Raw genomic sequence first — 56,436 nt, forward strand, 5'->3', positions numbered from 1 at the left:
CACCGGAGTCGCCACCCCACTCACCCTTCACCTGCGACAGGGCGCCGCCACCCGCGTGCACACCACCGTGAGGGCTCTCGTGTCCGCCGTTGTCGCCGCGCTCCACGCTGTGCGAGGAGTCGGAGCCGCCGTTGTCCCAGTCACCGCCGGACGCCGCGTGGGCGCCGGGCGTGCCGATCGCCAGGGCGGCCGCGGCCGCCGCTGTGACCAGGAACGTACGAGTAGAACGCATCTGAGATGTCCTTCCGTACCGGCCCGGGCAGCTGGTTCTTCGTCAGCTTGGGGACCCGGGACCGACGTGAATCACCGTCAGTCACCACCGGGGCCCGCACCACTCGGGGCGCTCACGCGGGTGAACGGCTCGCCGGACCGGGCCGGGCGCCGTGCCCCGCCCGGGTGACACGGCGTCCGGTGCCGGGGGACGCGGCGGTCCCGGCACCGGTGGGGCGGTGGTGCCGGGACCGTGGGAAGGGCGGGGCGCGGGCCGGAACCCGGGGCGGGCCGGGAAGGAGGGCGGCCGGGTTGCCGCGCCCGGGTCCGGCCGCCCGGTGCCGACGGGTCAGGGGACGGGCACGCTCTCCCGGTCCGGGCGGGCCGGGGCGGTCTGCCCCGGCCGGCGGCCGTCGCGGCCGGGGCGGACCGGCCACCAGATGCCGCGGCCGAGCAGCGCGGCGGTCGCGGGGACCAGCACGATGGACAGGACGAACGCCGAGAGCATGATGCCGAGGGCCGTGGCGAAGCCGATCTGCTGGGTGGCCGGGGCCGCGTTGACGGCCAGGCTGCCGAAGGAGGCGGCGAGCACGATCCCGGCCGTGGCGATGGCGGGCGCGGTGTGCCGGACCGCGCGGGCCACGGCGGCGCGGGCCGGTCCGGGTCGGGCCATCTCCTCGCGGATGCGGTCGCTGATGAGGATGTTGTAGTCGGTGCCGAGGGCGACCACGAACAGGAACAGCACCAGCGGGAGGACGAAGTTGACGCCCGGTTCGCCCTTGAGGTGCTGGAAGAAGAGCGCGGAGGCGCCGAGCGTGGCCGCGAAGCACATTCCCACGGCGATCATCAGGACGGCGGGTGCCAGCAGGCTGCGCAGCAGGAGGAGCAGGATCAGGGAGATCAGCGCGGCGGCGACCGGGAACACGATCCGCAGGTCGTGGTCGACGGCGGTGGAGATGTCCGCGAAGATCGCGGCCGTGCCGCCGACGTGGGCCTCGGTGCCCTCGGGCGTGTGCGCGGCCACCGTGTCCCGCACGGGTCCGGAGACGAGGTCGCGGGCCTTCTGGGTGGCGGAGTCGGCGTCGAGGTAGAGGTCGACGCGGGCGGCGGAGCGGTCCTCGCTGAGCACCGGATCGGCCACACTGCCGACGCCGTCGACCCGGGCGAGCGCGGTGGACAGCGGGCGGAGCGCGTCGGCCGCCAGGGTGCCGCCCCGGTCGGCGGTGACGTAGACGGTGGCGGGGTCGGACACCCCGGCGGGCAGGGCGCGGGCGATCTCGGCCGCGGTGGCGGCGGCCGGGGTGCCGGAGTCCCCGGAGGTCTGGCCGAAGTCCATGCGGATGCCGCTGAGACCGGCGGCGAGCGCGCCGAGCAGGGCGACGCAGAGGAGCAGCGCGGCGAACGGGCGGCGGACGATCAGCTCGCCCGCGCGGGCGGACGGGCCGGGGCGCGGGGCGCCGGTGAGGGAGCGGGAGGGCCAGAACATCCGGCGTCCGCAGACCGTGAGCAGGGCGGGCATGAAGGTGAGGCTGGCCAGCAGCATCACCAGCACGGACAGGGCGACGGCCGGGCCGAGCACCCGGAACTGCCCGAACGTGGCGATCCCGAGGGTGGCGAAGGCGGCCACGATGGTCAGGGCGGCGGAGGTGATCGCGGTGCCGACCCGGGCGCTGACCTCGCGGGCCACGACGCGCGCCGGGCGGTCGGGGCCGGCCCGCAGCTCCTCGCGGAAGCGGAAGAGGAGGAAGAGGAAGTAGTCGACGCCGATGCCGATGAGGACGACCCCGATGAGGCTGGGGGTGGAGGGGTCGAGCCTGATCCCGGTGAGCAGGGAGGCGGAGACGACCACGCCGGCCGCGGCGCCGCCGATGACGCTGACCGCGAGCAGGGGCACGAAGGCGGCCAGGAGGCTGCGGAACACCAGGATGTTGATCAGCACGATCAGGCCGAGCATCACCAGGCCGACGACCTTGGAGGTGGTCTCCCCCGCCTCCGTGGTGTCGGCCATGTCCGCGAGGCCGCCGGTGAATCCGGTGCGCATGCCCTCCGCGGCGAAGTCGGCCCGGGCCGTGTCGCGGAAGGCGCGGTACAGGTCGTGCATGCCGGGGTCGGTGGTGTTGCCGGTGAGCTGGACGGAGATCAGCTCGAAGCCGCGGTCGGGGGCGACCATGGCCGGGGCGGTGCGGGGCGTCTGCGAGTAGTCCTCGGCCAGGAAGGAGGGACCCTCCCGCTGGTCCCGCGGCATCGTCACGCGGCGCTCGCCCAGCGTGCCGGCGACGGTCTCGACGCGCCGCTGGTCGGCGTCGGTGAGGGGCTCGCCGTCCTCGCGGGCGACGAGGACGACCACCGTGTTGGCGTCCGGATCGACGCCGAACCGCTCCTCGGCGGTCCTCAGCGCCGCCGCCGAGTCGTAGGTGGAGGGCAGGAAGCCGCCGGTCTGCGACTCGGTGGCCCGGAAGACCAGTGCCTGGCCGGCCAGGGTGAGCAGGATTCCCACCACCGTCCACACGGCGATGGTCTTCCAGGGGTGTCGGGTGGAGAGCCCGGTCAGGGCGCGGATCACGTCGTCCTCCGTCGGTGGGTGGTGGGCCGGGTCACCGGCACCCCTCCAGCACATCAGCGGCCGGACCCGGATTCCTCCGAGCACGGAACGAGAACCGGACCGGGAGCGGGGGCCGCCCGGGAGCGCGGTCTGGGACCCTGCTCCCAGAGGGGGATCGGCCCCGGGTCCCGGTCGGCGCGCTCCGCCCGGTGCGAGACTGGAGGACCCGGCGGACCGCCCCGGCCCGCGCGGACCCGAGCGGACAGCGGGCACGGACACCGGCACCGGCACCGGCACCGGCACCGGCACCGGCACCGGCCCGAGCGTCGGACGCTCCGGGGCGGCGGGGGAACCAGGACGGCGGGCGGCCCGGGAGGGACGGCCGACGGCACGAGGAGAGGACCGGAATGGCGAGCACGCCCCGTGGCGCCGGGACCGAGGGGTCCCGGCCGGGCGGCGGGCGCACCGCGCCCTGGACCCGCAACGACGTCCTCGTCACGGCCGGTGCCGCGGTGGTGGACCTGCTGGGGTTCGGGCTGAACTCCCAGCTCGACCTGGGGCACGTCCCGGTGGCCGGATGCGTGCTGGTGGCGCTGGCGACGCTGCCGCTGCTGGTGCGCAGGCGCGCTCCGCTGCGGACGCTGGCGGCGGTGCTGCTGATCGGCCTGGTGCTGGACTTCACCGTGCCGATGCCGCCGCACTTCAGCCTGTCGGTGGGGGTGGCGCTGTACACCGTCGCGCGGCATCTGGCGCCCCGGGTGACCGCGGTCTCGCTGCTGGTGTGCGTGGCGCTGCCGATGGCGAGCCGGTCCTCGGAGTCGGAGCCTCCGGTGCTCTATCTGGTGAGCACCGGGGTGGCCGGGATCGTGGTGGTGGTCGCGGCGACCGTGATGTCCCACTGGCAGCGGGACATCGAGACCAACCGGCGGCTGATGGCGGACCGGGCGGTGGCCGCGGAGCGGCGCCGCATCGCCCGGGAGCTGCACGACATCGTGGCGCACCACATCACCACCATGCAGCTCATGTCCGGGGGCGCCCGCGCGAACCTGACCCGCGAGCCGGAGGTGGCCCGGGAGGCCCTGATCACCCTGGAGGGGGCGGGGCGGATGGCGCTGCGGGAGATGCGGCAGTTGCTGGACGTGCTGCGCGCCGGGGACGAGACGGAGGAGGAGCCGACCGAGCCGCAGCCCGGCGAGGGCGATCTGGAACGGATCGTCGCCGCGTCCCGCCGGGCCGGTCTGCCCACCGGACTGGAGGTGCGGGGCGAGCCGCGCCCGCTGCCGCCGAGCGTGGGGCTGGCGGTGTTCCGGATCGTCCAGGAGGCGCTGACCAACGCGCGCAGGCACGCGGGCGGGGCGACGGCCTCGGTGGTGCTGTGCTACGAGCCGGACGGGGTGGCGGTGACGGTGACCGACGACGGGACGGGCGGCGAGGGCGGGGCCGGCGCGGCGGCGGCGGAGGGTTCCGGCTACGGTCTGGTCGGCATGCGGGAACGGGCCGTGCTGCTCGGCGGGACGCTGACGGCCGGGCCGCTGGACACGGGCGGGTACCGGGTGGCCGCCCGGCTCCCGCTGACGGCCGACGAGGGGGCGCTGCGATGAGCGGCACGGCGGAGGGAACGGGGCGGATGGCGGACGCGGGCGCGAACGGGGCCGGGGGCGGGCGGCCGATCCGGGTGCTGATCGCGGACGACCAGCCGCTGGTGCGGCGCGGGCTGGCGCTGATCCTCACGCCGGACCCGGGCTTCGAGGTGGTCGGCGAGGCCGGGAACGGCGAGGAGGCGGTGGAGCTGGCGCGGCGGCTGCGGCCCGACACCGTCGTCATGGACATCCGGATGCCGGTGCTGGACGGGGTCGCCGCCACCGCCCGGCTCGCCCGCGAGGTGCCGGAGTGCCGGGTGCTGGCCCTGAGCACCTTCGACCTGGACGAGTACGTGGTGGCGGCGCTGCGCGCGGGCGCCTCGGGGTTCCTGCCCAAGGACATCTCCCCGGAGGAACTGGTGGCGGCGCTCCGGGTGGTGCACACCGGTGAGGCCGCGGTCGCGCCCCGGCTGCTGACCCGGCTGCTCGCCGCCTACGTGCGGACGCCTCCCCGGCCCCTGCCGCCGGTCGCGCGGACGGGGGAGCTGACCCCGCGCGAGGTGGAGGTGTGGCGGCTGATGGCGGAGGGCCGGGACAACACGGAGATCGCGCGGGCCATGGACATCAGCGCGTCCACCGTGAAGAACCACATCACCGGCCTCTTCGGCAAGCTCGGCGTCCGGGACCGGGCCCAGGCGGTGATCGCCGCGTACGAGACGGGGCTGGTGGAGGTCGGCGAGCGGCGCGGCTAGGTCTTGCCTTTGGATCAGGCCGGACCCCGCGAGCCCGGCATGATCCAAACGGGAGGTCCTAGTGACCTGAGTCAGAGATATTGGGGTGGTTCTCGCGAGCTGCCCGGCGTGCCGGAGGCCGGATGTCGGCAGGCCGGGCCGGACCTGCCGGCCGCACGGCATCCGGCTGATGGCCGCGATCTGCCGACGAATCTCTGACTCAGGTCACTAGGGCCTCCCGGCAGGGGTACGGCTCCCCCCGTCCATGGGGCCACGGGGGAGCAGCGCTGCCCGTTCGCGGGACACCGCGGGAGTACGGGCTCCCCGTTCGCGGGACACCGGTGGGGAGTCCGCGCGGGGCCGTCAGCTGACGGGCCGTCCCCGTCGGGGCGGCGCACCCCCGGCCCGCGCCCTCACCTCCTCGGCGTGCGCCCCCCGGGGTCGCCCCACCGCGCCCCCGTCCGGCCGCGCCGGGCCCCGTCGGGACCGGCCGGCCTCCCGGGCCACCCCGGCCCCGGCCCGGCGAGGTGCCGTGCGCCCGGGTGGTGGTGCCCCGGATCACCGGCCGGCGGCCGGGTCCGGAACGTCGTCGACGAGCCGTAACCGCGCGGTGGTGCGCTTGCCGACGGGGGCGCGGCGCACGTGCAGGCTCTGGCAGAGCGCGGTGACGATCTCCAGACCGTGTCCGCCGATCCGGCCCGGGTCCGCCGCCCGCGCGACGGGCACCGGGAGCACCACCGGGGCGCTGTCCCACACGGTGATCTCGACCAGTCCGCCGACCAGGGCGAGACGGAGGGAGGACGGGCCGGGCGCGTACTTGCAGGCGTTCGTCAGCAGCTCGCTGACGACCAGTTGCACCATGCCCGCGGTGCGGTCGGAGACGGCGGGGCCGCCCGTCGCCCGCAGCCGTTCCAAAAAGCCCCGGGCCAGCTCCCGGCCCCGGGCGATGTCACCCGGCCCGCCCTCGTACCGTGCCGACACCCCGGCCGGCGCGTCCCCGCGCCGGTCGCCGTCGCGGACAGCCCCGTTCATCCGATCCGCCCTCTTCCTGAGCCTCGACCGTCACATCCGCCCGTCTACCCCCGAATCCGGCGGACCATCGGGGCGTACGGGCCGCGTCGGCGGCGGTGCCGGTGCGGGGGGACGCGGCGGACGGTACGAGGGGGGTGCGGGGCAGCGGGCGGCGCGGCCGGTCAGACGGCCGGGGCCGTGGGGCCGCCGGGCGTCTCGCGCAGGGTGAGGCAGGCGAAGCCGAACACGTCCCGGTAGACGCGCAGCCAGCCCTCGCGGTGGGCGGTGGCCTCGGCGAGGGCCCGGGCGCTCTCGGGATCGTCGGGGTGGTCCAGTGCCCAGGCGGCCAGCGAACCGGTCCAGGCCCACTCGTAGGCGTCGAGTTCGCCGCGGGTGCTGAGGTGCCCGTCGACGGGCGTCCAGCCCTCCGCGACGACCCTGTCCAGGGTGGTGGCCAGATCGGCGAGGTCGCCGAGCATGGCGACGGCCCCGGCGGACGGTTCGCCCTCCCAGTAGCCGTCGCCGACCAGTACCCGGCCGCCGGGGGCCAGGTGGCGGCGGGCCGCCGCGAGGGTCTGCGGCAGCCCCCCGAAGGCATGGACCGCGCCCACGCACAGCACCAGGTCGAAGGTGTGGGGAGCGGTGAACCCGGAGGCGTCCCGGTGGTGGAGGACCAGCCGGTCCCGCACGCCGAGGCGGTCCGCCTCCCGCTCGGCGCGGGCGAGCGCGGTGGCGGAGGTGTCCACGCCCTCCGCGCGCACCCCGGGGTGCGCGGCGAGGGCACGCAGCAGCCAGGCGGCTTCGCCGCAGCCGAGGTCGAGCACGCGCTCGTCGCCCCGCGGCAGGGCGCGGGTCAGCAGGCGGCGCACCGACCCGTCGTCGAGCGGGGCGGCGATCGGGTGGTCGCCGTGGGCGATGAGGGAGAGCAGCTGACGGTCCATCGGGCGAAGCCTGGCACGCCGGGCGGCCCGCCGCACACGCATTACCGGGCGCCCGTTCCCGACGGGCATCCGCCCGTGCGGGACGTCCCGCACCGGCCGCCGACGCCCGCGCCGGGCCCGCCGGAGGGCGCCGCGGAACCGGGACGCGGGCCCGGCCTCCCCGAGCGGGAGTGCCGGGGCGCCGGGGATGCCCGGCGGCGCCCGGGACCCGTCCGGAGGGCGTCTCCCGCTCGACGCCGTGCCCTCCGGGAGCCGCCCACCGGTCCTCGCCCATGGGCCGCCCGAGCCGGTGCTCCGCGGACGCCGGTGCTCCGCGCACCCCGGTGGGCGGCCCGCCCGTACGGCGGACCGCCGGGCTCTCCTGGGGCGGCGCGGGTCAGGCGGTGAGCGCGCCGAGGACCACCTGCTTCGCCTCCTCCTGCACCTGCCGCAGGTGGTCCGGGCCGCGGAACGACTCGGCGTAGATCTTGTACACGTCCTCGGTGCCGGACGGCCGGGCCGCGAACCACGCGTTCTCGGTGGTCACCTTGATGCCGCCGATGGGCGCGTCGTTGCCCGGGGCCCGGGTGAGGACCGCGGTGACCGGTTCCCCGGCGAGGGTCCCGGCGGTGACCCCGGCCGGGGAGAGCGCGGCCAGGCGGGCCTTCTCCTCCCGGGTGGCGGGGGCGTCGACGCGGGCGTAGGCGGGTTCCCCGAAGCGGGCGGTGAGCGCGGTGTAGTGCTCGGAGGGGGTCCGGCCGGTGACAGCGGTGATCTCGGAGGCGAGCAGGGCCAGCAGGATGCCGTCCTTGTCGGTGGTCCACACCGAGCCGTCCCGGCGCAGGAAGGAGGCGCCGGCGGACTCCTCGCCGCCGAAGCCGAGGGTGCCGTCGGCCAGTCCCGGCACGAACCACTTGAAGCCCACCGGGACCTCGACCAGCGGTCGGCCGAGGTCGGCGGCGACGCGGTCGATCATGCCGGAGGAGACCAGGGTCTTGCCGATGCCCGCCCCGGACGGCCAGTCGGGGCGGTGGGCGAAGAGGTGGGCGATGGCGGCGGCGAGGTAGTGGTTGGGGTTCATCAGTCCGCCGTCGGGGGTGACGATGCCGTGCCGGTCGGCGTCGGCGTCGTTGCCGGTGGCGATGGTGAAGCGCCCGCTGCGCTCGATCAGGGAGGCCATGGCGTGCGGGGAGGAGCAGTCCATGCGGATCCTGCCGTCCCAGTCCAGGGTCATGAACCGCCAGGTGGGGTCGGTGAGCGGGTTGACGACGGTCAGGTCGAGGCGGTGCTGCTCGGCGATGCGGCCCCAGTACGCGACGGAGGCGCCGCCCAGCGGATCGGCGCCGATGCGGATACCGGCGGACCGGATCGCGTCCAGGTCGAGGGCGCTCGGCAGGTCGGTGACGTACCGGCCGAGGAAGTCGTACCGGCCGGTTCCGGGCGCGGCGAGCGCCTTGGCGTACGGAAGGCGGCGGACGTCCTTCAGGCCCGCGGCGATGATGTCGTTGGCGCGGTCCTGGATCCAGGAGGTGGCGTCCGATCCGGCGGGGCCGCCGTGCGTCGGGTTGTACTTGAAGCCGCCGTCGGCGGGCGGGTTGTGCGAGGGGGTGACCACCACGCCGTCGGCGAGGCCGGTGGCGCGGCCCCGGTTGTGGGTGAGGACGGCGTGCGACACCGCGGGGGTGGGGGTGTGGCCGTCGGCGGTGTCGATGAGGACGGTCACGTCGTTGGCGGCGAACACCTCCAGCGCGGTGGCCCGCGCGGGCTCGGACAGCGCGTGGGTGTCGGCGCCGAGAAACAGGGGGCCGTCGGTGCCCCGGTCGGCGCGGTACTCGCAGATGGCCTGGCTGGTGGCGGCGATGTGGTCGTCGTTGAACGCCGCCGCGAGGGACGAACCGCGGTGCCCGGACGTGCCGAACGCCACGCGTTGCGCGGGCTCGGCGGGGTCCGGGCGCAGCGTGTAGTACGCCGTCACCAGGCGGGCGACGTCGATCAGGTCGTCGGGTCCGGCCGGGCGGCCGGCTCGGTCGTGCTGCATGCGCCCACTCCTCCGCGTCGGTCACGCATCGCGTCGGGGCCATCTTCCCCCGTCACCGGCGGGAGCGGGCGCGGCGGGCCGGGGCGTGGCGCGATCACGCCGCCCGGCACGCCGCGCCGTCCGCCGCGCCGGCCGCGCGGCGCGGTCCCGGAGCGCGGCGCGCGGTCGCGGGGAGCGCGGCGCGCGGTCGCGGGGAGCGCGGCGCGCGGTCGCGGGGAGCGCGGCGCGCGGTCGCGGGGAGCGCGGCGCGCGGTCGCGGCGGGCGCGGTGCGGGCGGCCGGGTGTCAGATGCGGCCGCCCGTGGCGCGGGTGAGGGGGCCCTGCGGGGTGCGGGCGGCGCGGCGCCCCACCGCGTACGAGGCGGCGCTCAGCGCGGTCAGTCCCGCTCCCACGCCCGCGGCGACGAGCTTGCGCTGCGCGATGACGGTCCAGGCGGTCCGGGCGGTGGCCGCGACCTGGTCCGAGGTGGCGGCGACGGCCCGGCGGCCCGCCTCGGCACCCTTGGCGGCGGCGCCGACGGCGTCCGCGGCGGCCCCGACGGTCCCGGCGGTCCCGGACGCGGCGCTCTCCGCCGTGCGCGCGGCGGACTTGGCGGTCCCGGCGGCGGGCGCGGTGGCGCCGTTCGCGGTGTCGCGGGCCGCGCTCCCGGCGCCCCGGGCGGTGGCGGGCTTCTTTCCGGTGTCCTTGTTCATGTCCTTGCCCATGTCCTTGTTCGCATCGCTCATGGCTCCCGCCTTGCCCCTCAACGGGTCGGCAAACACGCGGGGTTCCGCCCGGACGGGCGGTACCGGGCCGGTCGGGCCGCGCGGTTCTGGAAGACTGGGGGCGGGCCCCGGGCCGCGGCGCGCCGGGGCCGCCCCCACCCCCGCGCCGTCCTCCCGGAAGGCGGCGCAGCCATGGACACCCCGGCGACCGGAGATCCCCTCGGCCCGGCGGCGGAGGTCTTCACCCGTGCCCGGCCGCGCCTGTTCGGCATCGCGTACCGGGTGCTGGGCAGCGTCGCCGAGGCGGAGGACGTGGTGCAGGACGTCTGGCTGCGGTGGCAGGGCGCCGACCGCGACCGGGTGCGGGAGCCGGAGGCGTACCTGGCGCGGGCGGCGACCCGGCGGGCCGTGGACGTGGCCCGCTCGGCGCGGGTGCGCCGGGAGTCCTACGTGGGGCCGTGGCTGCCGGAGCCGGTCGACACGGGCGTCGATCCGCAGATCGGGGCGGAGCGCCGGGAGGCGGTGGAGCTGGCGGTCCTGGTGGTGCTGCAGAAGCTCACCCCGGTGCAGCGGGCGGCGTACGTGCTGCGCGAGGCGTTCGCGTACCCGTACGAGGAGATCGCCGCCGTACTGGAGCTGACCCCGGTGAACGTCCGCCGGATCGTCAGCCGGGCCCGCGGGCGGCTGGCCGCCGAGCGGCGGTCCCCGGTGGACACCGGGGAGCACCGGCGGCTGCTGGCGGCCTTCCTCGCCGCGGCCGGGAACGGGGACACGGACGCGCTGGAGGAGGTGCTGTCGGCCGCAGTGGTCGCCCACGCGGACGGCAACGGTATGCGGGGCGTGGCCCGGGTGCCGGTCTCGGGCCCCGGGCGGGTGGCACGGATCAGCGGCTTCCTGCCGGAGATGCTGCCGGGCGCCGCGTTCCGCCCGGCGGAGGTCAACGGGCTGCCCGGGGCGCTGATCCTGCGGGACGGGACGGTCGTCGGGGTGCTCGGCGTGACGGTGGCGGCGGACGGCATCGACCGCCTCTTCTGGCTGCTGGCGCCGGAGAAGGTACGGGCCTACGCCCGCTCGTCGCGGCGCGCCCTCCCGGTGCCCCGGGCGGACGGCGCCCCGGCCCTCCCCCGGTCGCCCGCCTCCCCCGTCCGGCATCCCGGGTCCGGGGCGGAACAGAGCAACCACCCTGCCCGCGAAGGGGAGTGACGCCTTCTCCGCTCCACGACGACCACCCCCTTCGGGCCCCGGAGACCGCCGCGCGGACGGCGCGTGGCGGGAACCCTCCGCGGGAGGACGGCCGGACCGGTACCCGTCGGCACCGCGGGTCCCGCGCGCCGGCCGTTCCGGGGCACCCCCGCCGTCGTCGACATCAACTTCCGCCGCTACGTTGGCTTCTGAGCGACCATCACCCGCATCGGAGGACCGCACCATGGCCGAGCCGACCGTCCCGGGCGAGCTGCGTCACCGGATCAGGACCGACCAGCCGCACACCGCCCGCATCTGGAACTACTGGCTGGGGGGCAAGGACAACTACCCCGTCGACCAGGAGGCCGGGGACCGCATCCGCGCCCTGCACCCGGGCATCGGGGAGTACGCGCTCGCGGACCGCCGCTTCCTCGGCCGGGCGGTGCGCCATCTGGTCACGGAGTGCGGCATCCGGCAGTTCCTCGACATCGGCACCGGGCTGCCCTCGGCCGACAACACCCACGAGGTGGCCCAGCGCCTCGCGCCCGAGTCCCGGATCGTCTACGTCGACAACGACCCGATCGTCCTGGCCCACGCGGCGGCGCTGCTCACCAGCGCGCCGGAGGGCCGCACCGACTACCTCGACGAGGACCTGCGCAACGTCGGCGCCATCATGGAGCACGCCGAGCGCACCCTCGACCTGAGCGAGCCCGTGGCGCTGATCCTGCTCGGGGTGGTCATCTTCGTCGGGGACGACGGGGAGGCGTACGGGCTGGTGCGGCGGCTGCTGGACGCGCTGCCCCCGGGCAGCCATCTGGTGCTGTCCCACACCGTCACCCGGCCGGACATGCCGGACGTGGACGCGGCGGTGGCCTTCTGGAACGAGCACGGCACCCCGAAGCTGACCCAGCGCACCCCGGAGGCGGTCGGCCGGTTCTTCGACGGGCTGGAGCTGCTGGAGCCCGGCGTGGTCTCCTGCAACCGCTGGCGCCCCGGGGAGACCGGGACCGAACCGCCCGCCGAGGTCGCCATGTTCGGCGGCGTCGCCCGCAAGGCGTAACCGCCGGTCCGGACGGTGGTCCGGCGGGCCGGTCAGCGGGCCGCCGGGCCGGGGGGCAACTGCGCCGGGCTGACCTGCTCGCCCAGCACGCGCGCCATGAACCGCACCAGCCACCGCTGCGCCGGGCTGCGCGAGCTCTCGTGCCGGGCGTACAGGGCCACTTCGATCGGCTCCGTCTCGAACGGCAGCCGTACCAGGCGCACCCGGTGGGAGACGGTGAAGACCTCCCCCACGTACTCGGGGACGATCGCGACCAGATCGGTCTGCTCCAGCAGATAGGGCAGCATGGAGAACCGGGTGGCGTCGACGGCCACCCGTTCCAGCAGGCCGTGCATGGCCAGCACCGCGCGCGGGGCGACGTGGCCGCTCGGCCCGAAGACCGTCGCGTGGTGCTCGGCCGCGAGGTCGTCCAGGGTGACCGCGCCGCCCCGGATGCGGGGGTGGTCCGCGGCCACCATCAGCACGTAGCGCTCCTGGAACAGCGGGATGCGCACCATCCGGTGCGAGGTGAGCACCGGAGTGGCCACGAACGCGTCGAGGTCGCCGTTCCGCAGGTGCCCCTCGGCGTCCTCCACGTCGAACGGCCGCACCGTGAACGACACCCCCGGTGCCAGCTCGCGCGCCGCGGCCAGCAGCCTCGGCAGCAGGGTCGCCTCCCCGAGATCGGACAGGGCGATGGTGAAGCGGCCCGACATGGCCGCCGGGTCGAAGGTGTCCGCCTGCCGCACCGCACCGTCGATCTCCGCCAGGGCCCGCCGCAGCGGCTCGTACAGCCGCCGGGCGTCGGCGGTCGCCGTCAGCCCTCGCCCGGTGCGGCGGAACAGCTCGTCGTCGAAGTGGCGGCGGAGCTTGCCCAGGCTGTAGCTGACGGTGGGCTGGGTGACGTGGAGGGTCTCGGCGGTGGCCGTGACGCTGCCGGTCTCGTACAGCAGGACGAACACACGGGCCAGATTCAGGTCGAAGGTGCCCATGACGACGGACTATATCCGGACACACACGGCTCGATATCGACGGTCTCTATACCGGCGCGCCGAAACATTTATTGGTGCGCATGTCGCACGGGTGCCTAGCGTGTCCGGCACCGACCGAAAGGAACCTCCGTGCCATCCGTGCGCCGTGTCTCCCACGAGTTCCTGGAGCGCCAGGGACTGACCACCGTCTTCGGCAACCCGGGCTCCAACGAACTGCCGTTCCTCACCGGCCTGCCCGACGGGTTCCGCTACGTCCTCGGTCTGCACGAGGGCGCCGTGGTCGGCATGGCGGACGGATTCGCCCAGGCCACCGGACGGCCGGTGCTGGTCAACCTGCACGCGGCCTCGGGCTCGGGCAACGCGATGGGCGCGCTGACCAACGCGGTGGCCTCCCGCACCCCGCTGGTGGTCGTGGCCGGGCAGCAGGTGCGGTCCGCCATCGGTCCGGAGGCCAACCTGGCCAGCGTCGACGCGCCCTCGCTGATGAAGCCGCTGGTCGGCTGGGCGGCGGAACCGGCGTGCGCCGGGGACGTGCCGCGCGCCCTCGCCCAGGCCGTCTTCGAGGCCGAACTCCAGCGCCGCCCGACCTATCTCTCGGTCCCGTACGACGACTGGGACGCCGAGGCCGACGCCAACGCGTCCGCCGTGCTCGACCGGCGGGTGCACCGCGCCGCCGCGCCGGGCGCCGACCAGGCCCGGTGGCTCGTCGAGCGGGTGACCGGGGCGCGGCGGCCCGCCCTGGTGCTGGGCGGGGACATCGACTCGGCCGGTCTGTTCGACGAGGCGGTCCGGCTGGCGGAGCGCCTCGGCGGGCCGGTCTGGGCGGCCCCGTCGCAGTTCCGGCTGCCGTTCCCCAACCGGCACCCGCTGTTCCGGGGGGTGCTGCCGGCCGGGATCGCGCCGGTGTCCGAGGCGTTCGAGGGCCACGACCTGGTGCTGGTGCTGGGCGCCCCGGTCTTCCGCTACCACGAGTACCTGCCGGGCCGGTACCTGCCGGAGGGCACCCGGCTCGTCCAGGTGACCGGGGACGCCCCGGCCGCCGCGCGGGCGCCGATGGGCGAGGCGCTGGTCGCGGACCCGGGCGAGGTCATCGCCCTGCTGCTGGACGCGCTCGGGGAGCCCGGGACCCCCGCCGGCCCGCACCGGCCGGTGCCCGAACCGGCGGCCGCGGAGGGCCCCGCGCTCCACCCGGAGCAGGTGTTCGCCGCCCTGCGCGACGAGTCGCCCGAGGACACCGCGTACGTCGTGGAGTCCACCTCGACCACCGGCGCCTGGTGGCGCCAGATGGACCTGCGCCGCCCCGGCTCATACTACTTCCCCGCGGCCGGCGGGCTCGGCTTCGGCCTGCCCGGCGCGGTGGGGGTGGCCATGGGGCGGCCCGACCGCCCGGTCGTCGGCGTGATCGGCGACGGCTCGGCCAACTACGGCATCACCGCCCTGTGGACGGCCGCCCAGCACCGTGTCCCGCTGACCGTCGTCCTGCTCCGCAACGGCACGTACGGGGCGCTGCGCTGGTTCAGCGGACTGCTCGGCGTGGCGGACGCGCCGGGGCTGGACATCCCCGGGCTGGACTTCACCCGCATCGCCGAGGGCTACGGCGTCGCCGCCCGGCACGTCGGCGGTGCCGAGGAGCTGCGCGCGGAGCTGGCGCGGCCGGTGGACGGCCCGCGTCTGATCCAGGTCGACACCGCCCTGACCAGCCCCTCCTGAACCCGCTCCGGCGGGGCGGCGCACCGGCCCGCCACGAGGACCGGCCCGCCCCGCCGCACCCCCCGCAGGACCCCACCCCCACATCCCCTCACACCCCCACCCCACGACTCACGCGGCTCGCGCGGCACACGCCGCGGACACCGCGCAGACCGGCCCCGTCGCACGGCACACGCCCGCGGGCATACGACAGGCGGGCCCCGGGCGCCCGACGCGGCGCGCGACGCACGGCACACCCGGCGACCGGTGACTTTGACCACCCGAGGAAAGGGCACATCATGACATTCCTGGACAGCGAGGTCTGGGACGGGAAGTTCCTCAGCGACGGCTGGCACGACTCCCCCGTCCGGCACCCGGTCGTCGAACCGGCGACCGGTGACCGGCTCGCCGCGGTGGGCATGGCCACCGCGGACGACGTGAACCGGGCGGCCGCCCGCGCCGCCGAGGCGCAGCGCGCGTGGGCGGCGACCTCCCCGCAGCGCCGCGCGGCCGTGCTGCGCAGGGCGGGCGAGCTGTTCACCGAGCACGCCGGCGAGATCGAGGAGTGGCTGGTCCGCGAGGCGGGTTCGGTGCGCGCGAAGGCCGCCTTCGAGGCGGGGCTCGCGATCGGCGAGTGCTTCGAGTGCGCGGGCCTGCCCACGCATCCGCAGGGCGAGGTGCTCACCTCGGAGGAGGCCCGCTGGTCGCTGGCCCGCCGCCGCCCGGCCGGTGTGGTCAGCGTGATCGCCCCGTTCAACTTCCCGCTCATCCTGGCCCTGCGCTCGGTCGCCCCGGCCCTGGCCCTCGGCAACGCCGTGCTGCTCAAGCCCGACCCCCGCACCGCGGTGAGCGGCGGCGTGGTCATCGCCCGGATCTTCGAGGAGGCCGGGCTGCCCTCCGGGCTGCTGCACCTGCTGCCGGGCGACGGCGCGGTCGGACAGGCCGTCGTCGAGGCGCCCGAGGTGCGGGTGGTGTCGTTCACCGGCTCCACCCCGGTCGGCCGCGCCATCGGCGAGCGGGCCGGACGGCTGCTGAAGCGGGCCCATCTGGAGCTGGGCGGCAACAACGCGCTGGTCGTGCTGGAGGGCGCGGACGTCCGCAAGGCGGCCTCGGCGGGCGCCTTCGGCACCTATCTGCACCAGGGCCAGATCTGCATGACCACCGGCCGCCACATCGTGCACGAGTCGCTGCTGGAGGAGTACACGGCCCTGCTCGCGGCGAAGGCCGAGGCGCTGCCGGTGGGCGACCCGGCGCGCGAGGACGTGGCGCTCGGCCCGATCATCGACCGGCGCCAGCTCGACCGGGTGCACGGCATCGTCGCCGACAGCGTGGCGGCGGGCGCCCGGATAGCCGCGGGCGGCAGGGCCGAGGGCGCCTGCTACCGCCCCACCGTGCTCAGCGGGGTCACCACCGCCATGCCCGCCTGGCGCGAGGAGATCTTCGGCCCGGTCGCCCCCGTCCTCGGCTTCTCCACCCTCGACGAGGCGGCCCGGATCGTCGACGACTGCGAGTACGGCCTGTCCGTCGGCATCCTCGGCGACGTCGGCACGGCGATGCGGCTCGCGGACCGGATCGAGTCCGGAAAGATCCACATCAACGAGCAGACGGTGAACGACGAGCCCAACGCCCCGTTCGGCGGGGTCAAGGCGTCCGGCACCGGTTCCCGGTTCGGCGGCGCCGCGGCCAACGTGGAGGCGTTCACCGAGACCCAGTGGGTGACGGTCCGCCCCGACATCGCCGACTACCCGTTCTGACCGGCCCGGCGGGTCCGGCCGGTCCGGACCCGCTCCACACACCCGCCCCTGGGGGGAATGTCACCATGGCCTCCGCCACCACCCCCGGCGCGCCCGCGCGGTCCGCCGGTACCGGGAGCAGCGCCTGGACCGTGGTCCTGTGCTGGACCACCGTCCTGCTGGAGGGATACGACCTCGTCGTCCTCGGCGCGATCATCCCCACCCTGCTCAAGACCCATCACCTCGGCATGACCACGGGCGACGCGACCACCATCGCGACGCTCTCGCTCGTCGGGGTGGCCATCGGCGCCGTCTGCGTCGGGCCGCTGGCCGACCGGCTGGGACGCCGCCTCCTGCTGATCGGCTCGGTCGTGGTGTTCTCGGTCCTCACCCTGCTGGTGCCGCTGGCCGACTCGGTCGCGATGTTCGCCGCGCTGCGCCTGCTCGCCGGTCTGGGCCTCGGCGCCTGCATGCCGGTGTCGCTGACGATGATGGCCGAGCACATGCCGGTCCACCGCCGCGCGCGGGCCAGCACCCTGACGATGACCGGCTACCACACCGGCGCCGTGATCACCTCGTTGCTGGCCCTGCGGGTCGGCGACCACTGGGAGTCCCTGTTCTACGTCCTCGGCGCGGTGGGCCTGGTCGTGGCCGCCGTGCAGTGGTTCCGGCTGCCGGAGTCGGAGGCGTTCGTCCGGTCCCGGCGGGAGGGCGCGCGCCGGGTGCCGTTCACCGAGCTGCTCAAGCCGGCCTACCTGCGCGCGGGCATCGGCGTCTGGGTCGCCTCGTTCATGGGCCTGCTGCTGGTGTACGGCCTGAACACCTGGCTGCCGAAGCTGATGAACGACGCCGGATACCCGGTCCCCACCGCCGTCACCCAGCTGCTGGTGCTCAACGCCGGAGGTGTGGCCGGACTGGTCCTGGGCGGCTACGTGGCCGACCGCAGGGGCATCAAGGGCACCACCCTGGGCTGGTTCGCCGTCTCCGTGGCCATGCTGGCGTGTCTGAGCCTCCGGATCGGCAGCGACCTCCTGCTCAACACGGTGATCTTCCTCACCGGGGTGTTCGTGTTCTCGGCGCAGGTCCTCGTCTACGCCTACGTCACCCACTTCTACCCGGCCCCGGTGCGCGGTACGGCGCTGGGTTCGGCGTCCGGGATCGGGCGGATCGGCTCCATCGTCGGCCCGTCGATCACCGGGGCGCTGGTGGCGTCGGGCGTGGGCCACCCGTGGGGCTTCTACTTCTTCGCGGCGGTGGCGGTCCTCGGGTTCCTGGCCGTCCTGACCCTGCCGCGCGGGCCGTCCGGGTCCCCGGCCGAGGCGGGCGCCGCCGCCGTCTGACCGGCGCGCGGCACACGGAACGGGAGCAGTCGGGCCTCGCCCGCTGCTCCCGCGCTGTGTGTGGTGCGTGATGCCTGTGGTGCTCCTTGCGTCTCGCGTGTGCCGTGAGTGCGGGGTGTGCCGGGTGCCGCGCGGCTCCGCGCGGTGCGGCCCCGCGGTCAGCCGTTGTCGGTGTTCTCGCTCAGGACCTTGCCGTTGGCGGCGTCGACGTCGACGGTGGTCTTGTCCCAGGTGTCGGTGGAGACGACGTCCACGGCCCAGATGACCTGCTGGGAGTCGTTCTCCTCCAGCTCGACCTCGGTGACGGTGCCCTTGGTCTTGTCGGTGGCGGCCTTGACGGCCTGCTGCGGGGTCTCGGTGGCCTTCTTCAGCCGGTCGGCGGTGCGGGTCTTGTCGTCGGCGCTCTGGTCGCCCTCGGCCTGGGAGCGGAACACCTTGCCGCTCACCGCGTCGACGTCGACCCGGTGCACGGCGCCGTCGGAGGTGGCGACCTTGGCCTCCCACTCGGGAGCGCCCTTGCTGGGGGCCGGGTTGGGGGTGCTCGGGCTGGGCGAGCCGGTGGTGGCGGTGGCCTCGTCCGAGGTCCGCTTCAGCTCGATGCTCACCAGCTTGCTGTCGGGCACCTCCTTGACGGCGGTGTCGGCGGCCTTGTCCCAGGTGACCTTGGCCATCGGGACCAGGGCCTTGCGCTCCTCCTGGTCCTTGTCCATGGACGGGGAGGCGGAGGTCGGGGACGCGGAGGCGGTGTCGGTCTTGCTGGGGGAACCGGTCGGGGCCGCCTCGGCGACGCTCGAACGGCTGGTGTCGGCGTTGTCCGTGCAGGCCGTCAGCAGGAGGGCGGAGGCGCCCAGGGCACCCAGCACGGCCAGGGAACGGAGTCGGGGAAGTCGTCGCGCAGAGCTCATGATGCTCTCCGTAACCAGGCACCCGGGCCCTCATTCCGGTTCACCCGGACAACCACCGGTTTGGCCCCATGGACGACGGCGCCGACCGGGGCGCCCGGTGCCGGAGCGGCGTCCGGGGCCTCGCGCCGGGTCCGAGCCCTTCGCGCCGGGGCCGGTCCACCGGCCGGGGCGGCGCCGCCGGCCCGGGGTTCTTCCCGAGCCGCGCCCCTCCCGGGCCCGCGGCCCGAGGGCACGGCCCCGGTCAGCGGGCCCGGACGAACTCCGTGCGGTCGCCCGGGACCGGGGGCCGCGGGGTCACCGTCCGCGGGCCGGGCCCCTCCAGCCAGTCCCGGTAGGCGCGGGACTGGCCGGCCACCTCCCAGTACGCCTCCGCCAGCGCCGGGAAGACGGCGTCCAGTTCGTCCCGGGTCCGGGCGGCGAGCAGCAGGCGCACACCGAGCGGGTCGCCGTCCAGACGGCGCACCGCCGTGTCGGGGCGGGACTGGGAGCTGGGCTGGCAGACGGTGACCACCTCTCCGGTGGCGACCAGGGAGGCGGCGGTGTGGTAGTCGCCGTGCAGGACCCTGGGGTCGATGCCGACGGCGCGCAGCACCCGGTGCACCCCGTCCCATTCGCCGTCCACCGTGGGGTCGACCATCCAGCGGTCCTCCGCGAGGTCCGCGAGGCGGACGACGGGGTGCCCGGCGGCCGGGTGGTCGGCGGGCAGCATCACGAACTGCGGCTCGCGCTCGATCAGCACCCGCACCCGCAGCGCCTCGGGCATCTGCAGCGGGCAGCCCTCCACCTCGTGCACGAACGCCACGTCCAACTGCCCGTCGGCGACCCGGCCGAGCAGCGCGTTGGCGGAGACGTCCATCTGGAGGGTGGGCTCCAGGCCGGGGTGGCGCAGCCGCCGCAGCCAGCCGGCCAGGGCGCGGCTGGCGGTGGAGCCGACGCGCAGCCGGCTGTCCCCGCCGGCCGCGGCGGCGCGGGCCTCGCGCACCAGGGTGCGCATGTCGGCGACGAGCGGACGGGCTCGGCCGAGGACGGTCCGGCCGAGCGGGGTCGGGCGGCAGCCGGTGCGCCCGCGGTCGAACAGCGGTCCTCCCAGGGCCTGTTCGATGCGGCTCAACTGGGTGCTCAACGTGGGCTGGGCGACGCCCAGTTGGCGTGCCGCACGGTGCAGGCTGCCCGCGTCGGCGATGGCGCACAGCGCGCGTAGGTGCCTCACATCCAGCTCCATGCAGGGAGCGTAGAGCGGAACAGAACGTTGCGCCAGGTGAACAAAACGCTGCGGATCAGGGCGAGTTCAGCAGTCCGGCCGAAGCCGCCGGGTACCGTCCGAGGAGGTGCGGAGCGAGATCCGGACAGGGTGCGGAGCGGGCTCCGGGAGCGGGCGCGGAGGGGGTGCGGGGCCGTCGCGAAGGGGGAGCGGGACGGGGGCGGGGCCGGTGCGGGGCGGGGTGATAGCCCCGTGCTATCGGCTGTTGCCATCATCACAGGGCCCGGGTGCGCACCCCAAACTCACCGGTGACGACTTCTCCCCACTCCCCCACTTGGAGTCCTCGCATGCGGATCACCCTGCCCCTGCTGTCCACCGCCGTCGGTCTCGGTCTGACGGTCGCCGTGCTCGGCACCGGCCCGGCCGCGGTCGCCTCCGCGCCCCAGCAGCACGAAGTGGCGCACTCCGCCTACCTGTCGACGTCGGCCAAGGCCGACAACGCCGGCAACCAGGCGTTCTTCGAGGCGGTCCTGAAGTCCGTCGCGAAGCGCCAGGCGAACGCCCCGGGCGCCCCCAGCGCGGCGGCGGCCGTCACCGTGTACTACAGCGCCGCGAGCGCCCCGACCTTCCGCACCCAGATAGCCCGCTCCGCCCAGATCTGGAACAGCTCGGTCTCCAACGTGCGGCTGGCGGAGCGCAGCTCGGGCGCCGACTTCACGTACTACGAGGGCAACGACTCCCGTGGTTCGTACGCCTCCACCAACATGCACGGGAAGGGCTACATCTTCCTGGACTACCGGCAGAACCAGCAGTACGACTCGACCCGTGTCACCGCCCACGAGACGGGCCACGTGCTCGGCCTGCCGGACCGCTACTCCGGGCCGTGCAGCGAGCTGATGTCGGGCGGCGGCCCCGGCACCTCCTGCACCAACCCGTACCCGAACGCCACCGAGAGCGCCCGGGTGAACCAGCTCTGGGCCAACGGCTTCGCCGCGGCCCTCGACAAGGCGCTGGAGAAGAGCGCCCAGCGCTGATCCGCGTCACCGCGTGCGAGCGGGGGAGGTCCTGCCGGGCCTCCCCCGCTCACGCGTGCCGGGGGCCGGTGGGCAGGGCGGCCCGGACGGCTCCGTGCACGGCCCGGGCCAGCCGGGCCCCCCACAGGGAGCGCGGTCCGGCGAAGGCATGGGTCTCTCCCCCGGGGTACGGGGCGCGGGCGGCCACGCAGACGGCGTCCGTCGGGGTGCCGGAGCAGTCGTGACCGGACTCCACCAGCGCCTGGACCTTCGCCTCGGTGGCGGTGATCACCGCGTTGACCAGGGCGGCGTCGGTCAGGGCGACCGGCAGCGCGGCGACGATGTTGATGGTGCCGGGCAGGACGGCCCCCGCTCCCTCCCCGGGGGCGGCGGCCCAGCCGCGCACCGAGATCCCGGCGGTGGCGAAGGCCTCCGCCCCGCCGTCCCGGGCCCGGCCGGGGTCGGCCACCCCGGCGGCGGTCATCAGGCCCACGCCGGGCCCCTCGGCGCCGGCGGCTCGGGCCAGCCCGGCCAGGTGCCGGGCGGGGTCGGTGCGCCGGTAGCCGTGGGCGACCTGGGCGTTGAGCACCCAGGCGCGCTCGCCCGTGCCGCCGCCCAGCACCGCGCTGCTGACCATCCGCCAGCCGGGACCGGGCCGCCACAGCAGGGCGTGCAGCCGCTCGCCGTCCTCGTCGCGGGTCAGGTGCTCCAGGGTCAGCGGGCGGTACCCGGTTCGGGGCGGGGGCAGCGGGACGGGCACCGGCGGGGACTCCTTGCGGTGGTGGGGGCGGTCCGGGTGACCGGCCGATCCTACTCAGCGGCGGCGGACGCCCCGGACCGGTGGCCGCCCGGCGCGGGCCGGGACGCACCGGTGGCCCGCGGCGCCCGGAGGGGCCGGGCGGCGCATTGCGGGGGCGGCGGCGGGCGCCTTCACTGAAGACACACTCGCCGCCAGGCGACGGAACGGAGGCCATGATGCTGTCCCACACCCTGGAGCAGGGGGTCCTCGTCATCACCGTGGAGCGCGATCCGGGCGTCGCCGGCCGGGCCGCGCTCTCCGCCGGCATCACCCGTCTGGTGGAAGCCCACCGACCGGCACCGGTGGTCGTCGTCCTCGCCGGACCGTCCGCCGGGACCGCCGCGGTCAGCGCCGTGCTCCGGGCCCGTCAGCGGTGCGGTCACCTGGGCGTCCTGATGTCCGTCGTCGCCCCCGGCGCCCCGGTGCGGCGGCTGCTGGAGGCCAACGCGGACGGCTCCGGCCCGCGCCTGGTGGTGCACGCCCGGCTCGACACCGCCGTCGCGGCCGCGTTCACCGCGGCGGTGTAGGGGCCTGCCCCGGGGAGCGGCGCCGGACCGGACCGCGCCCCGCGTGCCCGGCCCGGCGGGTGCCCCCGGGGCTCCCGGGCACCGCGGGGCGCGGGCGGGTCACTCCTGGCCGAGCCAGAGGTCGGGGCCGAAGACCTCGTAGTGGACGGAGCGCGCGGGCACGCCCCGGCGCAGCAGGTCACCCCGGACGGCGCGCATGAACGGCACGGGGCCGCAGAGGTAGACGGTGACGTCCTCGGGCAGGTCGACGTCCGCCAGGTCGGCGCGGCCGGTGCGGGCGCCCTCGGGGGCGTTCCGGCCCGGCTCCTCGTACCAGAGGTGCAGGCGGCTTCCGGGCAGGGCCGCGACCAGGCCGAGGTGCTCCTCGCGGTGGGCGTGGTCGGCGGGGGTGCGGTCGGCGTGGACGACGGTCACCGGGCGGGCGGTGCCGGTGGCGTCCAGGTGGTCCAGCATGGCCAGCATGGGGGTGACGCCGATGCCGGCGGAGGCCAGCAGCAGGGGGCCGCCGCCGTCGGCCAGGGCCAGGTCGCCGAAGGGCGCGGAGACGTCGAGCACGTCACCGGCGCGGGCCCGGGAGTGCAGCCAGGTCGAGACCTCGCCGTCCGGCCGCCCGTCGCCCGTGACGCGCTTGACGGTGATCCGCCACTCGGGACGGCCCGGTGCCGAGGAGAGGCTGTACTGGCGTATCTGGCGGGAGCCGTCGGGCAGTTCCGAGCGGACGCTGACGTACTGGCCGGGGCTGAAGGGGCGGACGGGGCCGCCGTCGGCGGGGCGCAGCACGAAGGAGACGGCGTCGGGGGTCTGCTCCTCCCGCTCGACGATCTCCATGCCCTGCCAGACCTCGCCCTCGGCGACGCGGGTGCGCTGGTACAGCTCCGCCTCGACGGCTATGAGCGCGTTGGCCATCAGCCAGTACACCTCGTCCCACGCGGCGGCGACCTCGGGGGTGACGGCCTCCCCGAGCACCTCCGCGATGGCGGCGAACAGATGCCGGTGGACGATCTTGTACTGGTCGGAGGTGATGCCGAGGGAGGCGTGCTTGTGCGCGATCCGGCCGAGCAGGGCGTCCGGACGGGCCCCGGGGTCGTCGACCAGCATGCCGGCGAAGGCCGCGATGGAACCGGCGAGCGCCTTCTGCTGTTCCCCGTTGGCCTGGTTGCCCCGGTTGAACAGGTCTCTCAGCAGTTCCGGGTGGGCGGTGAACAGCTTCCGGTAGAACAGCTCGGTGATGTCACCGATGGCGGCTCCGACCGCCGGAAGGGTGGCCCGGACCACGGGGACAGACTGTTCGGAGAGCACGGGGACTCCTTTAATTGGTAGATGATATTCGTGTTTTGACCCACAGAGCGGCGCCGGCCGGACCGGCGGGCCCGTCAGCCGGACGGACGCCGGGTCAGGCCGAGGAGGACCGGACCGGTGGGAGAGGACACCAGGTCGTCCACGGTGAGCGGGTCGAGCGCGGCGTAGAACGCCTCCTGGGCGGAGCGCAGCGCGGTGCGCAGCCGGCAGGCGGCGCGCAGGGGGCACGGTTCGCTCCCCTCGCAGGCGACGACCTCGCCGTCGCCCTCCAGTTCCCGCACCAGCCAGCCCACGGAGGCGTGCCGGCCCAGTTCGGTCAGGGTCAGCCCGCCGCCGCGTCCGCGCCGCGCCTCCACCACGCCGAGGTGCTGGAGCCGTGTGATGGCCTTCGCCATGTGCGTGTACGGCACGCCCACGACCTCGGCCACCTCCCGGGTGGCCAGAGGATCGTCACCGTCTCCCACGACCGCCAGGCGCATCACGGAACGCAGCGCCAGGTCGGTGAACTTCGTCAGCCGCACGTCCAGGACGCTATCAAATGCGCATGCTAGATTCGCCTTTGCATCCGGCCGGGGCCCTGTGCGGTGCGTCACGCGGCCGACCGTCCGGCAGCGGGCCGCCCGACCGGGCGGCCCGCCGGGGCAGTTGAGCAGAGGGACGGTGGCGGCGGATGGCAGCGGAGGAAGGCGGGGCCCCCGCCCCGGCCGGGGCGGCTCCCCTCCCGCGCGTGCTGTGCGACACGGCGGAACTGGCGGCGCTCGGCGCCGGTGCCCCCGCCGGGGCGCTCTGGCGGCTGGCGGAGCCGGGGCGGCAGCTCGACGCCAATGTCGTCCGCCTCCCGGCCGGCGCCCGGGTGGGCACCCACACCGAGCCCGATCTGGACGTCCTGCTGCTCGTGCTGGCCGGCGGGGCGTCCCTGGTCCGCTCCGACGGGGAGCACCCCCTGGCCCCGGGTGTCCTGACCTGGCTGCCGCACGGCTCCACGAGGGCGGTGGCCGCGGGGCCGGAGGGCGTCACCTATCTGACGGTGCACCGGCGGCGGCCCGGTATGCGGATCCAGCCGCCGGAGGCGGCGGACCGGCGCCGGCCGCCCGGCACCCCCGTCTGACCCGGGCGGCGCTCCCGGCCCGCCGGGCGGGTCAGGGCGCCGGCGAGGCGGTCGCCGGTGCGCCGGTCGCCGGCGCGGCGGCCCCGGCCTCCGCGACGCCCGCCTCGGCGCGGCGGAGCAGCCCGTGACCGCCGGCGAGGACGGGGACGGCGAGGAGGAAGGTGGCGGCGCCGACGTAGAAGGGGACGCTCAGGTCGGTGGCGTCGGCCAGCCTCCCGGCGGCGTACGGGGCGAGACCGCCGCCGATGAAGCGCAGGAAGCCGTAGGCGGAGGAGGCGACGGGGCGCTCCACCGGCGCGACGAGCATGACGGCCTGGGTGGTCAGGGTGTTGTTGATGCCGATGAAGGCCCCGCTGGCGATGACCGCCACGATCACCGTGGTGGGATCGCCGACCCCGGCGGCGATGACGGCCATGACGACGCCCAGGCCGAGCAGGTTGGCGTAGAGCACCGGGGCGGTGCCGTAGCGGGCCTGGAGGCGGGGGGCGACCAGGACGCTGAAGGCGGCGACGAGCAGGCCCCAGGCGGTGAAGACCAGGCCGAGCCGATGGGCGTCCAGCTCCATGGGGTACGGCGCGTAGCCGAGCATGGTGAAGAAGCCCCAGTTGTACAGCAGGGCCATGATCCCCATGGTGAGCAGGCCCCGGTGGCGCAGGGCCCGCAGCGGGGCGAGCGGCGAGGTGGCCCGCTCTGGCCGGGGCAGGTCGGGGACGAGGACGACGGTGGCGATCAGGGCGACGGCCATCAGGGCGGCGACGCCGAAGAAGGGGCCGCGCCAGCTGATGGCGCCGAGTTCGCCGCCGAGCAGGGGGCCGACGGCTATGCCCAGGCCGAGAGCGGTCTCGTAGAGGATGATGGCGCCGCCGAAACCACCGCTGGCGGAGGCCACGATGACGGCCAGCGAGGTGGCGATGAACAGGGCGTTGCCCAGACCCCAACCGGCACGGAAGCCCACGATGCCGTTGATGGAGTCGGTGGTGCCGGCGAGCGCGGCGAAGACGACGATGACGGCGAGCCCGGTGACCAGGGTGCGCTTGGCGCCGATGCGGCTGGAGACCCAGCCGACGATCAGCATGGCCACGGCGGTGACGATCAGATAGCTGCTGAACAGCAGCGACACCTGGCTCGGGGTGGCGTCGAGGCTCTCCGCGAGCGCGGGCAGGATCGGGTCGACGAGGCCGATGCCCATGAAGGAGATCACACAGGCGAAGGCGACGGCCCAGACGGCCCTGGGCTGCCGGAACGGGCCTGCGGCCCTTCCGTGCGGTGCGGTCATACGCGTTCACTTCCCGGAACGGTGAGGAGGGGCGGAGGGAGGACGAGGGGGCGGGGAAGGCGGGGGGGGGAGCACCGGGCGGCGCGGGGCCGAAGGGCCGGGGCGGAGACGAGGGGAGCGGGGGGAACGGGAGGGGAGGGCGGGGGCAGCGGGGCCGCCGCCCGGCACGGTGCTCCGGACCCGGCCCGCCCTGCGGCCCCGGCCTCCCGGGCGAGGCCCCCGTACGGCACCGGTCAGACCGGGTGGTCCCGGCCGTCCTCGATCACCCGGGCCAGCGCCAGGAGCGCGGTACCGGTCGCGCGCCGCTCCGGCTCGGTCAGCTCGCCGAGGAGCCCCTGGAACGCGCGGGAGCGTTCGGCGCGGCGCTGTTCGAGGACGTCGCGCCCGGTGGGCGTCAGCCCGACGAGCACGCCCCGGCCGTCACGGGCGTCGGCGCTGCGCCGGACCAGTCCGGCGCGCTCCAGGCGGGTGACGAGCTGGGTCATGCCGGGCTGGGAGACACCCTCGGCGCGGGCCAGTTCGGTCAGCCGCTGCGGTCCCCCGCGGCTCAGCCGGGCCAGCGCCGAGGAGGCGGCGGTGCTCAGACCGCCCGCGCGGGCGCTCAGCCGCACGTATCGCACCAGGTGCTCCACGGCGGTGATCAGATCCTCCGGGGAGGTGTCCCCGGGCTCCACGGCACTCGACTCCATAAGCGCATTATGCATTTAGATGTAGCATGAAACAAGATGGTCCGACGCGCCGCTGGGCACCCGCTCCGCGAGGCCCCCCGGGGCCCGACCGGACGGGAGGCGGCGGGATGGACGAGTGGCGCGTCTTCGCGCAGCACATGGCCGCGCTCGCGCGCGACCTCCTGGCGCAGCAGTCGGTGAACGACACCCTGGAGCGGATCACGCGCGCCGCCGTCGAGCTGATGGAGGGCTGCGACGCGGCCGGCATCCTGATCCTGCGGGGCGGGCGCGTGGAGTCCCTCGCCCCGACCGAGCAGGTGGTGGTCGAGAGCGACCGGCTCCAGGAACGGCTCCGGGAGGGACCGTGCTTCGACGCCGCCCACCCCGAGACCGGGGAGCGGCGGTTCCGGATCGCCGACTTCGACGACCCGGCGACGCGCTGGCCCCGCTACGTGCCCGAGGCGCGCGGGCTGGGGCTCGGCAGCATGATGGGCATCCTGCTGTTCACCGAGGACGAGGACCTGGGCGCGCTGAACTTCTATTCCCGGAAGCGGGGCGCGTTCACCGAGGCCAGCGGGACCGCCGGGTGGCTGCTCGCCTCCCACGCCGCGGTCGCCTTCTCCAGCGCGCGCACCCACGCCCAGTTGCAGGAGGCCATCGGCACCCGGCACGTCATCGGGGAGGCCATGGGCATCCTCATGGGCCGCCACGGCCTCACCGAGGACCAGGCCTTCACGACACTGCGCCGCTACTCGCAGGACCGCAACATCAAGCTCCGCGAGGTCGCCCGGCGGGTCTGCGAGCAGGGCGGGCCGCCCTGACGTCCGACAGGGGGGCGCACCCGGTCCGGCGGGCGGGGGCCCGGCGACCGCGGCACGGCGGGGCCCCTCCTCGCCGTAGCGGACCATCCGGGCGCGCGGCACCGCGCACCCCCGCGCCGCACACACCGCGTACCCCCACGCCGCGCACCGGTCACCCCGCACCGCAGCGCGCGTCCACGCCACGCACACGCCTGCGGGGCGGCACCCCTCACCCCACCCCACCCGCCCCGCATCCCGCACCCGGCACCCGGCACCCGGCACCCGGCACCCGGCACCCGGCACCCGTGAAGCATCGTGACGGGGCGGCATCACCGCGTCCCGCCGGGCGGCGGCAGGGCCGCGCGCCCCGCACCCGCCCCCGACGCCGCGCCCCCGTGCGGTTCTCCGGCGGCGCCCACCGCCGACCGCGGACGGGAACCACGCGCTCACTCCGCGCGACCGGCCGCCCGCCACCGAGCCCCTCACCTGCCCTGTCCGGGACGTGACGTTTGCCCCTCTCCGTCCTGGTAACTCCGGGAATCCGGTGGCCGATCCCCGACTCTCCGGGAGGCGCGATGTGGAAGCGTAAGCGCAGGAAGGGGCGCCGTCCCGCTCAGCCCGTCCGTATGGAGCTGTGCGACCTGTGCGCCGACATCTTTCCCGAGAGCGAGGCGGTCCGCGGCTATGTGCCGGACTCCTCCGCCGCCCACGCCACCAACGACTGGTACGACGGGCTGCGGCTGATCACCGCCTGCTGCGACGAGCACTTCGACGTGGTCAAGGACGACTACCGGCACCGGCCCTTCGTGGAGGAGGAGCTGTGGGCCGCCAAGGTGGCACGGGCGCTGACCACCGGCCCGCCGGAGCTGTCCATGGACCAGCTCGCCGGCCGCACCGGACTGCACGAGCCGCAGATCCGCCGCGCCATCGCCTGGCACAACGAGCGGATGCGCCAGCAGCACCGCATGGACCCCTGACCCGGCCTGCCCCCGCCCGAGGGCCGCCCCCGCCCCGGTGGCGCGGGCGGCCCTCCGGCATGTCCCCCGCCCGCACGGCCGCCCTCGCACCCCCGCGCCCGTAGGCCAGGTGGCCCAGCCCCGGTACGACGCGCGGGGCGCGGATGCGCTGCGCGAGCGCGGGTGCCCGGCGTCGCCCACCGCGGGCCGGGGCGTCCACGGCCGCCGGGGGCGGAAGCGGGGCGCCGGGCGGGAGCGGGCGCCGGGGCGGACGTTCCGCGCTCCGGCCGGCGCACGCCCCTGCCCGCCCCGCGCGACCGGAGCCGCCCCGGCGCCCCGCCGGGCCGCCGTCCCCCGCCCCGGCGCCGCGAAGCCGGCCGGACGCGGACGTGCCCGGCGGGCCGTGATCGGTCACCCTGGAGTACCAGGACCCGTGCCCGGCGGTGGAGTCCGTCCCGCCGCCGCGCCCGGCACCCCCACCGTGCCCGGCACCGGCCGCTCGCGGCCCGCGCGCGACCGCCGGGACCACCAGGACCGCCCGAGGAGCACCGTTGAACCACCGGCACCGGCACGCGCCGCACCGCGTGTGGGACCGGCTGGCCGCGTCCGCCCTGATCCGGCGCGGCCGGGACCTGGAGCTGATGCACCGCGCGATGGGGTTCGCCACGCTCGCCCTGGTCACCCTGGCGCCGCTGCTGATCGTGGTGGCGGCGGCCGATCCGCTGGAACGCGGCGGCTTCGCCTCCTGGCTGGCGGACGGGATGGGCCTGTCGGGGCGGTCGGCGCGGGTGCTGACGGACATCATCAGCCCGCCCACCGAGGTCATCGGCACCACGAGCGTCTGGGGCGGCATCGCCCTGGCCGTGTTCGGCATCTCGTTCGCCTCCAGCGTGCAGAACGGCTACGAGCGGGTCTGGGGACTGCCGTCCGGACCCTGGCACCGCGTGTGGCGCCAGGCGACCTGGGTGGTGATGCTCACCGCCTACCTCTACCAGGAGGTGCAGACCCGCACGGCGCTCCAGGGCTGGACCCGCATCGCGCTCTCCACGGCCACCGGACTGCTGTTCTTCTGGTGGGCGCAGCGCTTCCTGCTGGGCGGGCAGGTCCGCTGGCGGGACCTGCTGCCGGGGGCCATCGCCACCATGGTGGGCCTGGTCGGGCTGCGCGGCTTCTCCTACCTGGTGTTCACCCCGCTCATCCTCGACAACGCGATCAGCTACGGCACCGTGGGGATCGTGCTGGTGGTGGAGTCCTGGCTGATCGGTGTGGGGTTCGTCGTCTTCGGCGGATCGATGTTCGGCCACTGGTTCTGCGAACACCACTGGTGGACCCGCCACATCGACCGCGAGGAGTGACCTCTCCGGGCACGGGCACACGGCCGCCGGGGTACGGGTTCGCGGAGGCCGTGGAGGCCCGGGCGGGGCGTCCGGGGCGGCGGTGCCGACGGGCGGCGGGCGGCCTCCCGGCGCAGAATGCGCCTGGCGGGACATGCGCGAGCGACAGGAGGGCGGCACCGTGGCCGACGCGAAGCCTGACGGCCGGTCCGGCCCTCCGGGCCCGGGGACGACGCCGAGCGCGGTGGCGGACCTGCCCCACCAGGTACGCGAGGAGCTGACCCGCCGTCTGCGGCGCCGCAGGCGGGCGCTGCGCGAGGAGGACGTGCACGTCGTCGAGGGCCCGCTGCTCAGGCGCGCGGTCGGCGCCTCGGCCCTCGGCAACTGCATGGAGTGGTTCGACTTCGGCGTCTACAGCTATCTGGCCGCCACCATCGGCAAGGTGTTCTTCCCCGGCGCCTCCCCCGCCGCCCAGGTCATCTCGTCCTTCGCGACCTTCGCCGCCGCGTTCGTGGTGCGCCCGCTCGGCGGACTGTTCTTCGGTCCGCTCGGGGACCGGGTCGGGCGGCAGAAGGTCCTCGCCACCACCATGATCATGATGGCGCTGGGCACCTTCGCGATCGGCCTGATCCCGTCGTACGCCACCATCGGCGTCGCCGCCCCGGTCCTGCTGCTGCTCGCCCGGATGGTCCAGGGCTTCTCCACCGGGGGCGAGTACGGCGGCGCCACGACCTTCGTCGCCGAGTACTCACCCGACCGGCGGCGGGGGTTCCTGTCGAGCTGGCTCGACTTCGGCACCTTCGTCGGCTACGCGCTGGGCTCGGCGCTGGTGACCGTGCTCAACCTGGCGCTGACGGACGCCCAGATGCTCTCCTGGGGCTGGCGGCTGCCGTTCCTGATCGCCGGGCCGCTCGGCGTCATCGGTCTCTACATCCGGCTGAAGCTGGAGGAGTCGCCCGCCTTCCAGCAGCAGCTGGACGCGCACGAGAAGTCCCTCGCCCAGGAGTCGGCGGGCAAGGAGCTGAAGGACGTCGTCCAGCGGCACTGGCGGCCCCTGCTGGTCTGCGTGGGCCTGGTCCTGCTCTACAACGTCACCAACTACATGGTCACCGGCTATCTGCCCACCTATCAGACGGAGACCCTGCACCGGTCCAGCGGTCTGTCGGACGTGCTGGTGCTCGCCGCCATGGTGTGGATCGTGGTGCTGATCACCTTCCTGGGACGGCTCAGCGACCACGTCGGGCGGCGCCCGCTCTACGCGGTCGGCGCCGCCGCGATGATCGTCCTGGCCGTGCCGGCCTTCCTGCTGATCCGTGCGGACGGGGTGGGGGCACCGGTCTGCGGCGTCCTGATCCTGGCCACCCTGCTGGCCTGCTTCGCCGCGCCGAGCGCCGCCACCCTCCCGGCGCTGTTCCCGACCGCCGTCCGCTACGCGGCCATGGGCATCGGCTTCAACCTCTCCGTCGCCGCGTTCGGCGGCACCACGCCGCTGGTCACCGAGGCACTGGTGAGCGCGACCGGAGACGAGCTGATGCCCGCCTACTACCTGATGCTGGCCGGGGCGATCGGCCTGGTGACGGTGCGGTTCCTGCCGGAGAGCGCGCAGGTGCCGCTCGAAGGCTCCCCGCCGATGGTCGGTTCCCAGCAGGAGCGGCGGGAGCTGCTCCATGTCTCCCGGGACCTCTACAACGCCTCCGAGGAACGCTCCGACGCCGGCTGACCCGCCGGCGCCGGGCGCCGTCGGCGCGGCAGCGGCACACCCGAGCCGAGCGCCACCCCGGCGCAGACCAGGGCGCTGCCGACGGCCTGCGCGGGACCGTAGCCGCCGGTGCCCACCAGCGGGGCGGTACAGGCCGCGGCGACCGGGATGAGTCCGGAGAACAGGGTGGCGCGCTCGGCCCCGATCCGCTGCATGCCCATGTACCAGCAGACGAAGCCGACGACGGTGACCACGGCCGCCTGCCACAGCAGCGCCCCGGTCTCGACCGCGTCCGGCCGCCGCAGCCAGCCCGTGCCGTCCATCAGCCACCCGGCCGCCGCCGACTCGGCCGCCGCGATCCCGCAGACCACGGTGGACAGCAGCCGGGGGCCCAGCGGCCGGACGACGGGCACCGCGAGGACGGCGAACCCCGTCTCCCCGGCCAGGGCGCACACCGAGAAGGCGAGCCCCGGGCCGTCGGTACGGCCCCAGCCCTGCACGGTGAACGCCCCGGCCGCCACGAACGCCGCCCCGTACAGGACGAGTCGCTGCGGGCGGCGGCCCTCCATCAGCGGCACCAGGACCGCAACCACCACGGGCGCGCAGCCCACCAGGACGCCGGGTACCGCCGGTTCCGCCGTGCGTTCGGCGGCGAGCACGGCCAGGTTGAAGCCGACCATGCCGACGGCGGCGAGCAGCGCCAGCCGGACCCACCGCCCGGGTCCGAGGGCGCGCAGCCGGGCCCCGGCACCACGGGCGGCGAGCGGGAGCAGGAGCAGGAAGGCGAGGGCGTAGCGGAGGAACTGGCCCCCGGCGTACGGGTAGTCGCCGAGCACGCTGTTGGCGGTGAAGGACGCTCCGACGAGGAGGCAGGCGAACGCGGCGAGCAGGCCGCCGCGGGTGGTGGCGTTCATGGCGACGACGCTAGGAGCGGGGGCGGTCCGGTACGGGGTCCATTCCGCCTGCCGTATCGGGGACCAATTCCGCCGCGCCGGGGGCGGACGCGCCGCTGGCGGGGCGGGCGGGCCGCGCGGTTCCCCGAGTCCGCGCCCGGCCGGCCGCGGACTCAGGGACCGCCGCCGACGACCGGTACGGGCCCTTTGGAGGGGGCCTGTGAAGATCTCACGCGCCCCTGGAACACCATCCCCACGAATGGCATGCTCTCGACAAGCAACGCGCGTAGAACCCTGACGGCGGAGGAGGACGGGACATGTGTGAACAGTGCGGTCCGGCGGACGGCGCTACGGAGGAACGGCGGGGCGTCCGGCCGACGGGCCCCTCCCGCAGACGGCTGCTGTTCGGCGCCGGTGCCGGGCTCGGGCTGGCGCTCACCGGCCCGCCCGCCCTGGTCCCCGCGGCCTCGGCGGCCCCGCTCAAGGACGGCCGGTGGTGCAACCCCGCCCAGGGCCGCTTCCCCGCGGGCGGCGGCTACGGGGCACCGCGCGGCGCCTCTCCGCACGCGGGCCAGGACGTCACCAACCCGACCGGCACCGCCGTCTACGCCGCCGCCGCCGGAACCGTGGTGCGGCGCGGCAGCGGGGTCCTGACCGGGCGCACCGGCAACGGCCTCGTCCTCTCGCACGGCGGCGGCGCGCACACCTACTACGGGCACCTCAGCGCCTTCCGCGTCGGGCTCAACGCCACGGTGGCCGCGGGGCAGCGCATCGCCGACATGGGCGCCACCGGCAATGTGACCGGCCCCCACCTGCACTTCGAGACCCACAGCGGGGGCCTGGGCGGCACGGTCGACCCGGTCCCCTACCTCGCCGCCCGGGGAGTGGCCCTGGGCGGCGGCTGGTCCGCCCTCGCCCCCGGCGCCTCCGGCGCGACGGTCAGGGCCATCCAGTACCTGATCACCCAGCGCGGGACCGCCCTGGTCGCCGACGGTGCCTACGGCTCGGTGTCGGTGGCCGCGGTCAAGAAGTTCCAGACCTCGAAGGGGCTGGTGGCCGACGGTGAGGTCGGCCCCAGGACCTGGCCGGAGCTGGTCTACACGCTCCGGAGCGGCGGCTCGGGCTCGCATGTGCGGGCACTCCAGGTGGCGCTGAACAAGCGCGGCGCGGGCCTCGCGGTCGACGGCGGCTTCGGCTCGGTGACCCACTCCGCCGTGCGCACCTTCCAGGGCCTCAACCGCCTGGTCGTCGACGGCGAGGCGGGCCCGAAGACCTGGGCGGCCCTCGTCGGGTGACGGGGGGTGAGGGCGGGAGGGGCCGGGGGCGGGCTCCCGGGCCCTCGCGTCGGGCCCGGCCGCCCCGGGCGGGCCCGACCGGCGCGCGGGCCCGGGCCCGGCGGCTCCGTCCCGGCCCTCACCGCCGCCGCTGCTCCCCCGCCCGGTCCGACCGGGGCCACACGTAGGGCAGGTCGTCCGGGACCCCGGGGAACAGCCGGGCGTAGTCACCGGGGTCCTTGCGGACCAGGGCGGAGCGGTGGCTGCGGTGGAAGCCCTCGTCGCCCAGCCACGGCGGCAGTTCCCCGGCCTCCCCCAGCTCCGTCTGCCCGCGCACCGGGGCGTCCGGCCGTCCGGCGGCGAACCCGGCGAGCAGGGAGGCGGCGCAGGTGTCCGGATGCCCCCGCTCCCGCCAGACCCGGCAGACCTCCAGGCCGTAGCGGACGAGCGCCTCCTCGTACCCGGTCCACATGCGCACCGCCGGGTGGTGGCGCCAGCCGTAGCCGGGGACCGTCAGCCCGCGCAGCACCTGGAGCGCCTCGACCCGCTGCTTGCCCAGGCGGCGCCGGTCCAGGACGAGCGCGGAGTCGCGGAAGCCGGGGTGGGGCAGGAAGGTCTGCACGGCACTCCTCGCGCGGTCGGTCCGGTCAGCCGGGGAACGTGCCGCGCTCCCTGAGCAGGCGGCGGCGTTCGGCGTAGGCGAGGTCGTCGCGCCACAGCCGTCCGGCGGCGGCCCGCATCAGGGGGCGCAGCACGGGGGCCAGGCTGCGGACGGCGGGGAAGCCCGGCCGGTCGGAGACGGCGAGGACCGCCTCGACGACGGCGGTGCGCGGACGGCCCCGGTCGTCCGGGGCGAGCGGGGTGGCGTGGCTCTCGACCACCGACCCGGCGCCCTCGCCGTGGGTGATCCGCATGACCACGGTGCGCGGGCCGGGCGCGGTGAACTCCGCGCGTACGGGCACCACGAGCCGCCCGGTGAGCCGGAAGGAGACGTCGACGACGAAGCGGTCGTCCTCCCCCGGGCCGTCTCCCTGACCGGCCCCCGCCCCCTCGCCCCCGCCGGGCCCCCGCGCCCCCTCGGCGCCGCCCGTGCCGCCCGTGCCGCCCGTGCCGCCCGTGCCGCCGGGGGCCGAGACGACGGTCAGGTCGGCGAACGAGTACGGGTGGAACCAGGCGCCGTGCCAGGGGTCGAGCCGGTTGGCGATCACGTCCTCGGGGTCGCAGACGCCGACGCCGGACCAGACGGATGCCAGGGCCGCGGGCAGCGGCGGGCGGCCGGGCAGGACGGGGGCCGGGGTGGGTGCCTCCCCGCCCACCGCGTCCAGCCGCACCCAGGCGAGGACGCCGTCGTCGTACACGGGCAGCGGCTCCCAGCCGGCGAACGCCCCGCCGTCCAGGGCGAGTCCGTGCCAGTGGCAGACCAGGGTGCCGCAGCGCACCGGGCTGTCGGCGAGCGGCGCGCCGAGGTGGGGGCAGGCGCCGGGGCCGCCGACCAGCCGCCCGCGCGCGTCCCGCCAGAGGACGACCTCGACGCCCGCGACGGTGCGGGACAGCGGGCGCCCTCCGGTCGTGCCGGGGGTGGCGCCGACGACGTACCAGTTGCCCGAGGGCCGGGCACGGGCGCGCTCCAGGGCGGCGGCGATGAGGGCGGGCCGCGCCGCGCGCCAGGTCGGGGGCTGCTGACGCCAGGGGACGGGGCGGCGGCGCAGCCGCAGCGGGTAGCGGCCCCGGCGGGGCGCGGTGGTCATCCCGCCTCCTTCGGGCCGGGGGCGGCGCGGGCGTCCGCGCGGGACGGCTCCGGCGGGACGGGCGCGGCGGAAGGGGACGGTGGACCGGTGAGGGCCGGTGGTTCCGGTGGGCCGGCGGACCCGGGCGGGGCCGGAGGCGGGGCCGGCGCGGGCGCCGGGGGCGCGGGCCGCGGGGCGGGCCGGGACACCGCGGCGGCCGGGTGGCCCGGGGCGGTCCCGGACCGGGACCGGGCGGCGGCGCGGAGCCGGGCGGCCGTCACCCGGGCCAGCCCCCGGGACGCGACCGCCGCGCGCCGCCGCCGGGGCACCACCGCGCGCCGGTGCAGCACCGCGTAGCCGCTCCGGGCGACGGCGTCGAGGATGCCCCGGTAGAGCTGGAACGCGGTGCGGACGCAGGGCCGGGCCACCGGGTCCAGCATCGCCAGACCGGGTTCGGCCTCGCGGTAGACGGCGCGGGTGAGCGCCTCGGCGTCCCGCAGCGCGGCGGTGATCCGCGCGTCGGGGCGGCCGGTGCGGCGGCTCCAGCACAGCAGGGGGCGGTCGACGCCGTGGGCGGCGAGCAGGTCCGCCGGGAGGTAGATCCGGCCCCGGTCCAGGTCCTCGCCCACGTCGCGCAGGAAGTTGGTGAGCTGGAAGGCGGTGCCCAGGGCGGCGGCGTGCGGGGCGGCCAGGGCGCGGTCGGTGACGGTGCCGAGGACGGGCAGCATCTGCAGTCCGATGACCTCGGCCGAGCCGTGCATGTAGCCGCGCAGGTCGGCGTAGGTGGCGTAGTCGGTGACGGTGAGGTCGCTGCGCATGGAGGCCATGAAGTCGGTGAAGTGGACCGGGTCGATGGCGTACCGGGCGGCGGTGTCGGCCAGGGCGAGCACCACGGGCTCGCCGGTCGCGGCGCCGCCCGCGAGGGCGCCCCGGAGCCGGGCGTCGAGCCGGGCCAGGGCGGCGGCCCGGTCGGCGGGACCGGCCGCGGCCCCGGTGTCGTCGACGAGGTCGTCGGCCCACCGGGCGAAGCCGTACAGGGCGTGCACGGCGGGTCTGCGGTCGGGCGGCAGCAGGCGGGTGGCGAGGAAGTAGGTGCGCCCGTGGCGGGCGTTGAGGCGGCGGCAGCGGGCGTAGGCGGCGCGCAGCACGGGGTCGGTGATGCCGGCGGCGTCGAGTTCGCGACGGGTCACCGGCGTCCGCCCCGGGCGGCGCGCGCGCCGGTGGCACGGGGACCGGCGATGCGGGCGGCGGCCAGCTTCCCGGAGATCAGCACCGTGGGCACGCCGACGCCGGGGGTGGTGCCGCAGCCCGCGAGGACCGCGTTGGCGGTGCCCCGGACGAGGTTGCGCGGCCGGAAGGGCCCGGTCTGGGCGAAGGTGTGGGCGACGGAGAAGGGGGTGCCCGCGGCGTGGCCCTGGGCGGCCCAGTCGGCGGGGGTGACCAGGCACTCGGCCTCGACGGCGGCGGCGATGCCGGTCATCCCCCGGCGTTCCAGCGTGGCGAGGAGCCGGTCCCGGTAGCCGGGCGCGAGGTCGTGCCAGCTCTCGGCGCCGGGGCCGACGTCGGTGTTGGGGCAGGGGGCGAGGACGTAGTGGAGGTGGCGGCCGGCCGGGGCGAGGGCGGGGTCGGCGGTGGTGGGCCGGGTGATGAGCAGGGACGGATCGGTCATCAGGGTGCCCCTCCGGGTGAGTTCGTCGAAGGTGCGGTGCCAGGCGGCGCCGAAGGAGAGCGTGTGGTGGGCGAGGTGGGGCCAGGTGCGGTCGGTCCCGGCGTGCAGGACGACGGCGGACGGGGCGTGCCGCAGCCGCAGCGGGCGGCGCGGGCGGCGGCCCAGGAGCCGGTGGGCGAGGGGCAGGTCGGGGGTGAGGACGACGGCGTCGCAGGGGATGCGGGCACCCTCGGTGATCACGGCGGTGATCCGGTCGCCGGAGCGTTCGAGCCGGGTGACGGCCTCGCCCAGGCGCAGTTCGGCCCCGGCGGCCGCGGCGGCGGCGGCCATGGCACGGGGCAGGGCGTGCATGCCGCCGCGCGGGAAGAAGACCCCGGCGACGGTGTCCATGTAGGCGATCACGGCGTAGGCGGCCAGGGCCCGCTCGGGCGCGACACCGGCGTACAGGGCCTGGAAGGAGAAGACCCGGCGGAGCCGTTCGTCGGTGAGGAACCGTCCGATGCGGGCGTCCAGCCGTCCGAAGCCGCCGAGGGCGGCGAGCCGGGCCAGGTCGGGGGTGAGCAGGCCCAGCGGCGAGTCGAAGTTGGCGTCGATGAACCGGCGCCGCTGGACGGCGTAGAGGCGGGTCAGCCAGGTGCGCAGCCGCCGGTACCCGGCCGCCTCGCGGGGGCCGGCGAACCGCTCGACCTCCGCCTCCATCGCGTCGGCGTCGGTGTGCACGTCGAGGGTGCCGCCGTCGGCGAAACGGGCCCGGTAGGCCGGGTGCACGGGCAGCAGTTCGACCCGGTCGGCGAGCCGCTCACCGACGGCCGCGAACGCCTCGTCCGCGAGGTGGGGCATGGTCAGCACGGTGGGGCCGGTGTCGAGGTGGTAGCCGCCGAGCAGGCGGCGCCCGGCCCGTCCGCCGGGCAGCGGATCGCGCTCGACGACGGTCACCCGCCGCCCGGCGCCCAGCAGGTGCAGGGCGGCCGACAGCCCCGCCAGTCCGGCACCGACCACCACCACGTGGTCGGTCGGACCGGGCACGGTACGGGTCATCGCGGCTCCCCTGGACGGACGGTGCGGACGGGACGGACGGGGACGGGGGGGACGGGGGAGGCACCGGCGCGGGCGGCGCGGCTCCGGGCGCGGGGCGGGCGGTACGGACTCCGGAGCGGGGGCGCGGGGCCCGCGCTCCCGGACGGATGGCCCGCGCCCCCGGGACGGGAGGGCGCCGCCCCGCGCCATGGTTCACCCCCGGGCCCCGGAGGGACGCCGCACCGTGCCGTGGGCCGGTGCCGCTCACCCGTCCGGCGGGCACCGGGCCCGCCCCGTCCCGCGCGGCGTCCGTCCGGAAGGGGTGCCCGGACGGAATACTCCGCCGCAGCCGAGTCGTCGTACGCCCGCCCGGCCCCGCCGTCCGGGGGCGGTGCGCGGACGCAGGGAGGTGGCCGTGGCCGAGGCGGACATCGTGATCGTGGGCGCCGGGGCGGCGGGCCTGTCGCTGGCGCACCGGCTGCCGTCGGGCACCCCGGGGCGCCCGGCGCCCGCCGTCGCCCTGATCGAACCGCCGGAGGGCCCGCTGCGGCCCCCGTCGCGCACCTGGTGCTTCTGGGAGACGGGGCCCGGCCGGTTCGACGCGGCGGTGACGGCCTCCTGGCAGTGGCTGCGGGTGCGCGGCCGGGACGGCGCGGTGGTGCTGCGGTCCATCGCGCCCGCCCGCTACAAGATGATCCGCTCGGACGACTTCGAGGCGCTGCTGCACCGCGAGCTGGAGGACCGTCCCGGCCTGGAGCGGGTGACCGCCACCGTCTCGGCGGTGTCCGCGCTGCCGGACGGCACGGCGCGGGTGCGCGGTGCCGGTCCGGCGGGGGCGCCGCTGGACCTGCGGGCCCACTGGGTCTTCGACTCCCGCCCGCCCGTCCGGCCGCCCGCCGCGCGGACCCGGCTGCTCCAGCACTTCCGCGGCTGGTTCGTGCGCGCCGCGCGGCCGGTCTTCGAGCCGGGCGTGGTCGATCTGATGGACTTCCGCACCCGCCAGCCGGAGCACGGGCTGTCCTTCGGCTACGTCCTGCCGACGGGACGGCGCACCGCGCTGGTCGAGTACACCGGCTTCGGGCCCGCCCCGCTGACGCGCGAGGCGTACGAGCGGGAGCTGTCCGAGTACACCGGCCGGGTGCTGGGGCTGGGCGCGGTGGAGGTGCTCTCGGCCGAGCAGGGGGTGATCCCGATGACGGACGGGGTGTTCGAGCGGCGGGCGGGAGGCGCCGGGTGCGTGTTCCGGATCGGGACCGCGGGCGGCGCGACCCGCCCGTCCACCGGCTACACCTTCGCCGCCGTGCAGCGCCAGTCGGAGGCGGTGGCGCGGGCGCTGCGGGCGGGGCGGTGCCCGGAGCCCCCGGCGCCGCACCCGCTCCGGGCCCGGCTGATGGACGCGGTGCTGCTGCGGGCGCTGGACACCGGCCGGGTGGACGGGCCGGAGCTGTTCCTGCGGCTGTTCGACCGGGTGCCCGCCGAACGGCTGCTTCGCTTCCTGGACGGGCGGACCCGGCTGCGCGAGGACCTCGCCGTCGGGGTCCGCACCCCCGTCCTGCCGATGCTGCGGACGGCGGCCGAACTGCCCTGGCTCCGCCGCCGCCCCGCCGGCTGACCGCGCCGCCCCACCGGCTCCCCGCCGACCGTCCACCGCCCGTCCTCCCGACCGAGCACCGCCTCCACCGCCCCATCCGCCACGGCACGACCACGACCACGCACCGGTTCGCCGCCGGGCCGCGCACGACCTCACCGGACCACCGTGGTCGAACCGCCCGCCCCACCGACCCACCGAGGAGTCACCGATGCCCCTGCTCCGCGACGCCGCGCTGACCGCCGCCTTCGACCGCGGCGCCGGCCGCTACGACCGTCTGGTCGCCCTCAACCCCGGCTACCACGCCCAACTGCGCCGCTCGGCGCGCCGGCTGGCCTTCGCGGACGGCGGCACCGGACGCCGGGTCCTCGACCTGGGCTGCGGCACGGGCGCCTCGACGGCGGCGCTGGCCGCGGCCTTCCCGTACGCCCGGATCACCGGGGTGGACGCCTCGGCGGGCATGCTGGAGCGGGCCCGGGGCAAGCCCTGGCCGGACCGGGTGCGCTTCCTGCGGGCCCCGGCGGAGGAACTGGCGGAGGCGGGGGTGGAGGGCCCGTTCGACGCGGTCTTCGCCGCCTACCTCTTCCGCAACCTCACCGATCCGGACACCGTGCTGCGGGCGGTGCGCGCCCTGCTCGCGCCGGGCGGACGGCTGGCGGCCCACGAGTTCGCGCTCACCGGGCGGCCGGCCGGCCGCCTGGTGTGGTCGGCGGTGTGCCGGGGCGTCGTCCAGCCGCTCGGCGCGGCCTGCGGCGACCGGGACCTCTACCGCCATCTGCGGCGCAGCGTCGCGGAGTTCGACACGGTGCGGGAGTTCACCGCCCGGCTCGGGCGGGCCGGGTTCGACCGGGTCCGGGTCCTGCCGCTGCCGGGCTGGCAGACGGGGATCGCCCACACCTTCCTCGCCCACGAGGGCGGCGCGACGGCCGACGGAGCGACAGCGGACGACGCGACGGCGCGCAGCACGACGGCGGGTGACGCCATGGCAGGCGGCGCGGCGGCCGGCGCGACGACGGGCGGCGCCCGGTGAAGCGGCGCGACGGCGAACGGCCACCGGGCCGGGACCGGCTCGCCCGGCGCGTCCCCCCTGCGCCGGGCCGGGAGCGGATCACCGGGGACCCGCCGTCCGTCGCCGTGGTGGGCGGGGGCATCGCCGGACTCGCCGCCGCCACCCTGCTCGCGGAGCGGGGCGCGCGCGTCGTGCTGTACGAGCGGGAGCCGGTGCTCGGGGGCCGGGTCGCCGGATGGGCCGACACCCTGCCCGACGGCATGCCCGTCACCATGAGCCGCGGCTTCCACGCCTTCTTCCGCCAGTACTACAACCTGCGCGCACTGCTGCGCCGGGCCGATCCGGCGCTGGGCATGCTGAGGGGCCTGCCGGACTATCCGCTGTGGCACGCCGACGGCCTGCGCGACGGGTTCCGCCACGTACCGCGCACACCCCCGTGGAACGCGCTCGGCTTCGCCGCCCTCAGCCCCACCTTCCGCCTGCGCGACCTGCCGTCCCTGCGGCCGTCCGCCGCGCTGCCCCTGCTCGACGTGCGCGCGGACCGGGTCCACGAGCGGTGGGACGGTACGAGTGCCCACGACCTGCTGGAGGAGCTGCGGTTCCCCGCGGCGGCCCGGCACCTGGCCTTCGAGGTCTTCTCCCGGAGCTTCTTCGCCGACCCCCGGGAGCTGTCGGCGGCCGAGATGGCCCTGATGTTCCACATCTACTTCCTGGGCTCCGGCGAGGGCCTGCTGTTCGACGTGCCCGACGAGCCGTTCCCCCGCGCCCTCTGGGACCCGCTGGCCCGCCGTCTGACCGGGCACGGGGTAGAGCTGCGGACGGGTGCGCCCGTCGAGTCGGTCCGCCCGCTGCCGTCCGGCGCGCGGCTGGTGACCGGCGCCCGGGGCGCGGACCCGTACGACGCCGTGGTCCTCGCGCTGGACACCGGGGGGCTCCGCGATCTGGTGGGCCGCTCGCCCGAGTTGGGCGACCGGGGCTGGCGGGAGCGGATGGCGCGGCTGCGGACCGCCCCGCCGTTCCTGGTCTCCCGGCTGTGGCTGGACCGGCCGCTGGCACCGGACCGGGCGGGGTTCCTCGGCACCAGTGGGTACGGCTCGCTCGACAACGTCAGTGTGCTGTCCCGGTGGGAGGGCGAGGCGGCGCGGTGGTCGGCCCGCACGGGCGGCTCGGTCGTCGAGCTGCACGCGTACGCGCTGCCCGCGACGGCCGTGCGGGACGTCGAGGAGAAGCGGCTGCTCGACCAGTTGCACCGGGTGTACCCGGAGTCGCGGCGGGCCGGGGTCGTGGCCGAGCGGCACGAGTGGCGGGCGGACTGCCCGCTGTTCCCCGTGGGCGGCCACGGGGACCGGCCCACGGTGCGCACCCCGGACCCGGTCGTCGTGGTCGCCGGGGACCTGGTCCGCACGGGACTGCCGGTCGCCCTGATGGAGCGGGCCGCCACCTCCGGGTTCCTGGCGGCGGGCGCGCTGCTGGAGCGGTGGGGGGTGACGGGCGAGACGCTGTGGACCGTGCCGGACGGAGGGCGCGGGGCGCTGCTGCGGGCCCTGGCGCGGAGCCGGCGCCCCCGCTGAACCGGGCCGGCGGCCCGGGGGAGGCCGTACCGCCGGGGCGGGGCTCCGCGGCCGGGGACGCGGCGGTCCGCCGTCAGCGGTCGCCGGGGTCTCCCGTTCCGGCGGGGCCCCGGGCTGCGGTCAGCCTGCGGTAGGCGGCGCGGGCGTACGCCAGCCGGGCCAGGGAGGTGCCCGCCAGGGCGGCGCCGAACAGACAGGCCAGCCAGAGCGCGTCCCGGGAGGCGGCCCAGGTGAGGGTGCCCGCGGGCGGTATCGCGAAGCCGTTCAGGGAGAGCCAGCACAGCAGGGCGGTGCCGGGGGCCGCCGCGTACGGGGCGCAGAGCCCGAGCAGGGCGGCGAGCAGGGAGAGCGCCGCCAGGGCGAACTCCGGGCGGCCGGTGCCGACGGTGCCGTTGAGCACCGCGACCAGGACGAGGGCGCCGCCGAGGGCCGCCGCCCACACCAGCGGCGCGGCGACGGGGCGGGGAACGGGTCTGGCTCCGCTGCTCAGCGGCACCCATTCGATCATGCGCATGGCTCCTTCCGCCCCGGGCCCCGACCACGTCATCGGGCGCCTCTCCACGGGCAGATTGTCGCACCGGCGAGGGGGCGTTCTCCCTCCGAAGCCGCCCCGGCCGGAGCGGAGGGTGCGGTACGGGGGGGCGGGGCACGGGCGTCCGGGGCGCGGGCGGTGGGCACCGGGCGGTGGGGCGGCGCGGGCGCCGAACGGGAGGCGGGAGGGGCCGGGACGGTACGACACCGGGCTCCGGTCGGGCGACCGGGCGGCGGGACGGGAGGGAAGCGGGCCGGGCACGGCGGGCCGGAGCGGGGACGGGCCGGGGAAGGGCACGGTGGCCGGGGCAGGACACGGTGGGCGGACAGGGCCGGGCCGGAAGGGGGCCGGGCCCGGACGGCAGGAAACCGGATGGCGGGCAACGGTGGGGGATTCGTCATCGCGGCCGTCGCGGGCCCCGCCGGGAAGGGACGCCATGACGCGGCGATCCGTGCTGGTCGTCGCCTTCGGCGACGTGCGCGCGGGCGGAGGCACGGGGGGGCGGCGCCGCCGGCCGAGGGCGGGTCCGGTCCCGGTGCGAGCCCGCCCGGGACCGGACCCGTCCCTCCTCGGCGCTCGGCGGGCCGCTCGCTCCGGTGCCGTCCGGAAAGGAACGCCGGGCTCCCCACGTCCGCCGGGCCGCGCCACCACGTCGTCCGCCCCGCCGCTGGAGCGCGACGGGGCGGACGACGGGGCGGACGGCGCGTCAGCACGGTGTGGCCGCCATCAGCTTCGCGAACGACGCCATGCAGTCGGGGCAGTGCCGCGCTCTCTCGCCGTCGGACGCCGCCACGCGTTCACGGAGCCTCTCTCCGCAGAGAGTGGCCGCCGTGCGCTTGGCCATCACGTGCCACACCAATGCTCCGCCCGTCTTCTCCGGGCCCACGCACATCTCGTACATGCTCGGCCTCCCAGCCTGGACGCCGCTGACACCCTCCAGGAGACACCGAAGGGGCCCCGAGCAGTACCGCTCGGGGGCCGTTCGGGTGATGTGCCACCCCTCCCCCGGCGGCACGGACACACCCGGACGGCCCGAATCGATCGCTCGATCGGCTGGATTCGGGCCGATCCATGACACGCGGTCACGGAACCCGCCCGGGGCCTCCCGGCAGCGCGACGGCCCGTCGGGCGGCGGCCGGGTACGGCGACGGAGCGCTGCGACACGCGCCGGGCGGCCGCCCCGCCGTCCTCGGGCGCCCGGTGCGTGCCGCGCACGCTCCACGTGCCCCGTGCGTCGCGTGCGGCCCGTGCGCCGCGTGCGCCGTATGCGCCCGGCCGCCACCGGATCGGTCCACGCCGGGCACGCCTCCCCCGTACGCCCCTGACCTGCGAAGGGACCGGCCCGCGGACGGTCATGGACGCCGGAGGGGGCCGTGTGCCGAATGGCGCCGCCCGGGCGGGGCACCTGAAGATCCGGTGACGGCACACCGGACCCCTCACACCCCGGTGCTTCCTGGAGAGGCTGGAGAGAGCCCCATGAGTCTTCTGCGTACGGCCGGGCGGCCGATGCTCGCCTCGATGTTCATCGCCGGGGGCGTGCAGTCCCTGCGCAACCCGTCGGCCGTGGCCCCGGCGGCCGAACCCGTCGTCAGGCCGGTGACCGAGCGCGTGGCGGTGCTGCCCGAGAGCACCGAGCAGCTCGTCCGCCTCAACGGCGCCGTGCAGGTCGCGGGGGGCGTGCTGCTGGGGCTCGGCCGGTGCCCGCGGCTGGCGGCGCTGGCGCTCGCGGTGACGCTGGTGCCCACGACCCTGGCGGGGCACCGCTACTGGGACGCGGAGGAACCCGGCGACCGCATGCAGCAGCGCATCCACTTCCTCAAGAACGTGTCGATGATGGGCGGGCTGCTGATCGCCGCCGACGACACCGCGGGCGCCCCCTCCCTGCTGTGGCGCGGCCGGCACGCGGCCCGGGAGCTGCGCCGGGAGGCACGGCTGGTGCGGCGCTCCGCGCGGGCGGCGTCGCGTTCGGCCGCGCTGGAGGGCGGCCTCCGCGCCAAGCTGGGCGGCTGAGCCGGCGACCACCGCACCGCCCGCGCCCCTCGGGACACCCGTGTCCCCGGGGGCGCCCCCGTGCCCGGGGATGCCCGCGCTCCCGGCCCGGGAACGGCCCCCATCCCGGGAACGGCCCGTCCGCGAACGGCTCCCGGACCCGCGCGCCGGCGACGTCTCCGGCCACGCGCCGAAGGACACGCCCCGGCCCTCCGGCCGCGACCGGGCCGCGGCCCCACCGCCCCCGTGCCCCGGGCTCTCCCCTCGCCCCACCGCGCCGCAGGGCGCCGGGGCGGGCCCGCGCGGGGGCGGTCCGTCACCAGGCCGGGGTGACCAGGGCAGGACGGCGCACGGCCTCGGCGGCGTCCCGCAGATGCAGGGCGACGCCGATCAGTGCGCGCAGGGCGGAGGGACGGAGGCTCTGCGCGCTGTCGGCGGCGAGCACCAGCAGGCAGCCGGCGGCCTGTTCGATCACGGGGACGGAGAAGACCGGATCGTCGCCGTCGGCGGCGCGGAAGGCTCGGCAGGGGGCGGCGGCGCCGTCGATGGACCGGTGCACCGCCTGTTCGAGGTGCTGGGCGGCCTGTTCACGGATGGCGGTCGGCAGGGTGATGGTGCGGGAATACGCTGAACTGGTCATATTTTCATGCCTCCCCCGGCCCCCGGAGGTTCGCTCGGCGCCCGGAGCGTATTTCACCGGGTCGGCGGCGCGGGCCCGCGAGGCGCCCCGGCCCGTCGTCGCACGCCCTCCGGGTTCACCGGACACGGGCCCGACGGCAGCGGACACCCCCTACGCTGGCGTCGTGACCCCTTCCGCGTCCCCCTCCGCCGCCGCGGCCCGCCTCACCGGCCGGGCGGCGACCGGTGAGCGCCCGCTGTCGGGAACGGTCACCCTGGTGGGCCTCGACGACGGACGCACCGTGGTGGTCAAGCACGACGAGGGGGCCGGCGCCGTCCGGGCGGAGGCGGCGGGGCTGCGCTGGCTCGCCGGGGCCGGTGCGGTGCGCGTCCCCGACCTGCTCGGCGAGGAACCGTACTGGCTGGTGACGGAGCGGGTCGAGGAGGGACCGCCGGACCCCCGCGCGGCGGCCGGGTTCGGCCGCGAGCTGGCCGCGCTGCACCTGGCCGGGGCGCCCGCCTTCGGGGCTCCGCCGCCCGGCGGCCCGGTGGAGGCCCGGATCGGGCTCGCCCCTCTGCGCAACGCCACCGGGGACGACTGGCCGCGCTGGTACGCGGAGCACCGGGTCCTGCCCTATCTGCGGGGCGCGGTGGACGCCGGTGTGCTGCGGCCCGCCGAGGCGGCCGTCGTCGAGCGGGTCTGCGAGCGGCTGCCCGCGCTGGCGGGCCCGGCCGAGCCGCCCGCCCGGCTCCACGGCGACCTGTGGAACGGCAATGTGCTGTGGGGCGCCGACGGTTCGGTGCGGCTGATCGACCCGGCCGCGCACGGCGGGCACCGGGAGACCGATCTGGCGATGCTGCGCCTCTTCGGCTGCCCGTACCTGGAGGAGGTCCTGGCGGGCTACCGGGAGCGGGCGCCGCTCGCCGACGGCTGGGCCGGGCGCGTCGGCGTGCACCAGCTCTTCCCCCTGCTGGTGCACGCCGTGCTGTTCGGGCGGGGCTACGCCGAGCAGGCCGTCGCGGCGGCCCGGGAGGCGCTGCGCGGCTGACTCACCGCGTCACCACGTGCCGTTCGTCGGGCACGCAGTGGGTCATCGTGAGGCCCCGCACGTCGCGCGGCGGGTTCTCGCCGAGCCGGCCCAGCCGCTCGCGGTCCTCGTCGGTGAGATCCTGGCCGGCCAGCGGCTCCAGGTGCGCCACGTCCTGGGGACCGATGCCGAGCCCCTCGCCGACCCGCAGGCCGAGGTCGTTCTCGACCAGCAGGAAGTGCCAGACCATGCGCTCGCGCACCGGCCGGGCGCACTGGGAGATCAGGTCGACGAAGTTCCGCACGAGGTCGTCGCGTTCCCACTGCTCCATCAGCAGGTAGCGCTGCCCGGCCTGCTGGTAGTCGTTGGTGCGCGGGATGCGGCGGCGGGTGAGCCGCCCGGTGATCTCCGGCCCCTGCTCGTCCGGTACGCGGTAGGGGGCCTCGTGCAGGCCGCCGGTGATCGACGGCTCGTAGTTGACCAGCGGGTTCACCCCGCCGCCGTCGACGTGGTAGGCCATCTGGCCGTCGCGCTGGTTGGTCCGCACCTCGGCGTGCTTGGCCCGGTTGACCGGGAGCTGGAGGTAGTTGGGGCCGACGCGGTGGCGCTGGGTGTCGCTGTAGGAGAAGGTCCGGCCGACGAGCATCTTGTCGTCGGAGAAGTCCAGTCCGTCGACGAGGACACCGGTGCCGAAGGAGATCTGCTCGTTCTCCGCGAAGTAGTTCCCGGGCATCCGGTCCAGCACCATCCGGCCGACTGGGCGGGGCGGGAAGTCCTGCTCGGGCCAGACCTTGGTGTCGTCGAGGGGGTCGAAGTCCAGCTCCGGGTGGTCGTGGTCGTCCATCATCTGGACGAGGAGTTCCCACTCGGGGTGCTCGCCGCGCGCGACCGCGTCGTAGAGGTCCTTGGTGGCGTGGCCGAGGGAGTCCGCCTGCACGTGGCCCGCGTCCTCCTCGGTCATGCTCCGCACGCCCTGCCTGGGCATCCAGTGGTACTTGACCAGGACGGTCCGGCCCTCGGCGTTGACCCACTTGTAGGTGTTGACGCCGAAGCCCTGCATGTGGCGGTAGTCCGCCGGGATGCCGCGCGGGCTGAACAGGTTGACCAGCATGTGCATCGACTCGGGCGTCTGCGACATGAAGTCGAAGATGCGCCCCGGCTGCTGCTCGAAGGTCACCGGGTCCGGCTTGAGGGAGTGGATGACGTCGGGGAACTTGATCGCGTCCCGGATGAAGAAGACGGCGAGGTTGTTGCCGACCAGGTCCCAGTTGCCCTCCTCGGTGTAGAACTTCACCGCGAAGCCGCGCGGGTCCCGGGCGGTCTCGGCGGAGTCCCGGCCGCCGATCACGGTGGAGAAGCGGACGGCCACGTCGGTGCGCCCGCCCCGCTCCTGGAACAGCTTGGCCCGGGTGTGACGGGCGATGGGCTCGTCGCCCCAGGCCCCGTACGACTCGAAGTAGCCGTACGCGGTGACGCCGCGGGCGTGCACCACGCGTTCCGGGATGCGCTCCCGGTCGAAGTGGCTGATCTTCTCCAGGAACTGGTAGTTCTCCAGCGTGGCGGGTCCGCGCGCGCCGACGGTGCGCTGGTTCTGGTTGTCGTGGACCGGGTGCCCCTGCCGGTTCGTCAGCACCTTCCGGTCGTCGCCCGGGGCGGGACCCCGGCTCGCTGCGTCCGTCATCCTGGTGGGCTCCTTACGACTCGTGGCCGCCCTGCGGCGGCCTGAGCTGCGGGGCGGCCGACGGCCGCGCGCTCGGGCGGGCCGGGTACCCGGGGACGAGGTGTCCGTCACCCACTGATTTGCGGCGATTCGCGCCCGGCTCCGGAGCGGTCCGCACGGGGACGGTGCCGAGGTGTCCCGTCCGGCCGGACGACACCGGGCGCGCGGTGCCTGTCCCGCGCCGGGGACGGGGACGGGGACGGGGACGGGGACCGACCCGCGGCGGCGGGCGGCGGCCCGGTGGACCGGGGCACGGGGAGAGCGGGGCCCGGGAGAGCGGGCCCGGAGATCGCGGCCACCGGGACGGGAGGGCCCCGAGGGGGAGTCCGGGACGAGGGCATCCAGGGCGGGGAGAATCCGGGGCGGGATGCGCCCCGTGAACGGAGTCCACGGGGTCACGGCCGGTCCCCCGTTCCGGTCGTGACCCCGCGACTCGTCGAACCTACGTGGCCGACCTGCGCCTTGTGAATCGCGCCGGTGCCCGCTACCGGCGCGTAGGGGCTCACCCGTGCACAGGTGAGTCCGGATGGCCCGCTTTCGTCCCGGGCAGCGGCGGATCCGCCAGGTCACCGACGGCGAGATGGGCGAGGACGACCTCGTAGAGGTCGCTCCCGCCGGCCAGCAGCTCGTGCTCCAGCACGGGCTCGGCGCTGCGGACGTGCTCGCGCACGGTCTGCGCGTGCACGCCGAGCCGCTGGGCGGCGCGCTCCGCGTTGCCGCCGGCGGCGATCCAGGTGCGCAGGGTGCCGCGCAGGTCCCGGGTGTCCCGGTCCAGCCGTCCGAGCAGGTCCCCGGCCCAGGTGCGCAGCGGGCGCCCGGCCAGCAGCTCGGCCAGCCGGACCGGCACCCGCCCGGCGGTGCCGCCGCCGACCGCGCAGGGGGTGAGCCCCGCCTCGGCGTTCAGGGCGAGGTGCACGGCGGCCCGGACGGTCAGGTCGGAGAGGTCGGTTCCCAGCAGCGTCTCGACCCGGTCCATCCGGGCGCGGACGGTGTTGCGGCTGACGCCGAGGATCTTGGCGGTGCTGACGGCGGTGAACTCCAGGCCGAGCCGGGCGGTGGCCAGCAGTTCGGCGCGGGTGTGGTGCGGCAGCGCGTCGAGCGGGCGCAGCACCTGGGCCGTCCAGTCGCGCAGCGAGGCCGGGTCCATCAGCACCTCGGGGCGGGTCCGCTCGGCGTACACGGCGGCGTTGCCTGGGCGGAACCGGGCGATGGCGAGGGCGCTCACGGCCTGCCCGTAGGCGATGGCGGTGCGGGCGAGGCTCTGCCGGGCGCTGCCGCCGAGGTAGACGCCGGACCTCCGGCCCACCAGGTCGCGCAGCGCGTCCCCGGCCGCCTCCCGGGGCGAGAGGACGATGACGTGGCCGTCGACGGCGGGGCAGCGCACGACCAGGGCCCGCTCCCCCGTGGCCGCCAGGCACTCCTCGGCGAGCCGGTCGCGGCCGGCGGGGTCGGTCTCGACGACGTAGACGCAGGCCGTGTCGGTGTCCAGGAGCCCCGGCCAGAGCCCGGCGGCCACCCTGCGGGCGGAGACGGTGTCCTCGACCATGAGCAACTGGAGGATGGCCAGCCGGAGGTCGGAGGCGGCCCGCCGCAGCCGCTGCCCGGCGGCGGCGGACTCGTCCCCGGCGACCAGCAGTTCCAGCACCTGGGCGGTGTGGGTGACGATGTCGGCGGCACGCCGGTCGAAGGGCGCCTCCCGGGAGACCACGAGGACGGCGGCGGTCTCCGGGTACGCCCGCGCCACGCCGACCAGGCGCAGGTGCCGGCCCCCGTCCTCCCAGGCGGCGGAGGCGACCCGGCCGGTGGTGAGGTCGGCGACCAGGGCGGCGTCCACCGGGACGCGCTCACCGGCCAGCAGCCGCCCGGTGGCGTCCCGCAGGCCGACCGTGGCGTGCACCGCGCCCGCCAGCCACTCCGCCACCCGGCGCACGTCACGCCCGGCCGGCCGCAGGTGCTCCAGCAGCTCCCGCGCCCAGGGCGCGTCCCCGCCGGCGGCGGCCCCGTTCCGCCCGGTTCCACGTTCTCGGCCCGCCACGTCGGCCTTCTCCTCGTCCTCGCCTTCCCCCGGTCCAGTCGCTGGACGTTACCCCATGGCCGGAGGCCTGCGGAGCGGCGAGCGGAACGAAGAGTTCCGCGACGGGGCGGCGACCGGTCACCGGGCCGCGCCGGGGCGGGGCCGAACACACCGCCGACGGGCGCGACAAGATCCACTGGAAAGGCCCTAAGCTCGCCGGATGGCGAAGTACTTCGACGTGCACCCCGACAACCCCCAGCCGCGCAGCATCGCCCAGGTCGCCGACAGCGTCCGCTCGGGCGCGCTGATCGCCTACCCGACCGACTCCTGCTACGCGCTGGGCTGCCGGCTGGGCAGCCGCGACGGCATCGACCGCATCCGGTCGATCCGCCACCTGGACAGCCGCCACCACTTCACCCTGATGTGCCAGGACTTCGCACAGCTCGGCCGGTTCGTCCGGATCGACAACGACGTGTTCCGGGCGGTCAAGGCGTCCACCCCGGGCAGCTACACCTTCATCCTGCCCGCGACGCGGGAGGTGCCGCGCATGCTCCAGCACCCGAAGAAGAAGACGGTGGGGGTGCGCATCCCGGACCACGTGGTCACCCAGGCACTCCTGGCGGAGCTGGGCGAGCCGCTGCTGTCCAGCACCCTGCTGCTGCCGGACGAGGAGGAGCCGCTGACCCAGGGCTGGGAGATCAAGGACCGGCTCGACCACGTGGTGGACGCGGTCGTCGACTCCGGCGACTGCGGCACCGAGCCCACCACCGTCGTCGACTTCTCGGACGGCGAGGCGGAGATCGTCCGGCGGGGGGCGGGTGACACCTCGCGGTTCGAGTAGGCGCCGGGCGGCCGGTGGCGGCGTGCCACGATGAGTGTGATCCGCCGCCGGCCGACAGAGAGGCAGCCAGGCCATGACCGCCGTACAGGGGACCCCCGTCGAGATCGTCACCGGCGACGGGAGTGCCGACGCGCGCCTCGCGCACCCCGCCGACGGGAGGCCCCGCCCCGCCGTCCTGCTCTGGCCGGACGCCTTCGGGCCGCGCCCCTCGCTGGACGCCATGGCGGACCGGCTGGCGGGCGCCGGGTACACGGTGCTCGTGCCGAACGCGCTGTACCGGGCCGGGCGGGCGCCCGTGGTGGAGCTGCCCGGGTTCATCGATCCGGCGGCGCGGCCGGACCTGCTCGGGCGGCTGCGCCCGGCGATGCGGGCGCTGACCCCCGAGTCGGCGGTGCGGGACGCGGGCGCCCATCTGCGGTGGCTGGCGGAGTGCCCGGTCGCCGCCGGGGACCGGGTCGCGGTGGTCGGCTACTGCATGGGCGCCGCCCTGGCCCTGCGCACCGCCGGGGCGTACCCGGCCCGGGTGGCGGCGGTGGCCGGCTTCCACGGCGGGAACCTGGCGACCGACGAGCCCGACAGCCCGCACCTGGCGGTCCGCAACCTCACCGCGGAGGTGTACTTCGGTCACGCCGACGAGGACCCCTCGCTGCCGCCGGAGCAGCGGGAGCGGCTGTCGGCGGCACTGGCCGGGGCGAGGGTCCCGCACCGCTGCGAGGTGTACGCCGGGGCGCGGCACGGCTTCACCCAGGCCGACACCGCCGCGTACGACGAGGCCGCCGCCGAGCGCCACTGGGCGGCGCTGCTGGGCCTGTTGGGACGGACCCTGTGACCCCGGGGCCCTGATCCCGGGCGCCCGGCGGTCCCGGGAGCACGGTGCCGGCGGGGAGCCGGTGACCGGCGGACCGGGCGAACCGGCCCCGGCAGAAGACCCGTTGCCGCACAAACCGCACCAACAGGCGTGTTCCTCAAGGAGGTTGAGGGCGACCCGGTCCCGGGATTCCGGTGGCCGGTTGTTACCGTGCGCGGGTGTCCGACTCCTCACGCGATACCGCCGCGGGCGCCGGCTGGGGGACCGCCGAGCCCGGCGCCTACCGCTCCCTGCTCCCGGCCCGCACCGAGCGCCTGTCCTGGCTGGACCCGAGGCTCCTGTGGGCCGCCCGCAACGGCGTGCTCGCCTCCTGGCTGGGTGACCCCACGGGCCGCACCCGCGCCCGCTGGGCCGCCCAGCGGGTGGCGGCCGGGGCGCCCGCCGACCGGGTGGTGCGCCGCGACGACCCCGACAGCTTCTCGTTCCTGGTGATCGGGGACACCGGCGAGGGCGGCGACCCCCAGTACGCCGTCGTGCCGGGGCTGCTGAAGGCCGGGCGGGGCACCCGCTTCGCGGTCCTCGCCAGTGACGTGATCTACCCGGTGGGCGGTGCGGACGACTACGGGGCCAAGTTCTTCCACCCCTACCGGGACTATCCGGCGCCCGTCTACGCGATACCCGGGAACCACGACTGGTACGAGGACCTCACCGCGTTCATGCGGGTCTTCTGCGACGACGCCCCGCCGCTGCCGCCCGGCCCCGCGCCGCGCCCCCTCAGCCGGGCCCGGCTGCGCGACGCCCTCTGGCACCGGCCCCGCCCCGGCGCCGGGCGGCACCTGGACGAGGCCCGCGCGCTGCGGGCGGCCCCCTCCCAGCGGGCGTCGCAGCCCGGCCCGTACTGGGCGATCGACGCCGGTCCGCTGCGCGTCGTCGGCATCGACACCGGGCTGCTCGGGACGGTCGACGCCGAACAGGGCGCCTGGCTGCGCGAGGTGTCCCGGGGGCCGCGCCCCAAGATCCTGGTCACCGGCTCGCCCCTGTACGTGGACGGCGAGCACCACCCGTGCCCCGTCGAGGGCGGCGGCACGGTCGACGACCTCGTCCGCGACCCGGCCCACCGCTACGTGGCCGCGATCGGCGGCGACATCCACAACTACCAGCGCTATCCGGTCGACGTGGGCGGGCGCACCGTCCAGTACGTCGTCGCGGGCGGCGGCGGGGCGTTCACGCACGCCACGCACACCATCCCCCGGGTGTCGGTGGCCGGGGTCACCGAGGCCGACTTCCGCTGCTACCCGCTGCGCGGCGACTCGCTGGCCTTCTACGGCGCCCTCTACGGCCGGCGGCTGCGGATGCGGCGCCTGTTCGCCCTCACCCAGGACGAGGCGACGGCGGTGGTCGCGGAGCGGCTCGGCATCCGCCCCGGCCGCGCGGCCGACGGCGACCCGAGGGTCACCCGGCGGGTCCGGCTGGTCGCCGGGCTGCTGGGCACCGGCAGCCGTCCGGACCGCCGGAGGCGCCTGCGGCTGCCGGTGCGCAGGATGTACGCGCAGCTCCTCTCCCCGGGGTCGGCGACGCACAGCCCGCCGTTCTTCAAGAGCTTCCTGCGGCTGGACGTGACCCCGGAGTCGGTGCGGCTGCGCTGCTTCGCCGCGACCGGCAACCGGGCACAGGAGATCGCCCCGCCGGTCGAGGACGAGGTGATCATCCCGCTCGGGTGACGGCACCCGGCGCGCACCGGGTCACCAGCGGCCCGGGGCGCTGCCGGTGAGGGGCTCGGAGGGGGTGCCGTCGACACCGGTGGGCACCTCGCCGGTGAGCATCACACGGTGCATGATCCTGGGGTGGCCGAGGCGGGCGGCGTCGGCCGGGGCGAGGTGGATGGTGGCCCGGTTGTCCCAGAAGGCGACGCTGCCCGGCTCCCAGCGGAAGCGGACGGTGTACTCGGGGCGGGTGGCCTGCTCCAGCAGCATCTCCAGGACCGCCGTGCTCTCCGGGCGGGTCAGCCCGGTGATCCGCTCGACGTAGTAGCCGTTGACGAACAGCAGCCGTTCGCCGGTGACCGGGTGGACGCGGACCAGCGGGTGCACGGTCGCGACCTGGTGGTCGAGCAGGTGGCGGGCGTAGGCGTCGTCACCGGGCCGGGGCCGGTAGCCGACGCCTAGGCGGTGCTCGGCGCGCAGCCCGTCCACGAACGCGCGCACCGGGGCGGAGAGTCCGGCGTAGGCGGCGGCGAGACTGGCCCAGGTGGTGTCGCCCCCGTAGGGCGGGACGGCCTCGGCGCGCAGGACGGTGGCGGCGGGCGGGTCGACGCGGGCGCCGTGGTCGCAGTGCCAGCCGCGCAGCAGGGTGTGGCGGCGGCGGTCCAGCCACTCGTCGTGGTCCATGCCGAAGCGCCCGCCCAGTTCCAGCCGGTCGGCGGTGGTCTCGATCTCCGGGACGTCCACGGGGGAGGCGCCGCCGCGCCGGGGCGGTACGACGGGCCGTCCGAAGCGCCGGGCGAAGGCGACGTGCCCGGCGTGGTCCAGCCGCTGGCCGCGGAAGAAGACCACCTTCCAGCGGTGCACCGCCGCCTCGATCACCGCGACCCGCTCCCGGCTCAGCTCCTCCGTCAGGTCGACGCCGGTGATCTCGGCGCCGATGTGCCCGGCGGCCGGTTCGATCCCGACACCCGCGTCCCGGGCCGCCGCGCGCTCCGCCGCGGCCCTCTCGTCCCTCGTCCCGTCCGTCGCCATGCGCGCTCCGTCTCCGTCGTGCCTCGTGCGGCCCGTCGTACGCCGTCGTGTGCCGCCGTGCGTCGTGGTGTTCGCCCGCGCCGCGGTGTTCCCGGTACGGCGGTGCGGTTCCCGGAGATCGTGGCAGTCCGCGCCGCGCGGGGCGAGTGCGCCCGGGACGGCGGGGCGGGATCCGGACGCGCCGGGGCACGGCGGGAGGGCGGGGGTTTCCCGTCCGGGGTGGGCCCGGGGTGCGCGGATCAGTCGTCGGAGAGCGGCTGTTCGGCCCAGATGGTCTTGCCGTCGGCGGTCTGGCGGCTGCCCCAGCGCCGGGTGAGCTGGGCCACCAGCAGCAGCCCCCGGCCGCCCTCGTCGAACGCCTGGGCTCGGCGCAGGTGCGGGGAGGTGGAACTGGCGTCGGAGACCTCGCAGATGAGCGCGCGGTCGCGGATCAGGCGCAGCTGGATCGGCGGTTCGCCGTAGCGGATGGCGTTGGTGACGAGTTCGCTGACGACCAGTTCGGTGACGAACGCCTCCTCCTCCAGGCCCCACTGACCGAGCCGTTCGATGACGGAACTCCTGATCCCGGCGACGCTCGCGGGGTCCGCGGGGACGTCCCAGGTGGCGACCCGGTCCGGGCCCAGCGCGCGGGTGCGGGCCAGCAGCAGGGCCACGTCGTCGACGCGCTCCTCGGGCATCACCCGCTCCAGCACGCGGTCGCACAGGGCGTCGAGCGGCTGCTCGGGGGCGCTCAGGGCGCGGCGGAGGGCCTCGGCGGCGCCGGCCGGGTCGCGGTCGCGGCCCTCGATCAGGCCGTCGGTGTAGAGGGCGACGACGCTGCCCTCGGGCAGTTCCACCTCGGCCGCCTCGAAGGGCTGGCCGCCGACGCCGAGCGGCGGCCCGGCGGCCACCGGGAGGAACCGGCAGGTCCCGTCGGGCAGGACCACGGCGGGCGGCGGGTGGCCCGCGGCGGCCAGGGCGAGTCGGCGGGAGACCGGGTCGTAGACGGCGTAGAGGCAGGTCGCGCCGGTCTCCGCCACCCCCTCGACGCCGTCCTCGCGACCGTCCGAGGCGGCGAGGTGGGTGACGAGGTCGTCCAGGTGGGTGAGGAGTTCGTCGGGCGGGAGGTCGACGTCGGCGAGGGTGCGGACGGCGGTGCACAGGCGGCCCATGGTGGCCGAGGAGGGGATGCCGTGGCCGACGACGTCGCCGACGACCAGGGCGACCCGGCTGCCGGAGAGCGGGATCACGTCGAACCAGTCGCCGCCGATGCCGGCCGCCGAGACGGACGGCAGATAGCGGTGGGCCACCTCGACGGCGGCCTGTCCGGGCAGGCCGCGCGGCAGCAGGCTGTGCTGGAGGGCGAGGGCGGTGGCGCGCTCGCGGGCGAAGCGGCGGGCGTTGTCGACGCAGACGGCGGCCCGGCTGGCGAGTTCCTCCGCGAGCGCCGTGTCGTCCTGGTCGTACGGGTCCTGGGGGGCGCCGGCCACCAGCACCACGACGCCGAGGATGGTGCCGCGGGCCCGCAGCGGCACGGCCAGGACGGAGCGGACCCGGTCCGGCGGGGCGCCCGTCCCGCTCTCGCGCAGCCACCGGCCGACACCGGGGTCGCCGGGCCCGGCGAGCACCGCGCGGCCCTCGCGCAGGGCCCGGGCCGGAGGGGTGTCGGGCGGGTAGTGGCCGGAGCGGCCGAGGGGGACGGTGAGGCCGGCCGCGCTCCCGGCGGCGCCGTGCGCCATCCGGCGCAGGGGGTGCTCCCCGTCCGGGGCGGTCCGCTCGGCCCGGTCGTCGACGCCGAGGACCCAGTCGAGCAGGTCGACGACGGCGGCCCCGGCGAACCGCGGCACGAGCGCGTCGATCAGCTCGTCGGCGGTGCGTCCCACGTCCAGGGTGGTGCCGAGGGTGCGCGCGGCCTCGTTCAGGGCGCTGAGCCGGACGCGGGCCCGGTGCTGGGCGGTGCTGTCGAAGGCGGCGACGGCGACGGCCCTGACCCCGCCGGAGGCGTCGCGCACCGGCCACATCTCGATGGTGCGGGCCTCGGGGCGGTCCGCGGGACCCCCGGCAACGCTCTCGTAGCTGACGGCGCGGCCGGTCTCGGCGACCTCGCGCAGTTGCCGGGCGATGCCGAAGC

At 76.3% G+C, this 56,436-nt stretch carries 46 protein-coding genes and 2 pseudogenes (1 of these 48 only partly in view); 23 read left to right on the top strand and 25 right to left on the bottom strand.

The genetic code is table 11. The annotated features are described in order from the left end of the window. A pseudogene (locus tag ACZ7LB_RS20520) lies at positions 1–232 on the bottom strand (hypothetical protein); the annotation flags it as partial. A 327-nt stretch (positions 233–559) separates the two neighbouring features. Beyond that, positions 560–2,773 carry an MMPL family transporter gene (locus ACZ7LB_RS20525; protein ID WP_471470005.1) on the bottom strand — a complete coding sequence of 738 codons (2,214 nt, stop codon included), beginning with the start codon at positions 2,771–2,773 and terminating at the stop codon, positions 560–562. A gap of 386 nt (positions 2,774–3,159) precedes the next feature. Here ACZ7LB_RS20525 and ACZ7LB_RS20530 point away from each other — a divergent pair, with 386 nt between their 5' ends. Continuing rightward, positions 3,160–4,353 (top strand): sensor histidine kinase, encoded by a 1,194-nt coding sequence (locus tag ACZ7LB_RS20530; RefSeq protein WP_471470007.1) that lies wholly within the window; start codon positions 3,160–3,162, stop codon positions 4,351–4,353. Between the two features lie 26 nt (positions 4,354–4,379). Continuing rightward, positions 4,380–5,084, top strand: a complete 705-nt coding sequence (locus tag ACZ7LB_RS20535; protein ID WP_471470125.1) for a response regulator — start codon at positions 4,380–4,382, stop codon at positions 5,082–5,084. Positions 5,085–5,621: 537 nt separating this feature from the next. On the opposite strand, the gene ACZ7LB_RS20540 is transcribed toward ACZ7LB_RS20535, so the two are convergent. The 4 genes from ACZ7LB_RS20540 to ACZ7LB_RS20555 form a co-directional block, all read right to left on the bottom strand. Next, a complete protein-coding gene (locus ACZ7LB_RS20540) occupies positions 5,622–6,095 on the bottom strand; it encodes an ATP-binding protein (protein ID WP_471470009.1) in 474 nt (157 codons plus the stop codon). A 161-nt stretch (positions 6,096–6,256) separates the two neighbouring features. Further along, entirely contained in the window at positions 6,257–7,015 is a 759-nt protein-coding gene (locus tag ACZ7LB_RS20545; RefSeq protein ID WP_471470011.1) for an SAM-dependent methyltransferase, read from the bottom strand. A 376-nt stretch (positions 7,016–7,391) separates the two neighbouring features. Continuing rightward, positions 7,392–9,032, bottom strand: a complete 1,641-nt coding sequence (gene pgm / locus ACZ7LB_RS20550) for a phosphoglucomutase (alpha-D-glucose-1,6-bisphosphate-dependent) (protein ID WP_471470013.1) — start codon at positions 9,030–9,032, stop codon at positions 7,392–7,394. Positions 9,033–9,316: 284 nt separating this feature from the next. Further along, a complete protein-coding gene (locus tag ACZ7LB_RS20555) occupies positions 9,317–9,757 on the bottom strand; it encodes a hypothetical protein (protein WP_471470015.1) in 441 nt (146 codons plus the stop codon). 171 nt (positions 9,758–9,928) lie between these two features. Between ACZ7LB_RS20555 and sigJ the strand changes: the two genes are divergently transcribed. Both sigJ and ACZ7LB_RS20565 read left to right on the top strand, forming a co-directional pair. Next, on the top strand, positions 9,929–10,939 hold the full coding sequence (sigJ, locus tag ACZ7LB_RS20560) for an RNA polymerase sigma factor SigJ (protein ID WP_471470017.1): 1,011 nt from the start codon (positions 9,929–9,931) through the stop codon (positions 10,937–10,939). A gap of 223 nt (positions 10,940–11,162) precedes the next feature. Then, positions 11,163–11,978, top strand: coding sequence for an SAM-dependent methyltransferase (locus tag ACZ7LB_RS20565; protein WP_471470019.1), 816 nt, complete (start codon positions 11,163–11,165; stop codon positions 11,976–11,978). A gap of 32 nt (positions 11,979–12,010) precedes the next feature. On the opposite strand, the gene ACZ7LB_RS20570 is transcribed toward ACZ7LB_RS20565, so the two are convergent. Further along, positions 12,011–12,949, bottom strand: a complete 939-nt coding sequence (locus ACZ7LB_RS20570) for a LysR family transcriptional regulator (RefSeq protein ID WP_471470021.1) — start codon at positions 12,947–12,949, stop codon at positions 12,011–12,013. A 129-nt stretch (positions 12,950–13,078) separates the two neighbouring features. Between ACZ7LB_RS20570 and mdlC the strand changes: the two genes are divergently transcribed. From mdlC to ACZ7LB_RS20585, 3 genes are all read left to right on the top strand, one after another. Beyond that, positions 13,079–14,659: a benzoylformate decarboxylase gene (gene mdlC, locus ACZ7LB_RS20575; RefSeq protein WP_471470023.1), complete on the top strand. Its 1,581-nt coding sequence runs from the start codon at positions 13,079–13,081 to the stop codon at positions 14,657–14,659. 275 nt (positions 14,660–14,934) lie between these two features. Further along, positions 14,935–16,389, top strand: coding sequence for a benzaldehyde dehydrogenase (locus tag ACZ7LB_RS20580; RefSeq protein ID WP_471470025.1), 1,455 nt, complete (start codon positions 14,935–14,937; stop codon positions 16,387–16,389). Between the two features lie 65 nt (positions 16,390–16,454). Then, positions 16,455–17,708 carry an MFS transporter gene (locus ACZ7LB_RS20585; protein ID WP_471470027.1) on the top strand — a complete coding sequence of 418 codons (1,254 nt, stop codon included), beginning with the start codon at positions 16,455–16,457 and terminating at the stop codon, positions 17,706–17,708. Between the two features lie 158 nt (positions 17,709–17,866). Here ACZ7LB_RS20585 and ACZ7LB_RS20590 read toward each other — a convergent pair whose 3' ends face one another. Both ACZ7LB_RS20590 and ACZ7LB_RS20595 read right to left on the bottom strand, forming a co-directional pair. After that, positions 17,867–18,613, bottom strand: a complete 747-nt coding sequence (locus tag ACZ7LB_RS20590; RefSeq protein ID WP_471470029.1) for a PepSY domain-containing protein — start codon at positions 18,611–18,613, stop codon at positions 17,867–17,869. A 241-nt stretch (positions 18,614–18,854) separates the two neighbouring features. Then, the gene (locus tag ACZ7LB_RS20595) at positions 18,855–19,835 is read right to left on the bottom strand and encodes a LysR family transcriptional regulator (RefSeq protein WP_471470031.1); all 981 of its coding nucleotides are present in this window, start codon (positions 19,833–19,835) and stop codon (positions 18,855–18,857) included. A 326-nt stretch (positions 19,836–20,161) separates the two neighbouring features. Between ACZ7LB_RS20595 and snpA the strand changes: the two genes are divergently transcribed. After that, a complete protein-coding gene (gene snpA / locus ACZ7LB_RS20600; protein WP_471470033.1) occupies positions 20,162–20,848 on the top strand; it encodes a snapalysin in 687 nt (228 codons plus the stop codon). 49 nt (positions 20,849–20,897) lie between these two features. On the opposite strand, the gene ACZ7LB_RS20605 is transcribed toward snpA, so the two are convergent. Beyond that, positions 20,898–21,587: an adenosylcobinamide amidohydrolase gene (locus ACZ7LB_RS20605; RefSeq protein ID WP_471470035.1), complete on the bottom strand. Its 690-nt coding sequence runs from the start codon at positions 21,585–21,587 to the stop codon at positions 20,898–20,900. A 215-nt stretch (positions 21,588–21,802) separates the two neighbouring features. On the opposite strand from ACZ7LB_RS20605, the gene ACZ7LB_RS20610 reads away from it, so the two are divergent. Beyond that, positions 21,803–22,153, top strand: coding sequence for a hypothetical protein (locus ACZ7LB_RS20610; RefSeq protein ID WP_471470127.1), 351 nt, complete (start codon positions 21,803–21,805; stop codon positions 22,151–22,153). Positions 22,154–22,252: 99 nt separating this feature from the next. Here ACZ7LB_RS20610 and ACZ7LB_RS20615 read toward each other — a convergent pair whose 3' ends face one another. Both ACZ7LB_RS20615 and nsrR read right to left on the bottom strand, forming a co-directional pair. Beyond that, entirely contained in the window at positions 22,253–23,452 is a 1,200-nt protein-coding gene (locus tag ACZ7LB_RS20615) for a globin domain-containing protein (protein WP_471470037.1), read from the bottom strand. Positions 23,453–23,526: 74 nt separating this feature from the next. Continuing rightward, on the bottom strand, positions 23,527–23,973 hold the full coding sequence (gene nsrR, locus ACZ7LB_RS20620; protein ID WP_471470039.1) for a nitric oxide-sensing transcriptional repressor NsrR: 447 nt from the start codon (positions 23,971–23,973) through the stop codon (positions 23,527–23,529). 149 nt (positions 23,974–24,122) lie between these two features. Between nsrR and ACZ7LB_RS20625 the strand changes: the two genes are divergently transcribed. Further along, positions 24,123–24,560, top strand: coding sequence for a hypothetical protein (locus ACZ7LB_RS20625; RefSeq protein ID WP_471470041.1), 438 nt, complete (start codon positions 24,123–24,125; stop codon positions 24,558–24,560). A 34-nt stretch (positions 24,561–24,594) separates the two neighbouring features. On the opposite strand, the pseudogene ACZ7LB_RS20630 reads toward ACZ7LB_RS20625, so the two are convergent. Beyond that, positions 24,595–25,836 (bottom strand): annotated as a pseudogene (locus ACZ7LB_RS20630) (MFS transporter); the annotation flags it as partial. A 233-nt stretch (positions 25,837–26,069) separates the two neighbouring features. Beyond that, complete coding sequence (locus ACZ7LB_RS20635) at positions 26,070–26,525, bottom strand: MarR family winged helix-turn-helix transcriptional regulator (RefSeq protein WP_471470043.1); 456 nt, start codon at positions 26,523–26,525, stop codon at positions 26,070–26,072. A 107-nt stretch (positions 26,526–26,632) separates the two neighbouring features. Here ACZ7LB_RS20635 and ACZ7LB_RS20640 point away from each other — a divergent pair, with 107 nt between their 5' ends. The 4 genes from ACZ7LB_RS20640 to proP all read left to right on the top strand — a co-directional run bounded on the left by ACZ7LB_RS20640 (position 26,633) and on the right by proP (position 31,314). After that, a complete protein-coding gene (locus ACZ7LB_RS20640; RefSeq protein WP_471470045.1) occupies positions 26,633–27,325 on the top strand; it encodes a GAF and ANTAR domain-containing protein in 693 nt (230 codons plus the stop codon). Between the two features lie 554 nt (positions 27,326–27,879). Next, a complete protein-coding gene (locus tag ACZ7LB_RS20645; protein ID WP_471470047.1) occupies positions 27,880–28,281 on the top strand; it encodes a hypothetical protein in 402 nt (133 codons plus the stop codon). 530 nt (positions 28,282–28,811) lie between these two features. Then, positions 28,812–29,615, top strand: coding sequence for a ribonuclease BN (locus ACZ7LB_RS20650; RefSeq protein WP_471470049.1), 804 nt, complete (start codon positions 28,812–28,814; stop codon positions 29,613–29,615). A gap of 133 nt (positions 29,616–29,748) precedes the next feature. Beyond that, positions 29,749–31,314 (top strand): glycine betaine/L-proline transporter ProP, encoded by a 1,566-nt coding sequence (proP, locus tag ACZ7LB_RS20655; protein WP_471470051.1) that lies wholly within the window; start codon positions 29,749–29,751, stop codon positions 31,312–31,314. Here the strand turns inward: proP and ACZ7LB_RS20660 are convergent. Next, the gene (locus ACZ7LB_RS20660) at positions 31,278–32,207 is read right to left on the bottom strand and encodes an EamA family transporter (protein ID WP_471470053.1); all 930 of its coding nucleotides are present in this window, start codon (positions 32,205–32,207) and stop codon (positions 31,278–31,280) included. The two genes, proP and ACZ7LB_RS20660, sit on opposite strands and share 37 nt — an antisense overlap. 296 nt (positions 32,208–32,503) lie before the next feature. Here ACZ7LB_RS20660 and ACZ7LB_RS20665 point away from each other — a divergent pair, with 296 nt between their 5' ends. Beyond that, the gene (locus tag ACZ7LB_RS20665; protein WP_471470055.1) at positions 32,504–33,481 is read left to right on the top strand and encodes a peptidoglycan-binding protein; all 978 of its coding nucleotides are present in this window, start codon (positions 32,504–32,506) and stop codon (positions 33,479–33,481) included. A gap of 118 nt (positions 33,482–33,599) precedes the next feature. Here ACZ7LB_RS20665 and ACZ7LB_RS20670 read toward each other — a convergent pair whose 3' ends face one another. From ACZ7LB_RS20670 to crtI, 4 genes are read right to left on the bottom strand one after another with little or no spacing between them, the layout of a single operon-like run. After that, entirely contained in the window at positions 33,600–34,082 is a 483-nt protein-coding gene (locus tag ACZ7LB_RS20670; protein ID WP_471470057.1) for an MSMEG_6728 family protein, read from the bottom strand. A gap of 25 nt (positions 34,083–34,107) precedes the next feature. Then, the gene (locus ACZ7LB_RS20675; protein ID WP_471470059.1) at positions 34,108–35,208 is read right to left on the bottom strand and encodes a DUF5914 domain-containing protein; all 1,101 of its coding nucleotides are present in this window, start codon (positions 35,206–35,208) and stop codon (positions 34,108–34,110) included. Next, the gene (locus ACZ7LB_RS20680; protein ID WP_471470061.1) at positions 35,205–36,377 is read right to left on the bottom strand and encodes a phytoene/squalene synthase family protein; all 1,173 of its coding nucleotides are present in this window, start codon (positions 36,375–36,377) and stop codon (positions 35,205–35,207) included. The genes ACZ7LB_RS20675 and ACZ7LB_RS20680 overlap by 4 nt, the downstream gene beginning before the upstream one ends. Then, complete coding sequence (crtI, locus tag ACZ7LB_RS20685) at positions 36,374–37,894, bottom strand: phytoene desaturase family protein (protein ID WP_471470063.1); 1,521 nt, start codon at positions 37,892–37,894, stop codon at positions 36,374–36,376. Before crtI ends, ACZ7LB_RS20680 begins: the two co-directional genes overlap by 4 nt. A gap of 394 nt (positions 37,895–38,288) precedes the next feature. Between crtI and ACZ7LB_RS20690 the strand changes: the two genes are divergently transcribed. The 3 genes from ACZ7LB_RS20690 to ACZ7LB_RS20700 all read left to right on the top strand — a co-directional run bounded on the left by ACZ7LB_RS20690 (position 38,289) and on the right by ACZ7LB_RS20700 (position 42,041). Further along, a complete protein-coding gene (locus tag ACZ7LB_RS20690) occupies positions 38,289–39,485 on the top strand; it encodes a lycopene cyclase family protein (RefSeq protein ID WP_471470065.1) in 1,197 nt (398 codons plus the stop codon). A gap of 187 nt (positions 39,486–39,672) precedes the next feature. Beyond that, positions 39,673–40,491, top strand: coding sequence for a class I SAM-dependent methyltransferase (locus tag ACZ7LB_RS20695; protein ID WP_471470069.1), 819 nt, complete (start codon positions 39,673–39,675; stop codon positions 40,489–40,491). After that, entirely contained in the window at positions 40,488–42,041 is a 1,554-nt protein-coding gene (locus tag ACZ7LB_RS20700) for an FAD-dependent oxidoreductase (protein ID WP_471470071.1), read from the top strand. The genes ACZ7LB_RS20695 and ACZ7LB_RS20700 overlap by 4 nt, the downstream gene beginning before the upstream one ends. Before the next feature lie 73 nt (positions 42,042–42,114). Here ACZ7LB_RS20700 and ACZ7LB_RS20705 read toward each other — a convergent pair whose 3' ends face one another. Beyond that, complete coding sequence (locus tag ACZ7LB_RS20705) at positions 42,115–42,549, bottom strand: hypothetical protein (RefSeq protein ID WP_161226672.1); 435 nt, start codon at positions 42,547–42,549, stop codon at positions 42,115–42,117. A 1,500-nt stretch (positions 42,550–44,049) separates the two neighbouring features. Between ACZ7LB_RS20705 and ACZ7LB_RS20710 the strand changes: the two genes are divergently transcribed. Further along, a complete protein-coding gene (locus ACZ7LB_RS20710; RefSeq protein ID WP_471470073.1) occupies positions 44,050–44,583 on the top strand; it encodes a DoxX family protein in 534 nt (177 codons plus the stop codon). Between the two features lie 295 nt (positions 44,584–44,878). Here the strand turns inward: ACZ7LB_RS20710 and ACZ7LB_RS20715 are convergent, their stop codons facing one another. Beyond that, positions 44,879–45,202, bottom strand: a complete 324-nt coding sequence (locus ACZ7LB_RS20715) for a hypothetical protein (RefSeq protein ID WP_471470075.1) — start codon at positions 45,200–45,202, stop codon at positions 44,879–44,881. 163 nt (positions 45,203–45,365) lie between these two features. On the opposite strand from ACZ7LB_RS20715, the gene ACZ7LB_RS20720 reads away from it, so the two are divergent. Continuing rightward, on the top strand, positions 45,366–46,229 hold the full coding sequence (locus ACZ7LB_RS20720) for a fructosamine kinase family protein (protein WP_471470077.1): 864 nt from the start codon (positions 45,366–45,368) through the stop codon (positions 46,227–46,229). Between the two features lies 1 nt (position 46,230). Here the strand turns inward: ACZ7LB_RS20720 and ACZ7LB_RS20725 are convergent, their stop codons facing one another. Next, positions 46,231–47,889 (bottom strand): catalase, encoded by a 1,659-nt coding sequence (locus ACZ7LB_RS20725; protein WP_471470079.1) that lies wholly within the window; start codon positions 47,887–47,889, stop codon positions 46,231–46,233. 541 nt (positions 47,890–48,430) lie between these two features. Beyond that, entirely contained in the window at positions 48,431–49,963 is a 1,533-nt protein-coding gene (locus ACZ7LB_RS20730; RefSeq protein WP_471470081.1) for a helix-turn-helix domain-containing protein, read from the bottom strand. Positions 49,964–50,162: 199 nt separating this feature from the next. Between ACZ7LB_RS20730 and ACZ7LB_RS20735 the strand changes: the two genes are divergently transcribed. The 3 genes from ACZ7LB_RS20735 to ACZ7LB_RS20745 all read left to right on the top strand — a co-directional run bounded on the left by ACZ7LB_RS20735 (position 50,163) and on the right by ACZ7LB_RS20745 (position 53,312). Then, positions 50,163–50,783, top strand: a complete 621-nt coding sequence (locus ACZ7LB_RS20735) for an L-threonylcarbamoyladenylate synthase (RefSeq protein ID WP_471470083.1) — start codon at positions 50,163–50,165, stop codon at positions 50,781–50,783. A gap of 73 nt (positions 50,784–50,856) precedes the next feature. Next, positions 50,857–51,612 carry a dienelactone hydrolase family protein gene (locus ACZ7LB_RS20740; protein WP_471470085.1) on the top strand — a complete coding sequence of 252 codons (756 nt, stop codon included), beginning with the start codon at positions 50,857–50,859 and terminating at the stop codon, positions 51,610–51,612. Between the two features lie 197 nt (positions 51,613–51,809). Further along, the gene (locus ACZ7LB_RS20745; protein WP_471470087.1) at positions 51,810–53,312 is read left to right on the top strand and encodes a metallophosphoesterase family protein; all 1,503 of its coding nucleotides are present in this window, start codon (positions 51,810–51,812) and stop codon (positions 53,310–53,312) included. Between the two features lie 21 nt (positions 53,313–53,333). Here the strand turns inward: ACZ7LB_RS20745 and ACZ7LB_RS20750 are convergent, their stop codons facing one another. Further along, positions 53,334–54,326 carry a TauD/TfdA dioxygenase family protein gene (locus ACZ7LB_RS20750; protein ID WP_471470089.1) on the bottom strand — a complete coding sequence of 331 codons (993 nt, stop codon included), beginning with the start codon at positions 54,324–54,326 and terminating at the stop codon, positions 53,334–53,336. Positions 54,327–54,565: 239 nt separating this feature from the next. Then, a protein-coding gene (locus ACZ7LB_RS20755; RefSeq protein WP_471470091.1) for an ATP-binding SpoIIE family protein phosphatase crosses the window boundary here: on the bottom strand, positions 54,566–56,436 show its 3' portion. The gene runs 484 nt beyond the window's last position; the window shows 1,871 of its 2,355 coding nt (coding positions 485–2,355); the start codon falls outside the window, past its right edge; it ends in the stop codon at positions 54,566–54,568.

The organism is Streptomyces sp. NPDC107521, from assembly GCF_055598485.1.

What these genes read in the sequence shown, in the direction of transcription:
- ACZ7LB_RS20530 (WP_471470007.1), top strand. Translation starts at nt 3,160, where the DNA reads ATGGCGAGCACGCCCCGTGGCGCCGGGACCGAGGGGTCCCGGCCGGGC.
- ACZ7LB_RS20535 (WP_471470125.1), top strand. Translation starts at nt 4,380, where the DNA reads ATGGCGGACGCGGGCGCGAACGGGGCCGGGGGCGGGCGGCCGATCCGG.
- ACZ7LB_RS20540 (WP_471470009.1), bottom strand. Translation starts at nt 6,095, where the DNA reads ATGAACGGGGCTGTCCGCGACGGCGACCGGCGCGGGGACGCGCCGGCC.
- ACZ7LB_RS20545 (WP_471470011.1), bottom strand. Translation starts at nt 7,015, where the DNA reads ATGGACCGTCAGCTGCTCTCCCTCATCGCCCACGGCGACCACCCGATC.
- pgm (WP_471470013.1), bottom strand. Translation starts at nt 9,032, where the DNA reads ATGCAGCACGACCGAGCCGGCCGCCCGGCCGGACCCGACGACCTGATC.
- ACZ7LB_RS20555 (WP_471470015.1), bottom strand. Translation starts at nt 9,757, where the DNA reads ATGAGCGATGCGAACAAGGACATGGGCAAGGACATGAACAAGGACACC.
- sigJ (WP_471470017.1), top strand. Translation starts at nt 9,929, where the DNA reads ATGGACACCCCGGCGACCGGAGATCCCCTCGGCCCGGCGGCGGAGGTC.
- ACZ7LB_RS20565 (WP_471470019.1), top strand. Translation starts at nt 11,163, where the DNA reads ATGGCCGAGCCGACCGTCCCGGGCGAGCTGCGTCACCGGATCAGGACC.
- ACZ7LB_RS20570 (WP_471470021.1), bottom strand. Translation starts at nt 12,949, where the DNA reads ATGGGCACCTTCGACCTGAATCTGGCCCGTGTGTTCGTCCTGCTGTAC.
- ACZ7LB_RS20580 (WP_471470025.1), top strand. Translation starts at nt 14,935, where the DNA reads ATGACATTCCTGGACAGCGAGGTCTGGGACGGGAAGTTCCTCAGCGAC.
- ACZ7LB_RS20585 (WP_471470027.1), top strand. Translation starts at nt 16,455, where the DNA reads ATGGCCTCCGCCACCACCCCCGGCGCGCCCGCGCGGTCCGCCGGTACC.
- ACZ7LB_RS20590 (WP_471470029.1), bottom strand. Translation starts at nt 18,613, where the DNA reads ATGAGCTCTGCGCGACGACTTCCCCGACTCCGTTCCCTGGCCGTGCTG.
- ACZ7LB_RS20595 (WP_471470031.1), bottom strand. Translation starts at nt 19,835, where the DNA reads ATGGAGCTGGATGTGAGGCACCTACGCGCGCTGTGCGCCATCGCCGAC.
- snpA (WP_471470033.1), top strand. Translation starts at nt 20,162, where the DNA reads ATGCGGATCACCCTGCCCCTGCTGTCCACCGCCGTCGGTCTCGGTCTG.
- ACZ7LB_RS20610 (WP_471470127.1), top strand. Translation starts at nt 21,803, where the DNA reads ATGCTGTCCCACACCCTGGAGCAGGGGGTCCTCGTCATCACCGTGGAG.
- ACZ7LB_RS20625 (WP_471470041.1), top strand. Translation starts at nt 24,123, where the DNA reads ATGGCAGCGGAGGAAGGCGGGGCCCCCGCCCCGGCCGGGGCGGCTCCC.
- ACZ7LB_RS20635 (WP_471470043.1), bottom strand. Translation starts at nt 26,525, where the DNA reads ATGGAGTCGAGTGCCGTGGAGCCCGGGGACACCTCCCCGGAGGATCTG.
- ACZ7LB_RS20640 (WP_471470045.1), top strand. Translation starts at nt 26,633, where the DNA reads ATGGACGAGTGGCGCGTCTTCGCGCAGCACATGGCCGCGCTCGCGCGC.
- ACZ7LB_RS20645 (WP_471470047.1), top strand. Translation starts at nt 27,880, where the DNA reads ATGTGGAAGCGTAAGCGCAGGAAGGGGCGCCGTCCCGCTCAGCCCGTC.
- proP (WP_471470051.1), top strand. Translation starts at nt 29,749, where the DNA reads ATGCGCGAGCGACAGGAGGGCGGCACCGTGGCCGACGCGAAGCCTGAC.
- ACZ7LB_RS20660 (WP_471470053.1), bottom strand. Translation starts at nt 32,207, where the DNA reads ATGAACGCCACCACCCGCGGCGGCCTGCTCGCCGCGTTCGCCTGCCTC.
- ACZ7LB_RS20665 (WP_471470055.1), top strand. Translation starts at nt 32,504, where the DNA reads ATGTGTGAACAGTGCGGTCCGGCGGACGGCGCTACGGAGGAACGGCGG.
- ACZ7LB_RS20675 (WP_471470059.1), bottom strand. Translation starts at nt 35,208, where the DNA reads ATGACCACCGCGCCCCGCCGGGGCCGCTACCCGCTGCGGCTGCGCCGC.
- crtI (WP_471470063.1), bottom strand. Translation starts at nt 37,894, where the DNA reads ATGACCCGTACCGTGCCCGGTCCGACCGACCACGTGGTGGTGGTCGGT.
- ACZ7LB_RS20695 (WP_471470069.1), top strand. Translation starts at nt 39,673, where the DNA reads ATGCCCCTGCTCCGCGACGCCGCGCTGACCGCCGCCTTCGACCGCGGC.
- ACZ7LB_RS20705 (WP_161226672.1), bottom strand. Translation starts at nt 42,549, where the DNA reads ATGATCGAATGGGTGCCGCTGAGCAGCGGAGCCAGACCCGTTCCCCGC.
- ACZ7LB_RS20710 (WP_471470073.1), top strand. Translation starts at nt 44,050, where the DNA reads ATGAGTCTTCTGCGTACGGCCGGGCGGCCGATGCTCGCCTCGATGTTC.
- ACZ7LB_RS20715 (WP_471470075.1), bottom strand. Translation starts at nt 45,202, where the DNA reads ATGACCAGTTCAGCGTATTCCCGCACCATCACCCTGCCGACCGCCATC.
- ACZ7LB_RS20725 (WP_471470079.1), bottom strand. Translation starts at nt 47,889, where the DNA reads ATGACGGACGCAGCGAGCCGGGGTCCCGCCCCGGGCGACGACCGGAAG.
- ACZ7LB_RS20735 (WP_471470083.1), top strand. Translation starts at nt 50,163, where the DNA reads ATGGCGAAGTACTTCGACGTGCACCCCGACAACCCCCAGCCGCGCAGC.
- ACZ7LB_RS20740 (WP_471470085.1), top strand. Translation starts at nt 50,857, where the DNA reads ATGACCGCCGTACAGGGGACCCCCGTCGAGATCGTCACCGGCGACGGG.
- ACZ7LB_RS20750 (WP_471470089.1), bottom strand. Translation starts at nt 54,326, where the DNA reads ATGGCGACGGACGGGACGAGGGACGAGAGGGCCGCGGCGGAGCGCGCG.